The 57671-nt window shown below is 48.7% G+C and carries 45 protein-coding genes and 1 tRNA gene (1 of these 46 running past the window's edge); 18 read left to right on the forward strand and 28 right to left on the reverse strand.

Annotated elements, in window-relative coordinates; translation table 11 throughout:
* On the reverse strand, nucleotides 1-565 hold a 565-nt coding region (locus B3A20_RS07795; RefSeq protein WP_290763324.1), incomplete at its 3' end, for an ATP-dependent Clp protease proteolytic subunit.
* 706 nt (nucleotides 566-1271) lie between these two features.
* Between B3A20_RS07795 and B3A20_RS07800 the strand changes: the two genes are divergently transcribed.
* From B3A20_RS07800 to B3A20_RS07815, 4 genes are all read left to right on the forward strand, one after another.
* Nucleotides 1272-2033: a type I 3-dehydroquinate dehydratase gene (locus B3A20_RS07800; protein ID WP_290763325.1), complete on the forward strand. Its 762-nt coding sequence runs from the start codon at nucleotides 1272-1274 to the stop codon at nucleotides 2031-2033.
* 76 nt (nucleotides 2034-2109) lie between these two features.
* Nucleotides 2110-2574 (forward strand): PTS sugar transporter subunit IIA, encoded by a 465-nt coding sequence (locus tag B3A20_RS07805; protein WP_088630952.1) that lies wholly within the window; start codon nucleotides 2110-2112, stop codon nucleotides 2572-2574.
* A 164-nt stretch (nucleotides 2575-2738) separates the two neighbouring features.
* Nucleotides 2739-2813: transfer RNA gene (locus tag B3A20_RS07810), tRNA-Val, on the forward strand.
* Nucleotides 2814-2912: 99 nt separating this feature from the next.
* The gene (locus B3A20_RS07815; RefSeq protein WP_290763326.1) at nucleotides 2913-4211 is read left to right on the forward strand and encodes a TolC family protein; all 1299 of its coding nucleotides are present in this window, start codon (nucleotides 2913-2915) and stop codon (nucleotides 4209-4211) included.
* 110 nt (nucleotides 4212-4321) lie between these two features.
* Here B3A20_RS07815 and B3A20_RS07820 read toward each other — a convergent pair whose 3' ends face one another.
* Nucleotides 4322-5476 (reverse strand): NYN domain-containing protein, encoded by a 1155-nt coding sequence (locus B3A20_RS07820; RefSeq protein ID WP_290763328.1) that lies wholly within the window; start codon nucleotides 5474-5476, stop codon nucleotides 4322-4324.
* A gap of 278 nt (nucleotides 5477-5754) precedes the next feature.
* Here B3A20_RS07820 and B3A20_RS07825 point away from each other — a divergent pair, with 278 nt between their 5' ends.
* The 6 genes from B3A20_RS07825 (at nucleotide 5755) to B3A20_RS07850 (ending at nucleotide 12098) form a co-directional block, all read left to right on the forward strand.
* A complete protein-coding gene (locus B3A20_RS07825; protein WP_290763330.1) occupies nucleotides 5755-7302 on the forward strand; it encodes an esterase in 1548 nt (515 codons plus the stop codon).
* Nucleotides 7303-7546: 244 nt separating this feature from the next.
* Nucleotides 7547-9070 (forward strand): T9SS type A sorting domain-containing protein, encoded by a 1524-nt coding sequence (locus B3A20_RS07830; RefSeq protein ID WP_290763332.1) that lies wholly within the window; start codon nucleotides 7547-7549, stop codon nucleotides 9068-9070.
* 248 nt (nucleotides 9071-9318) lie between these two features.
* Nucleotides 9319-9906, forward strand: coding sequence for a S41 family peptidase (locus B3A20_RS07835; RefSeq protein WP_290763333.1), 588 nt, complete (start codon nucleotides 9319-9321; stop codon nucleotides 9904-9906).
* 20 nt (nucleotides 9907-9926) lie between these two features.
* Nucleotides 9927-10766, forward strand: coding sequence for a hypothetical protein (locus B3A20_RS07840; RefSeq protein WP_290763334.1), 840 nt, complete (start codon nucleotides 9927-9929; stop codon nucleotides 10764-10766).
* 8 nt (nucleotides 10767-10774) lie between these two features.
* Nucleotides 10775-11629 carry a DUF6345 domain-containing protein gene (locus tag B3A20_RS07845; protein WP_290763336.1) on the forward strand — a complete coding sequence of 285 codons (855 nt, stop codon included), beginning with the start codon at nucleotides 10775-10777 and terminating at the stop codon, nucleotides 11627-11629.
* Between the two features lie 13 nt (nucleotides 11630-11642).
* Nucleotides 11643-12098: a hypothetical protein gene (locus B3A20_RS07850; protein ID WP_290763338.1), complete on the forward strand. Its 456-nt coding sequence runs from the start codon at nucleotides 11643-11645 to the stop codon at nucleotides 12096-12098.
* A gap of 96 nt (nucleotides 12099-12194) precedes the next feature.
* Here the strand turns inward: B3A20_RS07850 and glmM are convergent, their stop codons facing one another.
* From glmM to B3A20_RS07880, 6 genes are all read right to left on the reverse strand, one after another.
* Nucleotides 12195-13535: a phosphoglucosamine mutase gene (glmM, locus tag B3A20_RS07855; protein WP_173562532.1), complete on the reverse strand. Its 1341-nt coding sequence runs from the start codon at nucleotides 13533-13535 to the stop codon at nucleotides 12195-12197.
* Between the two features lie 21 nt (nucleotides 13536-13556).
* The gene (locus B3A20_RS07860; protein ID WP_015732050.1) at nucleotides 13557-13889 is read right to left on the reverse strand and encodes a cupin domain-containing protein; all 333 of its coding nucleotides are present in this window, start codon (nucleotides 13887-13889) and stop codon (nucleotides 13557-13559) included.
* 61 nt (nucleotides 13890-13950) lie between these two features.
* Complete coding sequence (locus tag B3A20_RS07865; RefSeq protein WP_290763341.1) at nucleotides 13951-14721, reverse strand: hypothetical protein; 771 nt, start codon at nucleotides 14719-14721, stop codon at nucleotides 13951-13953.
* Nucleotides 14722-14975: 254 nt separating this feature from the next.
* Complete coding sequence (locus tag B3A20_RS07870) at nucleotides 14976-15881, reverse strand: bile acid:sodium symporter (protein ID WP_290763342.1); 906 nt, start codon at nucleotides 15879-15881, stop codon at nucleotides 14976-14978.
* A 239-nt stretch (nucleotides 15882-16120) separates the two neighbouring features.
* Complete coding sequence (lysA, locus tag B3A20_RS07875) at nucleotides 16121-17380, reverse strand: diaminopimelate decarboxylase (protein WP_290763343.1); 1260 nt, start codon at nucleotides 17378-17380, stop codon at nucleotides 16121-16123.
* Nucleotides 17381-17540: 160 nt separating this feature from the next.
* Complete coding sequence (locus B3A20_RS07880; protein WP_290763344.1) at nucleotides 17541-18002, reverse strand: glycogen-binding domain-containing protein; 462 nt, start codon at nucleotides 18000-18002, stop codon at nucleotides 17541-17543.
* 69 nt (nucleotides 18003-18071) lie between these two features.
* Here B3A20_RS07880 and rpe point away from each other — a divergent pair, with 69 nt between their 5' ends.
* Both rpe and B3A20_RS07890 read left to right on the forward strand, forming a co-directional pair.
* Nucleotides 18072-18722, forward strand: a complete 651-nt coding sequence (gene rpe / locus B3A20_RS07885; RefSeq protein ID WP_290763346.1) for a ribulose-phosphate 3-epimerase — start codon at nucleotides 18072-18074, stop codon at nucleotides 18720-18722.
* A gap of 366 nt (nucleotides 18723-19088) precedes the next feature.
* Nucleotides 19089-20684 carry a bifunctional anthranilate synthase component I family protein/class IV aminotransferase gene (locus B3A20_RS07890; protein WP_290763347.1) on the forward strand — a complete coding sequence of 532 codons (1596 nt, stop codon included), beginning with the start codon at nucleotides 19089-19091 and terminating at the stop codon, nucleotides 20682-20684.
* Between the two features lie 68 nt (nucleotides 20685-20752).
* Here the strand turns inward: B3A20_RS07890 and B3A20_RS07895 are convergent, their stop codons facing one another.
* From B3A20_RS07895 to B3A20_RS07925, 7 genes are all read right to left on the reverse strand, one after another.
* Entirely contained in the window at nucleotides 20753-22513 is a 1761-nt protein-coding gene (locus tag B3A20_RS07895) for a glycoside hydrolase family 9 protein (RefSeq protein WP_290763348.1), read from the reverse strand.
* A gap of 386 nt (nucleotides 22514-22899) precedes the next feature.
* The gene (locus B3A20_RS07900; protein ID WP_290763349.1) at nucleotides 22900-23952 is read right to left on the reverse strand and encodes a glycoside hydrolase family 18 protein; all 1053 of its coding nucleotides are present in this window, start codon (nucleotides 23950-23952) and stop codon (nucleotides 22900-22902) included.
* Between the two features lie 17 nt (nucleotides 23953-23969).
* The gene (locus tag B3A20_RS07905) at nucleotides 23970-24644 is read right to left on the reverse strand and encodes a hypothetical protein (RefSeq protein WP_290763350.1); all 675 of its coding nucleotides are present in this window, start codon (nucleotides 24642-24644) and stop codon (nucleotides 23970-23972) included.
* Between the two features lie 12 nt (nucleotides 24645-24656).
* Complete coding sequence (locus B3A20_RS07910) at nucleotides 24657-26777, reverse strand: hypothetical protein (protein ID WP_290763351.1); 2121 nt, start codon at nucleotides 26775-26777, stop codon at nucleotides 24657-24659.
* 15 nt (nucleotides 26778-26792) lie between these two features.
* Nucleotides 26793-28970 (reverse strand): hypothetical protein, encoded by a 2178-nt coding sequence (locus tag B3A20_RS07915; RefSeq protein WP_290763352.1) that lies wholly within the window; start codon nucleotides 28968-28970, stop codon nucleotides 26793-26795.
* Nucleotides 28971-28997: 27 nt separating this feature from the next.
* On the reverse strand, nucleotides 28998-31292 hold the full coding sequence (locus B3A20_RS07920) for a hypothetical protein (protein ID WP_290763353.1): 2295 nt from the start codon (nucleotides 31290-31292) through the stop codon (nucleotides 28998-29000).
* 9 nt (nucleotides 31293-31301) lie between these two features.
* A complete protein-coding gene (locus B3A20_RS07925; RefSeq protein ID WP_290763354.1) occupies nucleotides 31302-32045 on the reverse strand; it encodes a sugar-binding protein in 744 nt (247 codons plus the stop codon).
* 329 nt (nucleotides 32046-32374) lie between these two features.
* On the opposite strand from B3A20_RS07925, the gene B3A20_RS07930 reads away from it, so the two are divergent.
* Nucleotides 32375-33496 carry a glycoside hydrolase family 5 protein gene (locus tag B3A20_RS07930; protein WP_290763355.1) on the forward strand — a complete coding sequence of 374 codons (1122 nt, stop codon included), beginning with the start codon at nucleotides 32375-32377 and terminating at the stop codon, nucleotides 33494-33496.
* A gap of 31 nt (nucleotides 33497-33527) precedes the next feature.
* On the opposite strand, the gene lpxA is transcribed toward B3A20_RS07930, so the two are convergent.
* A complete protein-coding gene (gene lpxA / locus B3A20_RS07935; protein ID WP_290763356.1) occupies nucleotides 33528-34295 on the reverse strand; it encodes an acyl-ACP--UDP-N-acetylglucosamine O-acyltransferase in 768 nt (255 codons plus the stop codon).
* A 193-nt stretch (nucleotides 34296-34488) separates the two neighbouring features.
* On the opposite strand from lpxA, the gene B3A20_RS07940 reads away from it, so the two are divergent.
* Complete coding sequence (locus tag B3A20_RS07940; RefSeq protein ID WP_290763357.1) at nucleotides 34489-35592, forward strand: glycosyltransferase; 1104 nt, start codon at nucleotides 34489-34491, stop codon at nucleotides 35590-35592.
* Between the two features lie 109 nt (nucleotides 35593-35701).
* Here the strand turns inward: B3A20_RS07940 and B3A20_RS07945 are convergent, their stop codons facing one another.
* From B3A20_RS07945 to B3A20_RS07960, 4 genes are read right to left on the reverse strand one after another with little or no spacing between them, the layout of a single operon-like run.
* Nucleotides 35702-37036, reverse strand: coding sequence for a CCA tRNA nucleotidyltransferase (locus B3A20_RS07945; RefSeq protein WP_290763358.1), 1335 nt, complete (start codon nucleotides 37034-37036; stop codon nucleotides 35702-35704).
* The gene (locus B3A20_RS07950) at nucleotides 37036-37395 is read right to left on the reverse strand and encodes a hypothetical protein (RefSeq protein WP_290763359.1); all 360 of its coding nucleotides are present in this window, start codon (nucleotides 37393-37395) and stop codon (nucleotides 37036-37038) included. The genes B3A20_RS07945 and B3A20_RS07950 overlap by 1 nt, the downstream gene beginning before the upstream one ends.
* An 18-nt stretch (nucleotides 37396-37413) precedes the next feature.
* Entirely contained in the window at nucleotides 37414-39783 is a 2370-nt protein-coding gene (locus tag B3A20_RS07955; protein ID WP_290763360.1) for a hypothetical protein, read from the reverse strand.
* 30 nt (nucleotides 39784-39813) lie between these two features.
* The gene (locus B3A20_RS07960) at nucleotides 39814-40338 is read right to left on the reverse strand and encodes an RNA polymerase sigma factor (protein ID WP_290763361.1); all 525 of its coding nucleotides are present in this window, start codon (nucleotides 40336-40338) and stop codon (nucleotides 39814-39816) included.
* A gap of 249 nt (nucleotides 40339-40587) precedes the next feature.
* Between B3A20_RS07960 and B3A20_RS07965 the strand changes: the two genes are divergently transcribed.
* A complete protein-coding gene (locus tag B3A20_RS07965) occupies nucleotides 40588-42411 on the forward strand; it encodes a protein-disulfide reductase DsbD family protein (protein ID WP_290763363.1) in 1824 nt (607 codons plus the stop codon).
* 44 nt (nucleotides 42412-42455) lie between these two features.
* Nucleotides 42456-43574: a hypothetical protein gene (locus tag B3A20_RS07970; protein WP_290763364.1), complete on the forward strand. Its 1119-nt coding sequence runs from the start codon at nucleotides 42456-42458 to the stop codon at nucleotides 43572-43574.
* 74 nt (nucleotides 43575-43648) lie between these two features.
* Here the strand turns inward: B3A20_RS07970 and glgA are convergent, their stop codons facing one another.
* The 3 genes from glgA to folE form a co-directional block, all read right to left on the reverse strand.
* On the reverse strand, nucleotides 43649-44881 hold the full coding sequence (gene glgA / locus B3A20_RS07975) for a glycogen synthase (protein WP_290763365.1): 1233 nt from the start codon (nucleotides 44879-44881) through the stop codon (nucleotides 43649-43651).
* 203 nt (nucleotides 44882-45084) lie between these two features.
* On the reverse strand, nucleotides 45085-46347 hold the full coding sequence (locus B3A20_RS07980) for an alpha/beta hydrolase (RefSeq protein ID WP_290763366.1): 1263 nt from the start codon (nucleotides 46345-46347) through the stop codon (nucleotides 45085-45087).
* Between the two features lie 335 nt (nucleotides 46348-46682).
* Nucleotides 46683-47252, reverse strand: a complete 570-nt coding sequence (folE, locus tag B3A20_RS07985) for a GTP cyclohydrolase I FolE (protein ID WP_072831026.1) — start codon at nucleotides 47250-47252, stop codon at nucleotides 46683-46685.
* 355 nt (nucleotides 47253-47607) lie between these two features.
* Here folE and B3A20_RS07990 point away from each other — a divergent pair, with 355 nt between their 5' ends.
* Together B3A20_RS07990 and B3A20_RS07995 are read left to right on the forward strand one after the other, a co-directional pair.
* Nucleotides 47608-48432, forward strand: a complete 825-nt coding sequence (locus tag B3A20_RS07990; protein WP_290763367.1) for a TIGR02147 family protein — start codon at nucleotides 47608-47610, stop codon at nucleotides 48430-48432.
* Between the two features lie 8 nt (nucleotides 48433-48440).
* Entirely contained in the window at nucleotides 48441-50594 is a 2154-nt protein-coding gene (locus B3A20_RS07995; RefSeq protein ID WP_290763368.1) for an FISUMP domain-containing protein, read from the forward strand.
* 41 nt (nucleotides 50595-50635) lie between these two features.
* Here B3A20_RS07995 and B3A20_RS08000 read toward each other — a convergent pair whose 3' ends face one another.
* From B3A20_RS08000 to argA, 5 genes are all read right to left on the reverse strand, one after another.
* Nucleotides 50636-51226 carry a nitroreductase family protein gene (locus B3A20_RS08000; RefSeq protein WP_290763369.1) on the reverse strand — a complete coding sequence of 197 codons (591 nt, stop codon included), beginning with the start codon at nucleotides 51224-51226 and terminating at the stop codon, nucleotides 50636-50638.
* Between the two features lie 16 nt (nucleotides 51227-51242).
* A complete protein-coding gene (locus B3A20_RS08005) occupies nucleotides 51243-53453 on the reverse strand; it encodes a hypothetical protein (RefSeq protein ID WP_290763370.1) in 2211 nt (736 codons plus the stop codon).
* A gap of 11 nt (nucleotides 53454-53464) precedes the next feature.
* Entirely contained in the window at nucleotides 53465-55141 is a 1677-nt protein-coding gene (locus B3A20_RS08010; protein ID WP_290763371.1) for a hypothetical protein, read from the reverse strand.
* 6 nt (nucleotides 55142-55147) lie between these two features.
* Nucleotides 55148-56581: a hypothetical protein gene (locus B3A20_RS08015; RefSeq protein WP_290763373.1), complete on the reverse strand. Its 1434-nt coding sequence runs from the start codon at nucleotides 56579-56581 to the stop codon at nucleotides 55148-55150.
* 201 nt (nucleotides 56582-56782) lie between these two features.
* On the reverse strand, nucleotides 56783-57671 hold the 3' portion of the coding sequence (argA, locus tag B3A20_RS08020) for an amino-acid N-acetyltransferase (protein ID WP_290763374.1). 467 nt of this gene lie beyond the right edge of the window; only the last 889 of its 1356 coding nucleotides appear in the window; its start codon lies off the right edge, out of view; the stop codon is at nucleotides 56783-56785.

Genomic DNA, 57671 nt, shown 5'->3' on the forward strand with positions numbered 1-57671 from the left:
CTTTATCCACGAGACCGTAAGCCTTAGCCTCTTCGGCAGACATAAAGTTGTCGCGTTCGGTATCGCGGTCAATCTGTTCAATCGTGTGTCCAGAAGTTTCAGCAAGAATCTTGCCCGTGATGCCACGGATGCGGAGCATTTCTTCGGCCTGGATCTGGATGTCGCTTGCAGGAGCCACAATCTCGCCGTGAATGAGCGGCTGGTGGATCATGATGCGGGCGTTCGGCCATGCGGCGCGCTTGCCCTTAGCACCGGCAGTGAGGAGCACGGCACCCATGGAGGCTGCCTGTCCGCAGCAAACCGTCACGACATCACTTTCAATAGCGTTCATGCAGTCGTAAATGGCAAGACCGCTAGAAATCACGCCACCCGGGCTGTTGATGAAGAAATAAATATCGTCGTGGTTCAAAGAATCCAAATACAAAAGCTGCTTCACAATGCGTTCGGCACTCTCGTCATCGACACCACCCCACAAGAAAATTCTGCGCTTGGAGGCAAGGTATTCTTCAGCCTTCTTGAGCATGTCCGGAGTCTGCTTTTCTTTGTTTTCGTTACAATCTGCCATAAAAATTCCTTTTGTTCCATTATAATGTAGAAAATTCAATATACTATCGTTAGTCATTAGCCTTTTGTCAATAGTTATTAGTCCATAGTCACTAGAGAGTTGGACAGTTATTGGTTACTACAAGGAGTTGGCGTAAAACGTTATAGTTGGCAGAACTTAGGGTTATCCGCTTTTAACAGCAGAAAGTATGATGAGGACTGTGATTAGGGATGAGACATTGGGGAAAACTCGTCGAAAAAAAAGCAAATTTCTTTTTTGAGGCCTTTTTTACGTGAAAAGAAAGAGAAAATCGTAGTTTTTCACGTAAAACTACATACAAACTCACTTTTTTTTACAAAAAACTTCTGAAAACGCGCCATTTTTTCACAATTTTTCGCAAAAAATGCTTTCTTTTTAGCCGCCATTTTTAGACAACATCATAAAAAGACAAAAATCGACATTATATTTACAAACAACATTAAAATTTTACGTGAAATTTTCTAAAATCAGCGTGTTTTTCACGTAAATTTCGCCATTTTTCAAAAAATTAAGTTTTTGCAATCGCTCAACCGCAGCATTAGCCTCGGGGCATTCTCGCCTTATGCATTTGTCGTCTCTCGTCTATATTCTATATTGGCACGCTTCGCGTGCTTTTAGCTCGGCTTGGTCTTGACAATCGTACTTTGTCCGCTTGTCGCGACGCTCGCCTTATGCTAAATTTACAGCCATGCCAACTGATTCACCCAAATACCTGGTCGGGCTCGTGAGTCCCGAAACGCTTACCGCCGCCGAGAGTGAAGAACTCCACCCGGCGCGCATTGACTTTGAAAGTTGCGACATTCTCGAAATCCGTTACGACTTTTTTGACGAATCCGAATGGTCTGGGCTTTCTGCTAGAATCCGCAAGCTCGTCCCGAAGGCGATTCAGCTCGGCACCATCCGCCTCAAGCGCGACGGCGGTACATTCCCCGATGCACGCGCTATCGAGCGCCTCGGTTTTTTTGAACAAATTCTCAACGCAGCGGACGTCCCGGAATGGCTGGACCTTGAACGCGACTGCCTACACGACTACGACAAGCTCCGCGAACTGGCCACCCCGAAAGGCGTTAAGATCCTCATTTCCGAGCACAACTTCACCCGCATCCCAAGCGACCTCGAACTCAAGAACTACCTCACCGACGTCAAACGGGTCAAGGCAGACGGCATCAAAATCGCCGCCATGAGTAACTCCGACGATGACTGCTCGCGCCTCTACAAGTTCGCCAAAAGAGCCAAAGGGTTCAAGTTCATCGCGGCATTTGGCATGGGCGAAACCGGAAAAACCAGTCGAATTTGGTCTTTGAAGGAGGGTGCAAACCTCACTTACGGCGCCATCGGGACGGCTGCCGCCCCCGGCCAAATCGATGTTGCACTCATGAGAAAAGCTATCGACAGGCTCGAAAACACCTCTTCTCAGTTAGAAATTTCTTCTTTTTTGGACACATTTTAGATATAAGCCTCGCCAAACAGCAATAATTTTCTAAAATATTTGTTTGATTGATTCTTAAAAAGGAAAAATATACACCATGCGTCTATCTGAAAGATTTGTAGATAATTGCATCTTGATAAATTCTTCCAGTGAAACTAAAGAAGCCATTCTTAACGAATTGGTCGATACACTTTGCAGCGCCTACAAACTTGACCACCGCGACGAAATCTTTGAAGCCATCTGGACACGCGAACAGAGCCGTTCCACGGGCATCGGTTGCGGCCTTGCTGTCCCGCACGCCAAGATTGACTACGTCGACCGCATGTGCATGGTTGCCGCCACTATCGAAAAGGGCCTCGACTTCCAGTCCTTCGATGGCGAACCGGTGTACCTGCTCATCCTCATCGTGAGCCCGGGCAACACTGTGGGCCCGCATCTCAAGGCACTTTCTTCCGTGAGCCGCCTCCTCGCTGATGGCAACGTTCGCAAGGACCTCATTGCCTCCAAGACCCCGGCAGAGTTCCTCAGCATCCTCCGCGCCGCCGAAGACAAGTTCCTTTAATTCTAGCCCGGACCTTCGGTCCTCTTAGATCTTAGAACTTAGACCGCTTCGCTCTTAGTAAAAAAGCTTGAGAAGAAATTCTTCACTAAGATCTAAGTTCTGCCAACTAAGTTCTAAAACCTCTTGACAACATTCAATAGCTTTTCTATATTTGCTCTCACCTCGGACGGTTAGCTCAGTTGGTTTAGAGCGCTGCTTTCACACGGCAGAGGTCACTGGTTCAAATCCAGTACCGTCCATTCGAAAAGGCTTCCGCAAGGGAGCCTTTTTGTGTTTGTACAAATTTGCTATCTTAAAAATCACGCAACCAAAATATATAGCTGGGGCATCTAAAAGGTATGAATTACAGAAAAGCAATCGTTCTCGGTATTTTTGCGTCAGCATCGCTCGTTTTCGCTGATGGTTCCTGGACCTTAAGCGCATGCCTCAAGCAGGCCAAAGAAAAGAGCCTCAAGCTCGAATCTGCAAAGCTCCGCGAACAGAAAGCTGATGTGAGCCTCGAACAGGCTAAGGTCGGGAACTACCCCACACTCTCCGCAAGCATCGGCAATACCCTTTACGATTCCCCGTTCAGAGACGGCCCGCAGGACCACTACCGTTTAAGCGCTGGCCTTAGCGCCTCTTACACGCTCTGGGACGGCGGTTCTACAAGACTTTCCATCCAGGCAAACGAGATTAACAAAGAAGCGACGCGCCTTTCGACAAAGGAAACCGAACGCTCCGTGCAAGAAAGTGTCTTGAACGCCTACATGAACTTGCTTGCCGCGATTGAAAAGCTGCACACCGCAGACGCGACCGTTGAACTTGCCAAGGCTGAATTCGAGCACTACAACACGTTGTTCGAAGCAGGCTCCATCACCAAGAAAGATTTGACGCAGTCGCAAGCTAACGTACTCCAGAAAGAAGCGGCCCAGCTCGCAGCCCAGCTTAGCATGAACACCGCAAAGACAACGCTCCGCCAGCTCTTGGAACTTCCGGAAAGCGAAGCGTTCGAGATCTCCGCTCCGGAAACCGAAATCCAGACACCGGACGCTCTCACGCCGATTCCGACCCTCAATGAGCTCCAGTCCACAGCCACAGAAACAAATCCGGGATTAAAGTCTGACAGCCTCGCCATCCAAGTCGCAAAGAAGAATACCGAAATTGCAGGCAAGGGCAAGTCCATCAAGGTCTCGCTCGGCGCAAACGCAAGCACCGGCCTCCAGGCCTGGGAATCCAAGAAGTACGGAAGCCAGCTCAAGAACGGCTACCAGCACAGCGTATCGTTGAACATCAACATCCCGATTATCGACGGTGGTGCAACAGAAAACAAGGTCTTACAGGCACAGATTAGCGAAACCGAAAGTCAGGTTGCTTTAAAGGAACAGGCAAAGACGCTCGAAAACAACATCGAAAAACTTTACCTGAACGCCCTCAGCGCCGACATGCAGTGGAAAGCGGCAATCCTCCAGGTTGAAGCAGAAAACGAGGCATTGCAAGTCGCCGAAGAACAACGTAACGTAGGTGCCCTCACGTACACAGATTACCTCACGCAGAAGAACCGCCTCGAAAGCGCACAATCCACGCTCACGAACGCCAAGTACACAAGCCTCTTGGCCCGCAACCTGCTGGATTTGTATCAAGGTAAGTTGGACTAAAATACAGACCCCGGCACAAAGGCCGGGGTGACATTGAAGAAGAGCTGCACACTCTCGTCTAAAGCGTACAGACCACGGTCTACTGCCTACTGTCTACTGCGGCGTAGCCGCTAAACAAGCTTTTCGGCTTCGCCGTCAGCGTACTTTCCGTACAAAATAGATACGATATCTTTCTTGGGAACCTTCTGGCCAGTCTCCTTGAGGCTCACGCGGAGCCTGTCGAGCATCGCCTTGTCGATTTCTTTCCAGTACTGGTTCGTCTCGGTAAGCGTCCAGAGTTTGTCATCGCCACCGCTGATGGTCACGAGTTTCGCCTTGAAGAACGTGCTCAGCGCACGGTTGATAATGCTGCTCGTGGTACCCGCAATATTCTTTGCGACAATTTCCTGAACCAAGTCCTGCTTGTTCATTGGAACAAACGAAGTGAGGTCACAAGCCTCGGCATAAATCTTCTTGAGCATGTTGCGCGGGAACATGTCCCAGCCCTTGCGCTTAAGCGCCTTCGCCAAGACCATTTGCGCATCTTCTTCAACTGCTACTTTTTGCTCGGCGAGCGCGACCATGTAAGAGCCGCCACCCACATCCGTCATTTGTACAAAGTCCGCGGACTTTACGAAATCCTTGAACGTCTTGAAGCCGAGGCGTTTCTCGTTAAACGCGTTATCGAGTCCGAGCATCTTGGGCTTGATCGCCGCAAGAGCAATCGGACCATCTTCTTTTTGCAGAACGCTACGGAGCATTTCCATGGAATCGATTTTCTCGGAAACAATCAGGTTTGCGCGTTCCTTCGCATCGGCGACTTCATCGCCGGAATCGTCATCGGCACTAGTCGCATCGTCTGTGTAAATGTAGCGGGAGCAGGAATTCTTGACGCATTCGCTCAATGGGGACTTGGGCCCCACGCCAATCACTTCCTTGCCCTGTTCACGCAGCTTGCGGAAAAGCGGCGAAAAGTCAGAATCGCCCGTAGCAAGCACAATCCACTGCACCTGAGAATCGAGCGCCACTTCCATCGTATCGACCGTCATCTTGATGTCCGTCGAATTCTTGCCGCTCACCGGGTGGAAAGTGTGCACGAGTTCAAAGCCATTTTCGTTGAGCGCAGACTGTAACGGGATCAGCTGCGGCGTGGACCATTTGCCATAAGCCTTGCGCACGACAATCTGGCCCAGCGGCAAAAGCTCATCCATAAGCGACTGAACACCGTTATTTTTGACCCAGTTGGTCAAATTCTCTGCGTCGATAAAAATTGCAATGTGGTTCATGGTGGTATATATAGCAAAGTAGGAAGTAGACGGAAAGAAGTAGGAAGTTACTTGTTGCTTGTTCAAAACGACCGAGCCGCACTGTTGGGACGATAGTCCAACGCTTACCCCCTCAAAACATTACAAATTACTTACAAACTTTACTAGCAGTCCGAAACCTTGACAAATTGTCCATAACAAAATATTTACAATCGGTAATTTCACTCACATCCGAAGATAAATTACAAATGGGTTAAGGGGTCCAAAGAGATTTTTTGGATTTCAAAAAGGAGTGTCCGATGAAAGCGAAACAACTTTCGCTCGTTACTGCCGCATGCGTTGCGGCTTTATGTTCCACAACATTTGCCTACACGATTAGCGGAACTGTCTCCGACGATCAGGGTAAGGCCCTCAAGGATGTCGATGTCAGTTTGCTCAAGGAGGGCAAGTCCACAAAGACAGACGACCAGGGTAAATTCACCATCCATGAAAACGAAGAAGAAGTGGGCATCAATCCGAGCTTCAGAAACGCAATCGGATACATCAGCGTCAACAACGGCATTCTCTCTTACTCCCAGAGCAGCACCTCGCCCGTGCAGGTGAAGGTTTACAATTCGCTGGGGAACCAGGTTTTCAACAAGACGTTGCAGGGTTCCGGCACGTACGACTTGGGCAAGGGCCTCAAGGCTCGCGGCACCTATTTTGCACAGGTTTCCGTCGGCAGCGCCAAGCAGAATTTCAAGTTTACGACGGATGACAGCTTTAAAAGTTCCTTCGGCACGCAGGCAGGCGCTCTCATGAAGGACGCACAGAAGGGCGAAGCCATCCGATTTGTCGCCGCAGATTACGATACGCTCACCATCGCGCTCAACACGCTTGACACGAATCTCAACGTGAAACTCACGAAGAGCGTACCGGCAGAACAGACCTTCAAATTCGGCTATGCCCTCAAGAACGAACCGCGCAAGAGTAAAGGGTGCGGCAAGAATTCATCCCTCAATTCAACCGGTAGCGTCGAAAACGGCAAGAAGTACAACTTGAATGTCGGCGGCAAAAACCGTACATTCTTCATCACCTTGCCGAGCAACTACGATAACACCAAGCCGCACAAGTTGCTTATCGCAAACCACTGCATGGGTTCAAAGGCCGAAGACTTCGTGCACCATACTCCGGACTACGACCATCCGACCCCGTACTACGGACAACAGAAACTGGACAAGAACGGTGATTACATATTCGTCGCTCCGCAGGGTAACGACAACGGTACTTGGAACGGCAAGGAAGACCACCAGTTCGTTGACGAAATGATTACCACAATGTTCGACAACTACTGCGTTGACACCACCCGCGTGTTCGCCACAGGATTTAGCTTCGGCGCCATGTTCACGAACTCTCTCGCTCAGGACTTGCAAGAAAGACTCCGCGCTGTAGCCGTCTACGCAACTGCAGACTACAACATTTGGCTCCCGTCTGCAGGAACAGGTCGTTATGACGCCAAGAACTTGCCTATCGCCTGGATGGGCGTACACGGCAAGAGAGACGGCGTGTGCAACTACGACCGCGCCAAGACCAGCGCCCTCCCGAGAATCCTCAAGCGTAACGGCAAGGCCGACGCAAACGGCAACTTCACCGACGCAAGCTCCGAAAAGCCGCAAGAATTCAACGGCACTGCAGGCCACCTCTGCTATGATTTCAAGAATGTCGACGAACGTTTCCCGGTCAAGTGGTGCAGCTGGAACGGCGAACACCAGTGGACAGCACATGACGGCCCCAACACGGGTACCGGACAGGGCTGGCAGAATACCTGGGTTCCCGAGGAAGTCCACAAGTTCTTCGAACAGTTCTAATCATAAACGAAATTCATAAATCAGCTCTCTACCCAAAAGCGGTTCCTCCCCAGGAGCCGCTTTTTTCTGTCGTGCCCGCGCATTCCGGCCCTTCGGCATCGCCAACCTTAGCGGGACTTGTAAAAAACATTTTATAGACAATTCATCCATAAACATGGAGCGCAAACGCGTAACATTCATCACATCTAGAATTAGATTAGTTTGTAATGAGGTGTGTTTTAGGAGATTGGTAAAAGGAGTACGTATGATTAAAGCGCCTAATCTATTTACGGCTGCGTGTTTTGCCTTGTGCGGGATGGCATCGGCATACACAATCACGGGAACCGTTTCTGACAACGACGGCAAGGCACTCAAAGGTGTCACGGTCGACCTGCTCAAAGAAGGCAAGACAGCCTCGACGGATGATAAGGGTAAATTCACCATCCAGGAAGACGAAGTGGGCATCAACCCGAGCTTCAGAAACGCCGTTGGCTATATCAGCGTAAACAAAGGCATTCTCTCTTACTCCCAAAGCAGCACCTCGCCCGTGCAGGTGAAGATTTACAACTCTCTCGGCCACCAGATTTTCAAAAAAACATTGCAGGGCGCAGGCACGTATGATTTGAGCAAGGGTTTAAGCGCACGCGGTACTTACTTTGCACAGGTCTCTGTCGGTAACGCCAAGCAGAAATTCAAGTTCACGACGGACGAGAGCTTTACAAGCTCTTTCGGCTCGCAGGCTAGCGCCCTCATGAAAGACGCCGCCAAGGACGAAGCGCTCCGCTTTACATTCGAAGGCTATGACACGCTCACCGTGCCGCTCGGAACGCTCGACACGACCGTTGACGTGAAACTCTCGAAGACCATCCCTCCCGAACCGACGTTCAAATTCGGCTACGCCTTGAAGAACGCACCGACTCCGAGTAAGGGCTGTGGCACAAACTCCACATTGAAAAAAATCAAGAGCGTCGAAAACGGCGACCAGTTCCAAATCAAGGTCGGTAACGATACGCGCGATTACTTTATCACCTTGCCGAAGAACTACGACAACAAGAAACCGCACAAGGTTCTTTTTGCCTTACACTGCTACGGTAGCCGCGGAGAAGACTTCGTGCATCACAAAGCAGACTACGACCATCCGACTCCGTACTACGGCCAGCAAGTGCTCGACAAGAACGGCGACTACATCTTCGTTTCGCTTGACGCCATTGGCGGCCTTTGGACCAAGGGACAGGGCGATCACGACTTCTTTGCACAGACACTCACGACTTTGAACGACAACTATTGCATTGATACAAGCCGCGTGTTCATTACAGGCTTTAGCTTTGGCGCCATGTTCAGCTACTCACTCATGCAAGACATGCAGAGCCGCGTCCGCGCCGCCGCAACCTACGCAGTCGCTGACTACAACATTTGGCTCCCCGAAGGCAACAACATGAAGAACTTGCCGATTGCCTGGATGAACGTTCACGGCAAAAACGACGGCAGATGCGATTACAACCGCGCCAAGACTAGCGCCCTCCCGAGAATCCTCAAGCGGAACGGCAAGGCCGACGCCAACGGAGACTTCACCGACGCAAGCTCCGAAAAGCCGAAGGAAGTGAGTGGCAACACCGGACACGTCTGCTACGACTTCACGACTGTTGACGAACGCTTCCCAGTCAAATGGTGCAGCTGGCCGGGTGACCATCAGTGGACCGCACACGACACCGGTAACATGGGCGTCGGCTGGAACTGGGAACAGACATGGGTCCCTGAAGAAGTCCACAAGTTCTTCGAACAGTTCTAAAGATTTCCTATACACTCTCTAAAGTCCAAGGGCCCGCCGGAAACGGCGAGCCCTTTTTGAACAAAAGGGCTAATTTCGCCCCCCAAAAAAACAAAGAAACAAAATATTTAAATTAAAATCAAAAAAAAACATTTATTCTAAAAGCAGCAATCATTTGTTAAAAAAAATTATCTTACATTCACATTTTAATTTATACAAATCAATATTATATTTACAATCCATTTTTATACAACACAAAAGGAGAATCAATGAAAAAGATTGCCTTGACTGCATTTGCTCTTTACGCAACGATGCTTTTTGCAGACGAATCATTTGGCGGAATCGGTCTTGTCATACAAGACGGAAACATCGGCTTAGAAATTGAAGCAATCATCCCCAACACACCTGCAGCAAAATCAAATTTAAAATCAGGCGATTTAATCATTGCTGTTGACAATCAAGAATTACAGAAACTGACATTTGAACAGAGTGTCAGTTTATTTCGCGATGTAAAGAACAAGCCAATTGTTCTCACATACATAAGTAGCGACGACACTCTTCAAGCTACACTTCGCCGAACAATGATTACAACAAAACAAGTATCGTCATTTGACGCAGATGCCGGAAAAATTATCGGAAAGAAATACATTTCCACTATTGAACTGAGCGATAACAACTACATGGCCGTTTTTCTAGACAGTTCTTCTCCTGCATTTAAAGATGATAATTCCAAATACAAGGATAAACTCAGTAACATCCGTTTGTTACAAATACAAAATAGCATCATCAGTTACGAAAATACAGCCAGTGGAAAGATCTTTTCTACGGATCTAAACGGCAAATTTCACAACAAATAAGTATAGGAGAGAAATTTTCAATGAAAAAGATATATTTCATAGTTTTAGGAGTGCTACTTTCAATCTCTCACGCACAATTGATTGTCAGCGAAAAAATTTACCAGCAAATGGACGCACGAGAAAATCCGCCCGTCCTTATGAAAAGCCAGAAGACAGTTTCGCAAGACACCTATATTTACACGATTACAGGATTACGCGACTTTAAATCAGGGAAAAATTTCCAAGTCAAAAAAATTGATGATTTCCATCGATTTACTGTAAGCAGGAAAAACCAGAAAAAACGTACACTCGGTTCTGAAGACGAAATGCGCATACGCGCCATGAACGACATCAAGGCCATCTTACCCCAAGATGTCGCCGATTCCTGCGCTATAACATCTGTTGGCTACGAATACGAACAACGAGACTCCAATAAACCAAGGATTGTCGGAAGTATGGTTACGGCTCATAGAAAACTAGACGGCATCCCAGTAAGGGGAAGCTCTTATGTGCTAATGAGTTACGACTCCACGGGAAACCTGTCTTACATGGATGTTCAATGGGACAAATTCAACAAAGTCCCAGCAAAAAGCACTGTAGAAAAAACAAAACGGAATAAAATCCACAGAACAGAATTCAATGATCTCATCGAAACAGTATCTCAGGATTTCAAAGAAAATGAACTACGCGGAAGTTTGGACAATTCAACACAAACTTTGACAGCCCTCAAAAACGAAAACGGGGAAGTGATGTTAGTTCCGAGCGTCACCTTTATTGGTCAATATTCAACAAAGGATAGCGACAAAAGCATCCCGATGATATTTGATATTCCAACAGACGCTTCGCTAGTTCCAACAAACAAGGCAATCGTTAGCAGATAGGAGGATCCATGAAAATAATCTATCTTATTTCCATTTTATTTTTCGTTTTCTGCCCTTACGCAGCAAGCGCACCTTCCAATTTTTCAATCTTAACATTCGCTATCAGTTCATATCAAGACAAATGGCAAGACAATTCTTCACAATCAAGAGAAACCGCTAACGCCCTAGTCAGTTCTCTAAAAAGCAATTTATTAGAAAAATATCCTCAAATCACATTTTCTTCAACAGGGTATTATGACGAACTAGTAACTAAACAGAATTTTTTAAATTCTTCAACAAACAATTTCAACTTCGTTTTTTACAAAGGACATGGCGGTCCAAATTATATTACAATGTGGCCCAAATATGAATATGTATACAACACTTCAAAAAAATTTGGCGGAAAAACGTATTGGGTCCTGCTGCGATCCTGTCTTGTTTTTAAAAATGGAGAAACCAATCAAGACCCATGGTTTAATGGAGTTCATTCAATTCTTGGTTATAGTTCACTATCATGGAATTACGAAAAATACAAGCACTATTATCGTTGCGGCTTCCTTAACATAGGACAGTGTTCTTACTCTAGAGCTTCTTACTATGTTGAAAGAGATTTTGCGACCAATTGGATTAAACAGAAACAGGGAATATGGGCCGCCTACTCAAACGCAGTATACAAGTGGATTGCAAAAGAACAAGGATTAGGCGTTGAACCTAAAATTGTCTATCGTTATGGATATGTTGATGGGAAATTCTTTGATCCATGGGAAGAAACATTTGAAAATTCAATTCAAAAACCCGTTTTTAAAAATGCTGGAGAATACTCGGGCATTGGATCTAGATGGAATACCATGGGAACACCTTGCTACAGCACACCCTGTAAATAAAGAAGGAATATTTATGAAAAAGATTTTTTTTCTTGTTTTAGCAACATCTATTTCATTGTTTATTGCATGCTCGGATAATTCAACATCTTCCGAAATCAAAGAACGATTTCATTACGACACTTCGCTTTCTTATGACGAAACAACCTTATCAATAGATTCCATCTCAAATTGTCTCAATGATTCCGCAAGAATTGAACAGATATACAAATTTGACTCTATTTATATAGAACAAAAAACAGAAAAAGAAACCATAGCATTCCCCTCTCAAATCCACAGTTCTAGAAGCAACATCAAATCCATTGGAATACATACATTTGGAGACACCCTAAAAATTGAATTGATAGAAAAAGAAAAAACACCTGATATTGACTTATGTTGCCTCGTCTGGATTCAAGCCACTTTAAACGGAACATTGAAAGGCAATTATATTAAAACATTTACTGGCGTATATCCATTAGGGAACCGATAAATCATCTCCAGAATTTAAAAGTTCCACAGTTTAAAGCTGTGGAACTTTTTTCATACAAAGATCGTCCCGGAATAAATCCAGGATAACATATTTAAGCTAGATCAATTTTTCCACTTTAGAACAAAGCGATTCAGCTTCTTCAGCAGTCGGAGCTTCGGCAATCACGCGGATTACGGGTTCCGTGTTGCTGGCGCGCACATGCACCCAGGATTTTTCGCTCCCGAGCCAGAGACCGTCGCGTTCATCCGTCTTCCAGCCGGCAAATTCAGCCTTGACCTTCGGGAGAATGTCTGCAACCTTCTTGTCGCCGAGTTCGAACTTTTTCTTCGGCATCACGTAGGCCGGATTTTCTGCCACGAACTTTTCCGGGCCGCCATTGTGGTGGGCCATCCAAGAAAGCACAAGTGCGGCAGCCACGAGGCTATCGCGACCGTAATGGAGCGCCGGGAGAATCACACCGCCGTTACCTTCACCGCCGATGACGCAGCCATTCTCAATCATCTGGAGGCTAACGTTGATTTCACCGACCTTCGCGCGGCTGAATTCACAACCGTACTTGGCGGCAACATCTTCGTTCATGCGGCTCGTGGAGAGGTTCACGCAAACGCTACCCTTCTTTTGGGCAAGCACTTCGTCTGTTGCAATTGCAAGCGTGTATTCTTCGCCGATACTTTGTCCCAAACCATCCACGAGAGCGCAGCGGTCTGCATCCGGATCCACAGCAAAGCCAACAGCGCAGCCGTTATCCTTGACAGCCTTGCGCAAGTCACCAAGATTTTCAGGAATCGGTTCTGCACCACGCGGGAACGTGCCATCCGGGCTACAATGGACGCGAACCACTTCGCAACCGAGCTGTTCCAAAAGGCGCGGCACGATAAAGCTACCGGCACCGTTCACAGCATCGACAGCGACCTTGAAATGCTTGGCCTTGATGGCTTCGACATCCACGAACGGAATCTTGAGCGTACCATCAATGTGAATGCCATCGGCATCCGGAGCGACTTCGTACTTGCCCATCGTGCGGTAATCCGGATAGCTGAACTGGTTTGCATCGGCGAGAGCAAAGAGCTGCTTCACGTCATCCGGACCGAGGAAGAGTCCCTTGTTGTTGAGGAACTTGAGAGCGTTCCATTCGAGCGGGTTATGGCTTGCGGTAATGATGATGCCCGCATCTGCCTTGAAGTGCGTCGTCAAAAGTTCCACGGACGGAGTCGTCGAAAGGCCAACATCCACGACATCCACACCAGAAAGGCGGCAAATGCCAGCGACAAACTGAACAATGGCATCACCTGTCGGGCGGCTATCGCGGCCAATCACTACGCGCTTTGCCTTCGTGATTTCAAGGAATGCACGCACATGGCTCTGCAAAACCTGCGGAGTAAGGGTATCGCCAACGATTCCGCGGATACCAGAAATAGAACGCATTAATTTAGACATATTTTCTCCATTAAATTAAACTTATCCGAGTTCCGGGACCGTCGCATAAAAGACGAGATCTTCCGGACCTTCATTAATCAAGCTGTGGGAATGGCCCTTCGGGCAGAAATGGCACTGGCCAGCTTCGACGTATTCCACACCATCATCAAAAAGTACCTTACCCTTCCCCGAGACAAAGAACATAATTTCGCTGTTGGTTTCGTGCTTGTGGTAACCGATAGATGCGCCTGCTTCGAGCGTGCCGTGCATAATGCGCGTCGTGCCGTCGAAATACATCTTGGCCTTGTATTCTTTTTCGCCACCCTTAAAATTCGGGAGAACAGTCGTCTCCATACCTTTTAAATCAATAATCATTATGACCTCTTTGAACGAGGTAATAATAGAATTTTAGGGGAAAAGAGCCAAGCATGTGGGTCTAAACGTTGCGGCGATATCCGCTCAAAGCAAGGAAAATAATGGCCGGGACGTAGAAGAGCCAAATAAAGTTATTCGAGACAGCGGCAAAAACTTCAATAGTGGAATGGTCCGCACCCGACAAAAGTGATAGCCCCGTAAGCGCATCGCAACACGTAAAGCAAACCATCCCTAGCACAATCAGGTTTGCATTTGCCTTCGGGAAAAACTTAAATTTCAAAGTCATGCATGCAACCACCAATGAACAAAGTAGAACCGGAATATAGGCAAGCACAGCCATAAGCACATACGATTCAAGAACATGGAGCTGTGCAAGCACAATCATCGCAAGCACGGCAGCCAATGGTACACAGTAAATCCACGGAAACGACCAATCATCATCGCTAACGCGCGTATGCCGATAAATTAAAATCATCTGCGCTATAAAGAAAAAGCCAATACCAAGCGTGATAAAATTATCGCGGGTATCAATCGTTCCAAAGTAATTGTAAAGGATTTTAAAGCAAAAGTCGGCACAAAGAATCATCAAGAAACTCATCTGCAAAAAGAAGCGATCGCGTTTGGTCACCAAGCGCCTGCCAATCGTAAATGCAAGTAAAGTCGCGACACAAGTTACAATAAACTTCGTGATATTCTGGAAATCGCTAGCAGAATCTAGACACGACTGTACTGCACCGCACTCATGCAGCACAAGCCAGTCACGCACAAAGAATGACACAAAAAGAATTGCCACAAGGGCAATCAAAGACGATACCAGCTTCGAATACACCATGTGTATAAATATAAAGCAGTCGTAAGAAAAAAGTAAAGAAAAGTTTAAAAATTTTCTTGTATGTGACGATGAACAAATTTCATTTTGTTATGCCCGCGAATGCGGGCATCACCATCTCGACATAAAAAAGGAGGTGCCCGCTTACTTCGACTGCGCTCACTTCGATTAAACTCAGTGCAGGCAGCACAGGCTCCGGCGGGCATGACATTTTGATTTCAGAAATATTCTAAGTTCCAAGATCTAAATTCTAAGTTCTAACTATCTTTTTTCGGCTTGATTTTTGCGGTCATGTAACTGAGAACAAGGTTTTGCCATACAACGTAGCAAGTCGGGGCAAGAGCCACCACCGGGCCCGCGTAAAGGCTAGAAACCCAGATAACAAGTGTCGTGTTCTTTTGCCCCATGCTCTGCGAACCTTCAATCGGGCGGCGACCGCGTTCGCAAACCCATCCAAGCCAAAACTGCAAAAGGCAAAGCACAAGCGATACACCAGCCATCAGCGGGAGCTTACCGCTATTCCACAAGTCGGCAAAGCCCATTTCGCGAATGTCGAAGCTTGCCTTGGACAAAATAATGAACACCGAGAACGTCCACACAAACATTGTGTACTTCTGGTATTTTGCAGCACGGTCGGCAAGTTCCGGGTAAAAGTTACGGAGACCAAACGCAAACGCCAAGGGAATGCTTATAATCGGTTGAATCGTGTTAAAAATCTTCATCGCGATTTCAGACAGGTCCGCTTCGGCGCCGGTCAAATAGCCAAAGATTATCGGAATGCTAAAGCACGCAATCAAGTTACCGCTGAGGAAAATCTTGAGCGCAAGGGATGCGCTGCCGCCAAGCATTTTCGCCATCGCAGGGGCCGCATTCGCGGGCGGACAAAGCGCAATAATCGCACCACCCAAAAGCACTTCACGCGGCAAGTGGAAAACTTCCACAACGCCCCAAAGCGCAGCGATAATCACAAGACTTGCGATAAACGCACGGGCCTCAATCTTGAACGTGTAACCATGCGTCTGCGGCGGAATTTTCGTCACGAACGTAAGGAACATCATGATGCCGATAGTTAACGGCAAGAGCGGCGACAGAAAGTGCGCCTGAGGAATGAGGATGCCCGCCAGAATTGCGATGGGCATGAGAATAGCGCGTAAGTTACCCATAGTCTTATTTCCGGGACCAAAGGTAGTAATTTGATTTTTGAAAATCAAGGAAACACATTATGCGGGCGGGGCCCCAGCTCGGAGTTGCGAAGGCCGCACGGGCCCCTCCCTGCACCCTCCCCATCCTTGGCCGACGCTCCATTCTCGCAACAACAACCATTTTTCACAACTTTACCACTTTATCTCTATATAAAGAAAGCGGAGCAATAACTCCGCTAATCTTGATTATATCAAATCAACTACAGCTCAATAATCCTATCGTTTTGCAAGAGCTGTTCGAAAGTCTGACGCTCGCGAATGAGCTTGATTTCACCCTTCGTGTACATCGTTTCAGCAGCGTAGCGACGGCTGTTGTAGTTGCTGCTCATGGCAGCACCGTAAGCACCAGCATCATGGAGAATCAAGAGGTCACCCACCTGAGCCTTCGGGAGCTTGCGCGTCACGACAAAGCCACCTTCTTCCTGCGTGAACACGTCACCGGATTCGCAGAGCGGGCCTGCAACAACAGCGTCAACAGTTTCGTTCAGTTCACGACCGTCACGGGCGACCACAGAAATAGCATGGTAGCTACCGTAAAAACTCGGGCGAACGAGATCGGTAAAGCCGGCATCGAGCAAGTAGAACAAATTATTGCCCTGTTTCTTCACGGCGCGAATTTCGGCAACGAGGTAGCCGCTTTCAGCAACAAGGTAACGGCCCGGTTCCACTTCGAGGTGGACATCGTGACCAATGCTCTGCTGGATGCGCTTGCGGGCGTTGTCCCACAAATCGTAGTAGGCCTTTACGTCAATGCGGTTGCCCTTTTCTTCTTCGTGATACGGAATCGGGAGGCCACCACCAGCGCTAATCGTACGGAGGTGAGAACCCAAGCGGCGGCTAGCGTCGACCATGGCATCACAAACCTGTGCGAGGTGTTCGAAATCCGTGCCGGAACCGATGTGCATGTGAAGCCCAGTAATCCACATGCCGTTGCTCTGGGCAAGCTTGATGCAGTCCTTAATCTGTTCGTGCCAAATGCCGTGCTTGGAAAGGTCGCCACCGGTATTCGTCTTGCGGGAATGACCGTGACCAAAGCCCGGATTCACGCGGATGGTGAGTTCAGACTTCACGCCAAAATCAGCAAGCTGCTGAATCATGTCCGGAGAGCCCACGTTCACGGCGATGTCGTACTTCTTCACGAGTTCGAGTGCATCGCGGTCAAAGATGTCGGCGGTGTAAACAATTTCAGGGACCTTGCCCTTCTGCTGTCCACCCTTGAAGCCGGCCTTGAGGGCGCGCACAATTTCACCAGCGGAGACGGCGTCGACAACGCAGCCAAGCTTGCGGATGAGCGAAACCACAGAGAGGTTCGGGCATGCCTTTTGGGCAAAGCGCACAGTGTCAAAAACCTGCACGTCCTTTACAGCACGTTCAATCGTCGCACGGTCATAAATCCAAAGCGGGGTGCCGTATTCACTGGCCGCTTTCAAAAGCACTGAATCAGGGATGGAATATTTCATACGGGGGCAAATTTAGAAAAATAGAACTTAGAACTTAGAACTTAGAATTTAGAATTATAACAATATTTTCGTTTTTCACTAGTTTACTATTTTACACAAAATGAAAAAAACGCCGAGCGTTATGCCCGGCGCATTTTCAATAGTTTTTCAATCAGAGCAATTATACGTGCTTGATCTTATTGTCGCCTGCATCCCAGTTCACACCGTCACAGACAAACTTGTATTCGTAGTCGCCCGGAACGAGGGAAATCTTTGCAACCCAAAGACCCGTCTTCTCGTCCTTCTTGAGCATGTCGGCATCGACAGTCCAGTTGTTGAACGTACCAGCAACAGAGACGGTTGTTGCAAGCGGGCAATCGGCAACGAATTCGACAGCGACCTTCTTCGGGGCAGCAGCTTTCGGGGCTTCAACTTTTGCAGCCTTTGCAACCTTAGCAGGAGCCTTAGCCGGCTTTTCTGCCTTCGGAGCGGCCTTCTTGGCCGGAGCAGCCTTGACATCGGCCTTCTTAGCTGGAGCCTTCACGGTTTTTGCGGCGGACTTTTCTGCAGCGGGTTTTGCCGCAGCCTTCGTCGCAACTTTCTTTACGGGTTTTGCAACTACAGTTTTAGAATTCTTGGACATAATAATCTCCTCTTATTTCTTAGTATCCTAAATTTAGTAAAAAAATTTTTATTTTGCTATATTTGAAATATGCTTAAACAAATCATCGCTCCCAGCGTCTTGAACGCAAACTTCCTCGAACTCGGCAATGGTCTCAAGGCCATTGAAAACGGAGGCGCAGGCCTCGTTCACCTGGACATCATGGATGGGCACTTTGTCCCAAACATCAGCTTTGGCCCGGGCATTTCTGCCTGCGTCAAGATGGGAACCAAGCTCCCGCTCGATTGCCATTTGATGATCGAAAATCCGGAAAACTACGTGGGCGAATTTGCCAAGGCTGGCGCAAGCATCATCAGCGTGCATGCCGAAACCACGAACCATCTCGACCGTTTGCTGCACCAGATTGCAGAACTCGGCGTCAAGCCCGCTGTCGCTATCAATCCGGCAACCCCGCTCGAAAGCATCAAATACGTGCTCGACATCGTGGACATGGTGCTCATCATGTCTGTGAACCCGGGATTCGGCGGTCAGAGCCTCATTCCTTACTGCCTCGACAAAATCCGCGAACTCCGCGCCCTTAAGCCGGAACTCAATATCCAAATCGATGGCGGTGTAAAGCTCGACAACATCCTCGCCTGCAAGAAAGCGGGTGCAAACATCTTCGTCGTAGGTAGCGCTATCTTTGGCAAGCCCGATCCCGAAGCCGTCTGCAAGGAATTTGTAGAAAAAGTGAACGGCTAACAGCCGCACAACAGTTTATTGGGCCCGCTTATTGCGGGCCTTTTTATATAAAAAATTGGTCCCGCAAAGCGAGACCTTTCATATAACTTTTGTAATCCCCCAATTAACTCCCCGTCACATCGGTGTCGATGCAGCAGAAGCAAAAAGAGCAGACACAAAGATTATAGAAACAACGATAAGAAAGTACCAATTTTGCATGACCAAAATATATACTGAAAATATGGCAAAGGACCAACTTTTCAAAAAAGTTACAATATTATTACAAACTATATCATACAAAGACTTCGTTATTTTACGCAACCATTTTTTTTACCAAACTTACAAACGTACGCTTTATTTATATTTACGCCGCCAAATGGGATTCCTATGCAGATATACGCAGATAAAACATTCAACAATCCAATAGAAACCATCGAAGCGTTTAAGCCCAAAGATGTCAAGTCGGCGCTTGACAGAATTGAATTTTTACAAAGCAAGGGGCTTTATCTACTCGGCTACATGCGCTACGACCTCAAAAACGTAGCAGGCGACGCACCCCTTATCTACTTTGAAGCTTTCGATTCGTTCCAGCAGTTCGGAGAAAAAACACCCGACTACAAAATCGGCACTACTGTAAAACCGCGCATATCCAAAGAAGAATACACGCAAAAAATCGATTACATCAAAGAGCAAATCAAGAACGGGATTACATACGAAGTCAATTATACATACCCATCAACGCTAAGAACAAACGCTAGTGAGTTAGACTTATACCAGTTCCTTTTGCAAAACCAGAAGACCCCTTACAACGCCTTTTTGCAAAACAAGTACGAAACCATCTTATCGTTTTCGCCGGAACTGTTTTTTGTGAAGCGCGGCAACAAGATTTTGACAAAGCCCATGAAAGGCACGCTCAAGCGCGGCAATACATCCGAAGAAGATGACGTATTACAAGAATTCTTGCACAACGACTTAAAGAACCGCACTGAAAACGTCATGATTGTCGACTTGCTGCGAAACGATCTCGGGAGAATTTCAAAGCCGGGAACCGTATACGCAGACAAACTATTCGAAGTCGAAAAGCACAAAACCGTCTTCCAGATGACTTCCGAAATTTCATCAGAGCTGAAAGACGGTACAACGCTTTACGAAATCATCAATGCGATTTATCCATGCGGTTCCATCACAGGCGCGCCCAAAATTTCTACAATGGAAGTCATCGCGAATGCAGAACCGTTCCCGCGAGAAGTGTACTGCGGAGCCATCGGCTACATCCACGACGACGAAATGACTTTCTCCGTGCCTATCAGAATCTTGCAGAAAAAGCAAGGCGAATCTGATTACAGATACGATGCCGGCGGCGCTATCACTTGGGCTTCTACCGCAGATGACGAATGGAATGAAACAATGACCAAGGCAAGTTTTTTGAATACAGAATTTTCGCTGATTGAAACAGGCATCACCGATTTCGAGATGCATCTCGAACGTTTGAGAAATTCAGCAAATGCACTCGGCTTCACCTGGAATAGCGAACTTGAAAAAATCAAGTTCGACAAGTCCGTCGTGAACAGGATTGAGCTTTTCAAAGACGGTCACTTTGAACTCACGACAAGACCGATTCCCGCGCCCAAGCAAGATCCAAAAATCAAAATCGTACACAAAGTAAATTCATCCAATCCGTTCCTGTATCACAAAACGAGCATCCGCTTGCCATTCCCGAAAGACGTCTTTGATGAAATCTGCGTAAACGAGAAGGGCGAAATCACAGAAGGCACGTTCACGAACATCGGCATTCTAAAAGACGGCATCATCTACACGCCGCCTATCGAGTGCGGGCTTTTAAACGGCATCACAAGACAAAAGCTTTTAAACGAAGGCAAGGCCAAAGAAAAAATCCTGTACCCAAGTAACCTTCAAACAGCCGAGAAAATCTACTGTTTCAATTCCGTCCGCGGCATTGTGGAAGTAACGCTCGACGAATAAATCCGGCATGACAAGTAAAAAGGCGGGCCAAAGCCCGCCTAACCCTAAACACACAACCTAGTGCAAACTTACTTCACAACCGCATTGGCGTGGCCCAAGTAAATGGCCTGCAAGGCGCCAGCGAGATATGCAAGCGGAGCGTTCCAGTTGATGGCCACTTCGTTTGTCGCATAGCTGCAACGGTTATCGATGTAAGCAAGTGCCGGCTTTTCGGCAACAGCGTAGTTCGGGCACTTCCAAAGTTCCTTGCCATCGAGGTTGATGTCCTGCTTGCCCAAGTGCGGACCGCCCACGAGCATGCCCGGCACCGGATCATCGACAAAGTCCGATTCACTCACGCGATGGTGCGGAAAACGCGGGCTTCTGTAGCCAAAGCCAGTCACATACGTCATTTCAATCGGGTTCTTGCCCAAGAGGTAATCGAGGCACTGCTGTGCGCCATCCAAGTAGCTCTTGTCGCCCGTGATGTAATAAGCATGCAGCAACACGATTCCGTTGTTCGCCATGGCGCTGTTACTGCCCCAGTTCCAGCTCGACGGAGTTGCAGGGAGTCTATACGCACTCGTATCGCCAATCGCGCGGAGTTCATTTGCAGCGGCAAGCAAAGCCTTGCGAGCGGCACCACCGAGCTTTGCGCCAAAGTCAGCCGAATCCAGAGCCACATGGTAAACGGCGAGCATGTTCACATCGCCCCACCACGGTCCATCGCTTCTGATCTTGTAAGCGCTCAAGTCATTGAGGTAATTCTTCTTCTTTGTGGCGCGGAAAAGTTCTGTTGCAGCAAAGGCAAATTCATCCCTGCCGTCTTCGCCGCCATACGTATAATCGCCAGTCTGTACATCGGAAGGCTGCTTGTACAAAGCCTTCGGATTGTGCTTTGCCCAATAATAGGCGGCACCAGAAGCCTTGAGCATGCGGTCTGCAAAAGCCTTGTCAAACGGAGCATACACGCGAGAAGCCTGCGCCATCACCGCAGCAAAGTCAAGCGTTGCAGTCAAGCTCTTTTCAATGGCATAGCGCTTTGCGCCATCAATTTCAGGCATCGTGCTAGAGCCGAACTTGAGTGACGTGAGCTTGTGGTAAACACCACCGTCCTTATCCTGCATCGAAAGCATCCAGTCCAGATTCCAGCGGATTTCTTCGAGGAGTGAAGGCATCTTCGGGAATTCACGCGGGATGTTCCACTGGAGCGTATCCATGAACGCCGGGAAGTGTTCATAAAGTTCCAAAAGCGTAAACACGGTAATGCCCGAGTTCACAATGTACTTGCCATAGTCACCGGCATCGTACCAACCGCGCTGCGACTTGATAATCTTCGGGTCAGCCTTCTTGGGAGCGGGTTTGCCCTTGGACTGCGCAACAACCGTCGCCGTCTGCAAATCGGTGCCGTAAACCGTCACGCTATCGTCAATGTGGCCTGCCGCACGTGCCCACTTGCCCGCATAGCGCGTATCGAGAGCCATACCTGCACGCTGGTAGTAGAACCACTTGAGGGCAGCCTTCGTCAAATCTTCGTAAACGTGCTCGCCAATCACGATCGGGTTTCCGATATAGCCATCCCTGAACAAGCGGTATGTGCCCGGCTTCTTGATCGAAGATATATCGTAAGTCTGGACTTCTTCGCCACTGTAGTCCCAGTCATAGACCATCGGGGCTTCAAGCGTAAGCACCGTATTCCCTGCCATGTCGCGAACTTCGAGCGGGTTCGCATCGTTACCGGGAATGACGACCGTCTTTTCGGATTCAGGGGCAAATCCAAGCTGGTTCACCAGCGGGATTGCAAAAGTCGGCACCGCAAGAGCAAGCGCGACCAATAGATGTTTACGCATACAAAACCTCATTTTTGCTAAAAAATACCTTTTCTTTTGTAAAAGCGTACCCACACCACCCATTTTAATGTTTACTATAGGCAACGCCAAGTGTATCGAGTGTAGCGGCCAGACGAGTGAACGCCACTTCTCCACAAAGTGGATAACAGCAACTAAGGCAACAAGTTGCCAAGTTTTGTATAGTGGCTACAGACGAGAGAAATGTCTTTCTTGAATGTAGCGGGCGGCTATGCCGCAGTCAGCAGTAGGCAGTGGTTGGTGGTTAGTGGTTAGTGGTTAGTGGTTAGAAAAAAAATCCTCGGCGCTTTATTGCGTCGAGGATTTTTTAAGCGTTTATGAATTTCGCAATTTTTTGCAGATTTCGCGATTCCCGCGAACTCCGAGAATTACTTCTTGGAAGCCTTGTAGTTCACGCCCGGACGGAGTTCGAGACCAACCGTCACGAGGAGCGAGACGATCGGTTCGTAGTGGTCCTGGGAGAGGTCGTACACGGCAACGCCTGCCATGCCTTCGCTCTTCACGTGCTGGGCCACAGCCTTCACAGATGGGATACCCATGAACACGATGGATTCGGTTTCGCTCACAGCCACTTCGGACTTGGTCGCTTCATCGAATGTCACCGTGTAATCCGGAGTGTCAAAGCGGTTCATGAGTTCAGCGTACGGGAGGTAACCTTCGTTACCGCTTCCAACGCCCTGATGGCTCGTGCCGAGGCCCTTAGCACCGGCAAAAGACTTACCGTAGAGGAACACGACCGGAGCAAGGAGTTCCTTGTTCACGCCAGCGGCGGCAACAGCGTCAAGCGTTTCCTGCACAGAGTTTGCACTCTGGTTCGGAACGAGGCTGCTTTCGCTTTCGTTCATGAGGTCGGCCATGAACACGTCCACGTAAGCAAGGCGGTTCAAGGCTTCAGCCTTGTAGGCATCCATGCCGGCTGCCGGGTAAATCACGGCAGTCACCGTCAAGCCCGAAAGACCGTCGACCAATGCGTTCAGCATCTTGGCGTAATCTTCGGAATCATCCGTCGTGAGGTTCTGCCAGTCGAGTTCAACACCGTCACCGCCGTTCGTTGCAATCCAGTCCTTCACGTTAGAGACGAAGGAAGAAAGCGTTTCATCGGAGGAGGCGATAGCCTTGAGGTTCGATTCAGCTTCCATGCCACCCACGGAAACAATCAACTTCACGCCGTTTTCCTTGGACATGCTGGCAAGGTTCTTGAAGTTGTCGGCATCGTATTCGTCGGCAAAGGCAACCGTACCTTCTGCAGTCGGAGCGATAGACATGTAGTGAATATCGGTCACGAGATTGTAGCGGATGTCCTTGGCGTAGAACTGTGAATACTGACTCCAATACGGATAGAAGCCAATCACTTTGTCAGCGGCAGCCTGGGCCATTGCAGCGCCCATGGCAAGAGCCAATGTAATAACTTTAAAGTTCATTTGATAACCTCTCATCCTTATTGAATCAGACGATCGACGCCAGCGGCGTCACGGCAGTAAAGTCCAGTATCCGGGGTAAATCCATCGGCCGAAGTCGCCATAGTCAACTGAGCCTTGATAATCGGCAAAGAGTCACGCGGCGTATTGTTGGCCTCTTCCGGACGGCAATTACGATAGGCCCAGCCATGTGTTCTACCAAAGATATTGAACTGCTGAGTAATAGCGACTTCGTCCACAGGGACTGCGGCCAAAAGTGCAGCTTCGTCTAAAACAGTAACCATGTTGAAATCAACCAGGCCGGCGTAAATAAGCTTTGCTTCTTTTGACAAGAGCGTATCCGGCGAACTCATATTGACAATAAGAGCATTCCATTCCTGCGGCGAATGGCCACCAATAAGCGGATTTGTATAGAGGGCGCCAAGAAGATCCGGATTCAAGGAGAACGCCTCATCTTCGGCCTTCTTTTGCTCGTTATATGCTGCATTGCCAAGAGTTGCCTTGACCTGCGCATTGAAATCCGCCACATAGTCCTTGACCTGACGAATGCGGAGTTCCGGATGCAAAGCCATGTATTCCATAGCACTGAAACCTTCCGGAAGCGCTTCAAGATAAGGATCATTTACGCTCATCGATCCGCAGGCGCTCAAAACACCTGCTACGAGAATCATCATGTACTGGTGAAGTTTTTTCATGTTCAGCACCTCTTAGAAATTCACCGTCACATCGGCAAGGAGAACAAGCTTGCTGATGGAAATTGTGTTAGCGGCGGCGCCCGGAACCATATATTCAAGTTCGTTCTTAAGCATACCACCCTGGATGGACAAGTAAGAAATCGGAGCGAGCTTTACACGAGCACCACCCAAGGCAAGCATTTCGGTAACCTTGGTGACTGCGGCCGCAGCAACCGGGAATCCACCATTGCCGAATTCCTTCGTGTACATCTGGAAGCCGCCGAGCAAAGCAATCGGTCCCCAGACATCTGCAGTAAGGCCAGCCACAATGCGAGTCGTCTTGCGCTTCAGGTAAGAATTTTCGGAACCCTGGGCCAAAGAACCCTGGAGGGTAATCTGACGGTCAAGACCAGCAAGAGCACCAGCTTCGACACCGAGACCCACGGCAAATTCCGTAAACTTGTTTTCACCAACAGCGCCAGTTGCAAAGTCAACAGCGTTCGACTGCGTGACCATGTTGAAACGGGCGTTGAAGGATACCTTATCTGCCCAGTTGACATCTGCCTTGGCAATGATACCCTTGCGGTCAGGCGTTGCAAGACCAAGCGGCAAAGCAAGGCCCACAGACGGGTCAATCACCATCAGCGGGTCGAGTTCCATCTTCTTTGCAATGGAGCCCGAGTAACCGTTACGGTAGAAGTGGCCGTTCTTATAGTTGTTGTCCAAGCGGCTGTACAGATACTTGCTTTCGCCAAAACCTGCGCTAAGCGTATTGGAACCACCCGATGTCATCAAGTTCGTCGCCTGCAATGTCGTGGAATTGTAGACATTGAAGTAGAGGTTTTCGAGGCTAGAGGCGCCAAAAGTAGAAAGCACGAGACTATCGACCGAGCTACCGTAGAACGAGTTCGCATTGAGAATGACCGAACGGCCCTGGTAAACCGGAGAAGAGGCGAGCTCAGACCAGAAACCGGAATCCGTCTGGAAGTAGCCGGCATTGACCTTGAAATCAACGTCGTTGATGTTGCCTTTCACGAAGAGGTCGGCGTAGAAGCTCTTGCCATCCTGGTCGGCATATTCTTCGTTAGTATAGACATCCACCTTCTTCGAGTTCGGCTTCAGGTAGACAAACGACTTGCCGTCTTCCGTGATTCCTACCGTGTTGTAGGAAACCTGTTCTTTCTTGATGTTGTAGTCGCGGTCCACCTTCCACTTGGACATGGCAAATTCGCCATTCAAGCCGAACGTCACCGGAAGTTCCGGCAAGACTTTCTTGGAGTCGAAAGCTAGCTCGGCAGAAATGACCATGTTGTCATCGTAGTAGATGGTATCGGTCGTAGAGATCGGTCTAGAACGGCGAGTAAGCTTGCGGTCAAAGGTATTGACGTAGTTCACGCCAAGGTGTGCACCGTAAGCATCGGCACCGACACGAGCACCGAGGAGGTAACGGTCCGCAAAGTCGAAATCAAAGAAAATCTGGTCGATTTTCTTTGCCGTATTGCGGAGGCGGGCACCCGTAAGCTGTGCAGTGATGTTATCAACCACACCGACATTGCCGCTATTGTACACGACATTGAGACCATGCAGGAGACGACGGCTTGTCGTATCAAGGTTACGCTTTTCGAGAGCTTCACGGCGCTTTTCCGCAAAGATTTCCGGTTCCTGCAGGATTTCGGTCTGCGGGGTGAAAATGGTGAGCGGGGTATAACCGACGCGCATGTAACCCAAGTTGAAGTCTACATGCTTATTGAGGATTGTTCCATCGTAGCTGAACCAGTGACCAATAACAGGGTTGTTATTTTCGTCATAGGCGCTCTGCCAGTCCTTGTGCAAACGCAACTGGACGTCAATCATCGTCTCGGAACTCGGACGGGCGGTCAAACGCAGGTTCACATCCGTGAACGCCTGGTTTTCCTGAGTCGGGGATTCCGTAGCAAACTGGTCGGAAGAGGCAAAGGAGGCTAATACACCAGCCTTGGCAGTACCGTTAATCTTGAGTCCGAGCACGGCTGCATTGAGAGAATCCAGCTTTTCCAACAAGGACTTCTGTTGCGTCACAACCTCAGCCTGGTTTTCGGCAGCAAACGCAGCCGTTGCCGAGATGGCGATAGCGGAGGTCAGCAAAATTTTGCGCATGTTCATATTGAAATTCATTCTAGTTACCTCCCATTAAAATTCCACATTAATGGAAGCTTCAAAAATAGACTGGCTAAATTCATGCTTATAAGCAGGAGAGCCATCGAAGTAGTCGGGCAGATTGCGAGCCGTTTCGCCAACCACAGCAGAATTGTATTCGTTCGAAACGCTAATCATGCCATAGTTGATAGCAAGCCATGCATTATCGGCAACCACATAGTCAAAGCCAACCATCCAGTGCATCTGCTTGCTCTTCATGAGAGGCACGTCAGCACCGACAAAGATTCCGAACGGATTCACATAGGTCCCGTAATCGGTATTGATCATCTGGAAACCGCCAGTCACACCGAGACGCGGCAAGAACTGGAAGGATGCTCCGACGTTGATGAAGTTGCTTGCAACCTTCACAGCTTCGCCAGCCTTCGGGGTAATCGAATTTTCGGAACGCTTGAAGGAACCAGAGAATTCAGCAGCCTTGTTCAAACCTGCGAGCTTTGCAATATTGAACTTGACGCCGCCGCCGAATTCCGTGTAGGAGACCTTGTCAATTTCTGCAAATTCCGGCTGGACCTGGTTGAAGAGGCTCACGAGAGCCTGAGCTTCGACCTTTCCTTCCCAGTCACCCTTGATCAAGGCACGGACACCCTTGCGGTTTGCCGTGGCAAGACCATTCGGCAAAGCGGACTGGAGAGCAGGGTCGATCATCATGCTAAGGAGAGCGAGCTGAGCTGCGGAATAGACGTTGGAACCCCAGGAGTTCTTGTTGTACGAGGCGATGTTGTAACTCGTGGTCTGGCCGGCTGCGATATTATCGTCGTCCGTACCGAGAGAAGTCGTCACCGGAGAGAACTTCGGAGAGTAATTGTAAAGGGCGTCGAAAGTGGAGTAGAGCGGGGAATTCACGCCATACTTGACGGAATTGACGCACCTGGACTCATCCGCAGGATCCTTCAAGGAACAATCCTTATCCGAATTCAAGATTCGCTGAGCAAAGAAGCTCGGGGACTGAGCCATGTTGTTGAACCACTTTTCGTCGTTCATCACCACATCAAGAGAGAGACCTGCGCTCCAGGAGTTTTCGACCTCGTAACCTGCGTTCAAGGTAGCGAGCAAGGCAGAACCATTCACGCTCTTTTCGGTTTCAGGAGCAAGAACGATTGTTCCGGTCTCATCGGTAATAGCCGGAGTCTTTCTCTTGTCAATGGACATCGCATATTCGACGACCACGTCTGCAGAAAGACCCTTCTGCTTGACAAGGCCACCCACGTCAGCACCGGCACGTGCGCTCAACACGAACGTGTTCTGTGCAGAGAGTTCGTACGGGTTGATTTCTTCGCGAACGTAAGGCTGAGAAAGGTCGCGGCCACCCATATCTTCATTGTAGACATGGCGGTACGTGTAAGACTTCGTCTTTTCGTTATCGAAAATGAGCATCGGGGTTACGCCGACATACACGTTTTTCTGGACCGGCAAGAGTTCGATGTTGCCACCGACAAGCCACTTGTCCGTCGGGGAAGCGAGAGACGTTCCAGCGACTTCATCGTTCGGGAGAATGTTGCCTTCGGCACCGCTCAAGTCAAGCACAGAAATGCGGTTCACGCGAGCAAGGAAAGCCTCAGCGCGGATTTCGCCAATCATCGGGTCGATTTCCTGGCGGAACTGGAGGTTTACACCCTGGAGGTTACGCTTGTTGCCTTCAAGGAGCTGTTCCTTTTGGGCCATGTGACGCTTGCGGGCAAAAATCGTCGGTTCGTACATAATGTCGATACCGGGATTGTAAATCGAGAGCGGGGAAATCGCAGAACGGAAGTCACCCACCGTCCAGTAGAAATTCTTGCCGATGTTGCCTTCGACATTGAGCCACTTGGCTTCAAGAGTCTTGGAAGCCGCAGCGAAGTATTCCTGCATGCCGCCGCCCAGGCGCATAATCACATTTGCACGGACATTTTCGTACGGGCGGAAACCAAAACTCAGGTCTGCTGTAGCAAATTCGTTGCGTTCAACATCAGGCATGTGGTTCACGCTCTTCTTGTCCATATCGGTAGAGAAGCTAGAACGCTGTGCCACAGCACGAATGCTACCGCCAATTTCAACACCACGCTTTGCATTGGCGCTATCAGCCTTGGCCTGCAAAGCCTTTTGATTATCCGCAACAGCAGAAGCCGATGCGGCAACCGATGCAGTAAGAAGGGCGATTAAAATATTTTTCATTTTCATATTCATCTTTAGCATCCTCCCTTAGAACCAAGCCTTGGTTTCGGCGGCAATGTAATGGGAATGCCAATTATTATCAGAAACCGTTTCGTCAGAGTGCGTCATGAACTTGTAACGGAAGTGCAGCCCCACGCGATCCGAGAAATCCCAGTCAAAGCCAAGGCCAATAGCGAAGTCCCTGTAGTTGATAGGAGCTTTCTGGATAAGGTTGTTGGCGCTCACTTCGTAGAAGTAGCTCGGCTTGTCTTTCTGCGGCTTACTAATAATGTTTGTAGCCTCAGTAAACATGTAAGCCTTATCAGACCTGAACGTTTCCATGCCAAGGATACCCACCATATGGAAGGTCGGCGTCACGGCGACGGTCGGTTCGATCTGGCCATAGAAGCTCGTCATGAGCATGTTGGACTGCTTTTCGGAAACCGCAATCGGAGCAAAAGAAGTCGAAATGCCGGAGAAGGCAAAATAGCCGGTCAACATGACATTGCGTTCCGTACCAATCCAGTGACCGATATCGTAACCACCCATGAAGGAGAGGTAGGAGGACCACTTGGCATGCATCGGGACCTGGTTTTTTGCCACCTGGTTGCCATTTTCAAATGCGGCAAAGGATTCCCACATTTCCCAAGTACCACCATAGAGACCGCCACGCTGACGGTAACCCTTGATACCATCGGAAGAGCTCTTGTGAGCACCAGCACGGCTAATGTAGGCAGCACCGGAAGCATTACCGGAGTCAGCCACAAAGAGCGGCTTGTGCTTGGTCCAGGAGTTAGAAGATTCCCACATGTTGCGACCGTTCAAGCGGTAGTTAAATGCAATCACGTCCAGACCCGGGTCGATTTGGCGATGCTGGGCATACTGGAAGTCAAAGTAACCGCGGTTGAAGCTCGGTTCCAGCTTGAAGTTGATACCGGCCATGTTCGGGGAGTAGCGGAGCGCACCTGCGTTGAGGTAGGTTTCGTCCTTGCGCCAGCCCGTGAAGCGGGACGGGTTCGTGAGAGAATACGGTGAGTAGAAGCCCGGCTGGAAGAACACGAGTTCTGCAGTCATCGGCCAACCTTCAACGTACTTGCTCTGGGCCTTCACATAGACACCGACCTTCGGGTTAGCGACACTGGAGCGATAACCCTGCTTGTTGGTAGAATAACCGGAAGTATTGTTGGCAACACCCGTTTCTGGGTCAGCGGAATAGTCGGCAGCATTCGGATCCGGAACAAATATGGTAGAATCCGTGATGCTTACACCCACATCGCCCATAACAAAGAGCTTCGGAGTGACGTTGCCCTTGACATCAGCAGTAATCACATGGGTATTGAGGAGGACCGGCAAGCCGTTTTTAGAGAAGTTGTTCCACTGGCTGCGGAATTCATCTTCAAACACGGACCCCTTGTCGTAGGTCACGCCCATGTAGTTCACACCGACGGTAAGGTTATCAGCAATCTTTTCCTTGGCGACACGGCCATGGAGGACCGTACCACGGAAATCGTAACCACCGGACATTTCGAGTTCGCCCGGCTGGCCGCCGTACATACGGAGACCGTCACGGGTAGCGACGTCGGCGTCAATCGGCTGAGACACGAGGAACTGAGCTTTCATGTCGTACGGGAGCTGGTAGAAGTTCGCAAAGACGCCACCGAAGGAGCGGTTCGTCCAGAACGCACGACCACCTTCCTTGACCGGCTTGAAAGCCTTTTCCTTATAGTAGGTAGAAACGGTCTTTTCGTCTTCGAAAAGTTCGTACTGCCATACAAAGCGCGGGTTCGTTTCACGTTCCCACATGGTCAAAGGAGATGCGTTTGCCCAGATAACACCACCTGCGGTAATGTAGGCGCCAAACACACCGGCACGGATATCGACACCGACGTTCATTTCTTCGTTGATGGTCGATGCATAGTAGTCGGTAGAGTGGTCGAACAACACGCGTTCGTCGTAGTTGCCCGGAGCTTCCGTCGGATGCTTGCCCATGTTATTCGTAAAGATACCGCTCAGGTCGAACGGGAACATGAGGTTCGTAAACAACGTAATGTAGGAGTTCGGCATGGCGACGACGTTCACGTTCAAGATAGCGTCGACACTTGTGCGGGCCTTGTCATCTTGCACCCACGGGCTACGTTCGGAATAGTGGAAATTCTTCAAACGGAAAGCCATGTAACCGGAGACTGCCAGTGGCAGATCGTCCTTGCCGAGGAGAGTGGATTCCATGTTGCCGGAAAGAGTATCCAACGAAGCGTGCAGGGAATCAAGCTGCAACTGCGGAGGGAGTGCCCACGCAGCACCGAGGCTAGACGCTAGTAAAAGGGAAGTAACAGTTTTGCGCATAAAATCCTCTTAAATCTCGTTGCGGAACGGATAATGAGCCGGGCCTTCGTACGGCTTGCCATGCTTCTTAATCACAATATCGTCAATCCAAACCTTGAAGGATTCGTTTTCATCCTTACGGACTTCAAGACGGAAACCCTTGAAGTTGGACCATGCGAACGGGAGCATCACTTCACGCGTGTTCTTCGCATCCCAGTACACACCGGTATTGCCGAAGAGCTTCAGAGGGATGCTGAAGTGCTTCCATTCAGTCGTAATTTCACCAAGGCTCTTGGAGCGGAGCTTGACCTGGAGGGATTCGCCGTTGCTCTTCACGCCGTCATCAACGAGCACGAACAAGGCGTTTTCGCCACCCTGGGCACCTTTAAGCCAAAATTCGAGAACACCATCTTCCAAGTACGGAGTCAAGTCCACGGAACCCGCAATACAAATAGCGACACCGGAGTAGTCACTTGCGATAAGCTCGATTTCCATGGAAAGAGCGCCTTCCATAGCGTACTTATCCGTGAGTACCGGTTCGGGGTTTTCACGCGGATACTGATAGGTATAGCCACCACCACGCGGAATAGCTTCGCGCATGACAACGGTGACAACTTCCTTATCAGGACGGAACGGCTTGGGTTCCTTCATGACAAAGTGAGACTGGTCGCGGTCGCGGTAATCGCTAAAGCCGTAGCCAGCAAAAGAAGATGAAGCAAGAAGCATCGCCGCTAGAGCGGACTTCCAAATGGCTTTTTTAAAGTTTCCATTCATAATAGGTACAATTCTCCAGATTCGGATCATCTACAATATAGCTTGTTTTTTCGAAATTCCGATTGGTTGTTTTGCAAAAAAGGCTTTGCAAAGCTAGATGTATCAACGGAATACCGCTTGTTAAGCCACATAAACGCTGGACTCAAGCGTAAACGGAAATTTTTGCCCGCGCAACGTTTCAGAATATTTACAAACTAAATTTTTTGACGGTTGTCACATTGGACTCATGCGTAAACAGATGATATGCAGTTTTTTTAATTTTCTATTTTTTGTTTTATATAGATTTTGAGAACAGGTATTTAAGTACATAACCTTTTTTGGGGGTTACCATGATTAAAAAGTTTCTTTCTGTTGCAGCCATCGGATGCGCCTTCTGGGCCTGCGACAGAGGTTCGGCAACGTCTCCTACGGCACCTGCGACAAACAAGCCTACAGCAATTCCGGTAGACTACTCTTTGGGAAGAGCCATGAACGCGGCCCTTGGACGCGGCATCAACCTCGGTAACTCCTGGGATTCCGACGGCTCGGACGACAGCGGCTGGAGCAACCCCATTCGCGACACGGACTTCGCCATCATCAAGGCTGCAGGATTCAACTCCGTGCGCATCCCGGTCCGCTGGCAGAATGGCTCCGACTATTCCACCCATACCGTAGACCCGAACCGCCTTGCTGGAGTCCTTGAAGACATCCGACTCGCTATCGCAAACGGCCTTACCGTCGTCGTGAATTTTCACCATTACACCGACCTGAACTGCGCTGGTGGTGCCAACGGATGCCCGTTCGTCCCAGCAGAATACCAGGCCGAAAAAGCCCACTTCCTTGGCATGTGGGCCCAAGTGGCAGCAGCCATGGGCGAATTCCAGGACAACCAGGTCGTACTTGAAATTCTGAACGAGCCAGTCATCCCCAACGCCGAACGCGTGGACCAGCTGATGAATGACGCCTACAAGGTTATCCGCGCTGCAGCTCCCGGCAAAACCATTATGTTCGAAGCCTACCATGCCGCAAAGTTTGCAGACCTCACGATGCTCCATTTACCGCAAGACGGCAACATCATCTTTAGTGGCCACTACTACGAACCATACACCTACAGCCATCAGGGCCACGGCTACAACTGCATTGGCGATGATGCTTTGATAACCACAGCGACCGAAGACATGAAATACTACGTAGGCCTCGCCTACAAGCTCTATCCCGATATCAACGGATTTGACCAGATTCCGATGAACATGGGTGAATTCGGTGTGGCCGGTGGCGATCCGGCGTTCTGCCAGGGAACCCCGCCCAGCAATTCCGGCAAGGCCTACTGGACAAAGAAAGCAGCCCAGGCGGCAATCGAGAACGGGATGTCGTTCCATTACTGGGGATTCGGCTACACGGGCGGCTTTGACGCCTATGAACCCAACGCCGAAAAATGGCACCCGGGATTCCCGCAGGCTCTAATTTTCTAGAATCTTAAAAACGAGCACAAAAGCGCAAGTGCTACGGGCGGACGAGAGAGCCGCCCCAGTGCTCATCAAAGAAGGCTTGGAACAGAGGTTCCGGGCCTTTTTTCAATTCTTCGATGACTTCTGCGGTCGGGCGCTTTCCACGATACAGTTCGCGGAAAGCTCGCTCAAAAAAAGCAATGCGTTCAGCCGGAAATTCACCGGAGTGCAAGCGGAGCGCATGGAGGTTGAGGGAAGCAAAGCGGAGCGGGTTCCCGAAAGCTCGGCTGCAAGGGGGAACGTCATAATCGACCTTGAGCGTACCACCCACAAAAGCGTAGGCGCCCACCTGGTTCCTCTGTTGCACAGCAGTGGTGCCGCCAAGGGTCGCAAACTTGCCGATGCGCACATGTCCGCCGAGCTGACAGGCGTTCGCGATGACCGCCCCCTCGCCGATTTGGCAGTCGTGCCCCACATGGGCATAAGCCATGATGAGAACGCGTGGCGCAATGCAAGTGCAACCACCGCCCTGAACTGTGCCGCGATTGAGCGTCGTGTATTCGCGAATGATGCAATTTTCGCCAATTTCAAGGCGAGTCGGCTCCCCTGCGTACTTGAGGTCTTGCGGAGGCGCCCCAAGAATCGCCCCATCGTAAACATGCGTATTTGCCTTGATGGTCACGCCACCGTAAACGCGCACGCGCGATTCAAGCACCACATTTTCACCGATTTCCGCACCTTCATCGACAACGCACCAGGGGCCGATAACGACAGACTCGTGGACGTTGGCATTCGGATGAACAAAAGCGGATGGATGGAGCATAAGCAATTCGCGCCTACGGCGCAGTTACTAGTTAGTAGTTGGCAGAACTTAGTTGGTAGAACTTAGATTAACAGGCTTAAATTTAGTTTTTAGGCGAGAGACGAGAGACGAGAGACGAGAAAAATTGTAACTTCAAAGCCTTTTCTAAGTTCTAAGTTCTAAGCTCTAACTTCTATTTTCTAAATTAAAACGCATGGGTGGCATTATTCTCGCATGCCTGACCGCGCTGTATGCGCTTCTGTTCCTATTCTTCATAGTAGGACTGTTAAAGACGCATCGCTATAAAGGCCCCAAAGCAACCCCGAGTGTTTCGGTCGTAATCCCGATGAGGAACGAAGAGGAATTTGCCGAACGCACACTCGAAGCGGTCGCCGCCCAGGACTACGTTGGCGAATGGGAAGTGATTTGCGTTGACGACCGCTCTACCGACCGCACGCGCGAGATTCTCGAAAAATTTGCCGCCACGCACCCACGTTTCCGCGTTTTGAGCCTCCCGCAAGACTTACCGCAAATAGCAAGCCCCAAGAAGCGCGCGCTCGAAAGCGCCTTCAAGATTGCCAAAAACGAAGTGCTCTTGACAATGGACGCCGACTGCATCCCGCGCAAGAGCTGGATTACCGCCATGGCTGGGCGATTTGTCGACGGCATCTGCATTGTGCAAGGCCCCAAGCAGAACAACGGTTCGCGTTCAATGCCGCACCTCTACCAGAAACTGGAAACGCTCGGCTACACCGCCATGGAAGCAGCCGGATTCAGCTGGGGACACCCCATCGTAGCAAGCGCCGCCTGCCTTGCCTACAAGAAGGATTTGTTCTTTAAAGTCGGCGGATTCGGAGACCTCATCAACCTCTCGAGTGGCGATGACGACATGCTCATCCACAAGATGATGAAAATCCCAGGAACGAAGGTCTGCTACAATCTCGACAAGGACGCCGTCATCGAGACCGCCCCGGTACACACGTGGAAGCAGCTCTTCAACCAGCGCGCCCGCTGGAGCAGCAACGGCACGAACTACGAAAGCAAAGCCTACATCCTTTTGCTCACGCTCATTTACACGTACTACATCTGGATGTTCGTGAGTCCATGGTGCGCTATATTCCTCGACTTTCCGTGGCAGTGGTGCGTGTTCAGCATTCTGCCCAAGATTGTCGTGGACTTTGTATTCTTGAGCATCGCCTCTTGGAAGCTCAAGTCCAAGCGCCGCATGCTCGCGTTCTTGCCTGTAGAGCTTATCCAGATTCCGATGATCGTGTTCTGCGTCCCCGCAGGAATCACTGGAATGTTTAGGTGGAAATAAAGGCGCCAAAGGCGCCTTAGTTGGCAGAACTTAGCTCGCTTCGCTCCTAGAACTTAGTTATGTTCTTTTAGAGAAAAGAGAGTGTTCTAAGTGAGATTATCGCTTCGCTCTAAGTTCTACTTCTCGCCCAGGCAATTGCTTCTTCGGCGTTCTTGATTTTACCGTCGAGCTGGAGCTCAAAGCTTTGCTTGATAGTTTCGCCCATTTGCTTGCCCGGCTTGAATCCCAGATCCATAAGCATTTTGCCCATGAGGAATGGCTGCGGAGCTGCATTGAGCAAGTCGAGGCTTGCAGCGGCTTGCCAAAGCTTTTCCGGGAATTCAGATTCGCCGGCGGCCGCGTAATACTTACGCGGGGTGGCTTTCACAAGCAGGCACAAGAGCTTTAAGCCACCCAGCTTCACCGCCATGCGGCGAAGCGCCGGCGCATCGTCCACAATTGCAAAATCGAGTCCGCAGTAAGCATCCAAGAGCAGCGGAACGTTCTTCACCAAGTGCGATTCGTTCGTAATGCGCTCGAGAAACTTGAGAGATGTTTTTGGACTCCCGCTGAGGAATGCGGCAAACGCAAATTCCATCACCTGATCGTCCGAAAGCGGTGCGCACTCGGCGTCACCAACAGCTCCACCTGCCGCTTCAGCATTCGCAAAGTTCCTGCGCAAGCTCTCCATGTTATCAAGCATTTCGCCCAAGTCTTCCCAGGAGCCACGCAGTGGCAAAACTTCCGGGAAAAATTCATTCAGCTTGATGTCCAAAAATGCACGCAATCCAAGCGACGGCTTGCCTGGCTTCAACAGCCACTTCTTGAACTCTTCGAACAAGCGCTCAATCGAAAGGTCTTCAAGCGAAAGCGTACGGCAAAGTTCAATCGTCTCGGGCGCAAGCCTAAGCGCAAAGCGGCTTGCAAATTGCACACCGCGCAAAATGCGAAGCGAATCTTCGACAAAGGCAGGTCCCACATGGCGCAAGAGTCCCTTCTTCAAGTCGTCAATGCCGCCGTACGGGTCGCAAAGTGTAAGTTCCGGAAGTTCCATGCCCATCGCATTGATGGTAAAGTCACGGCGGAGTGCCGCTTCCTTGAACGAAAGCTTTTCATCCGTATGCACCACGAAACCGCGATGACCATAGCCAACCTTGCTTTCGGTACGCGGGAACGAGAAATCGAGCGAGAGGCCCTTCATCGCCAAATGGATCACGCCAAACGCCTTACCTACAAGATTCGTACGGCCGTACTTCTTTAAAATCGGAACAAGTTCATCTTGCGTGAGGTCGTAAACTTCGACATCGTAGTCGCGGCAAGTCCTGCCAAGGAGCGCATCGCGCACCCAGCCGCCCACCAGGAAGGCGCGGCCACCGGCATTGCGAATTTCAGTTGCAATAGAAAGCAATCGATTCGGCAAGTCCGGTTCAAACGTCTTGCCTGCAAGAGTCATGATTGTCGGCATTACTTATTTGCCTCAGTAGACTTGTAACGGTCGTAAATGCTAGTCGTCTTTTCTTCGGAAGAATCCTGCAACAAAGTCTGGACAGAAATATCAGCGGCGGAATCACGAGGTGCGAGCCCCTGCGACTTGGCATAGCGTTCGTAAATATCCCCGGACTGTCCGGACTCGTTTTTCTTTTTTGACTCGTCTTCGCGGCAGGTGCGCAGTTCGTTTTCCATGTAAGCACGCTGGTCCGGAGAATACGTCATTGTATTCAGGCGGTATTCGATCTCTTCGCAGACAAGGCCTTGACGCTCGCCAGCACAGCCCATCAAGGACACCACAGCAAAAAATGCGGCAAAAGCAAATAACTTATTCATAACTATCCTCGCAAACGACTAATGAATAATTAGAAGCTTGCCCTTCTTAACCTTGGTGCCGCCACGGATAACATACTGGTAGATACCCGGAGCCACGATTTTCCCGTTATTCATACGGCCATCCCATGCGGCACGGCCACCGGCAATCTGTTCCCCGCTCAGCGACTTCACCAGCTTTCCGCCTCTGTTATAGATAAGGACAACAGCGTCATCGGCGAGATTGACAAACGAAACAAGTGCCTGCAATTTCGGACGGAACGGATTCGGGTAAACCTTGACATCTTCAAGAGCGCCGTCTGTCATGTTCTTTTCCGTTCCGCACAGGTCGTCGCGCTTATAACGGGTAATGCCATTTTCATGGGCAAACCACACAACGCCAAGGACAGTATCCACGGCCACATCCTGAATTTTTTCGCTAAGGAGCCCATGACGACTCGTAAAATGCTGCACGGAGAGCGTATCTGGACTCGTCGATCGAGGAGTCAAGCGGTACGCGCCCTGCGACGTAGTGCCGACCCAGAGATTTCCACGGCTATCCACATCGATACTGGTGTAACTGGCACCGCTTAGACCGTTCGTCGAAAGCGGCGTCTTCAAATCCTTTTCATCTTTGTCCCAGTACTGGATTGCGGAGTTCGTGACCATCCAGACGTTGTCGGTCTTCGGCTCGTAAACCAAATCCAGTGGAGTAGAGGACGGCCCCGAATAGAATTCCTTATAAGTCGTATCCACCCAGGAAATATCCCCGCCTCTTGATTTTGGCACCGGAAAGGTAAACACGTCCAGCCCGCCGCCCGCATCAAGTGAAGCTCCGTCGCGTGTCCCCACATAGACAATCCACTGCTTGCCATCATCACTCAGACGGGCATACATCGGACCGCCAATAGGGCCAGACCCCACATTGCTTGCACAAGACATCGTCGTTGAACTCCCCTTAATATCGATGTAAACCAGGCTATAGCCCTTATTCGATGCAGATGTCGTCAAAAAGCCCATATTGTCCGGTGCAACGGTCGTCGATACGGCAATTGTGAATTCACCAGGCATATTGGAGCCCTCGTAATAGTTGTCCATGCAATAGGAATGGCTATGGTCGCTCAGCGTAAACGTATTGGTCAGCGTTTCAGCCCAGCCACTGTATAAGTAAAAGCCGTAACCCCAGAAATGGTACATCGCCCCACCTGTAGGGAGGACCGACAAAACCTTCAGATTGTGCGCACGCGCATCGGAATTGTTCGCAAACGCAGGGACTCCTGGATCTATAGGAACAGGGTCGCTCCACCTATAGTCATTGGCATCCTTCGAATAATAATAGTATGACAGGCGCCCGTTGTCGGTAGCCGCCAAAACACCGCCCTTCGGGAGAGCCTCGAGTTCATAAACTTGATTTAGAGGAAATGACCTATATGTCGAAATGTCCTTCAGTTTTTCGCCATCGTAGTGGAATATCTTCCTCGCACCGGCCAAAACAGCATTTCCCGACGGTTGCAACGACACCCAGCGGACAATAGACCTGTAAAAATAGCGCGCTACCCTCTTACCATTTTCCTTATAGACTACAGAATCGCGTTCATACAGGACGGAATCCTTAAGAACCTTTCCACGGACACAAACCATCTGGTCAGTATCCGAAAACAGGGAGAACGTATCGAGCGCCACCCGCGTTTCGCCGTCCTTGTCCCAAATTCTCATGCCTTCCGTCGGGAATACCTTTATTTTGCCATCCTTCCAGGCAATGCTCTTGATAGGCTTGTTATCGCTAGAAGCCTTCTGAATCACCGTCCATCCATCCGGATCGTAAAGCGTCACATCGGATTCCAGGTTGTCCCAATCCATTTTGCGCATGTAAAGAGCGCCACCCGCGGCAACAATCAGGGAATCCCCGCGAATATCCATAGCGCTCACGGGATTTGCAGAAATGCTGATATCTGCAAGCCTGTCGATAGTGAGGATGGAGGTCATCGTCTTGATGCTAAAGAACGACAGGCGGTCATCGAAGGCAATCACGAGAACCGGGCCGCAAGCAAGCGCCATACCAGGAATCACATGCGTGTTGCTACCGGCATAGGCACGGCTCTGGACCACCCAGTGGCCACCCGGCATCATCAACGATATAACGCCATTGTCGGTCACTGAAAAGACGCCAGCATCCTTTGAGATAATCACGGCGGCAACCGACTGGTCGCCAAGGCCGTTCGAGGTCGTGTAGAGGTCGTCGGCCGTATTCGCCCTGTAACGGACACCTCCCGCTGTCGCCATAAGCAGCCCCTCGCCATTAGGGACGGCAGCCTTTATGGGGAAAGGGCTTGTAAAGTTAAGCCACACGTCTTGAGCAAAAGACGAAGTAGCCAAAACGAGAATGCAGATGAGATGGAGCAAATTTTTCACAATATAAAATTACGAAATTTTAGAAGCATTTCAACCAGCATATTCAATAATTTCTCGCAAAGAAGCATCGCGCCCCGTAATCACTTGAATCCGGTCCTTGAACGTGGATACTTTTTCTTGCATTTTCTTAAACGCAATATCACGCCGGTGAACGATGCTCCCCCGCGAAAGCCCTGTCAGTTGACTCAGGTCGCGGATGCTTAGCCCGCCCACAATCGAGAGTTCGACAAGCATCTTTTCGAACGGATTCAGCACACTCAGCAGATTCGTAAACATCCCCATGACTGCCTCCGCACAAAGTTCCTCCTTTGGAAACACATTAGTATCGCCCACATTCGCATCGTAAAATGCCATAGATTCGCCCAGACTCGAAAACGGGATTTCACACACCAGCCGCCTTTTACGATAGCCGTTGTAGTGGCAGTTCAAAAGCACAGCCTCAAACCAGGGCAAAAGATGGACCTGATTATTCAGCGACTCCGCTTTTTTGCAAAAACGAAGCGCCACCTCCTGAAACAAGTCGTCCGCCTCGTCCTTTGTGGCACACTTTTTCAAGCACAATTTGTATATTCTGTAGGAATATTTTTTCCAGACAGAGCCCACCCAATTCCGGGGATGGCCGCAAGGGAATTCTGTATATGACATAAATGTTTATACCCAATATTTTCTTCTTCTAGCGAGACTCAATTTATGAAAATTTTTAACAAATTTATGGATTTTGGAAATTTTGCAAACAACCGTTTGCAAAAATCGTCATTTTGCATCCTATTGTTTGCAGCGGCAACCCTTGCGCAAGAGTTCAACATGAACAATATGCCCCCTCCGGAAGCAAGTTTGCAGTATTCTGCAGGGGCTTTGTCAAAGGAATCCAGCGTAACGGTGGACATCACCATCCCGGATAATTGGCACGTGAACGCAAACATCGCTGCCGACGAATTTTTAAAGCCATCGTCCATCGAGATTTCGGCACAGGGAATCCACTTCGGAGAGCCCAAGTGGCCAGAGCCAATCAAGGAATACAGCGAGGCCTTGGACCTCGAAAATCTCGTGTTCAAGGGGCGCTTCCAGATTTTGCTCCCGATTGACAGTATCGAAACCGATTATGACAGCCTCACGACCCAGGCGACGTTCCACTACCAGGCCTGCGACAATTCCATTTGCCTTGCTCCATCGCAAGTGACATTTGGCGTGGGAACTGTGGGCTTTAACAACAAGAGAGCCTCGCGGGATGATGCCGCGGCCCCAGCGACGAAAAGCGCCACGAGTTCTACAGGGAAAGCGGGCAGAAACACAGCCGGAAATGCAGCAGGTAACGCCTCAGGGAATGTTGTCAATGCGCCGAGTGCCGCCGGGAATGCGACAGAAGGCGCTACCGGGACGTTCGTTCTGCTTTTGTCGGCACTGTTCGGTGGCTTAATTCTGAACTTGATGCCGTGTGTGCTTCCAGTGCTTTCGCTAAAGCTTTTCAGCTTGATCAAGCAGTCTCGTGAGAGCCGCCGGCGCCTGCTTATGCTAGGCGCCACGACAACCCTCGGGATACTTGTGAGTTTCTGGACGCTCGCCGGGGTTGTCGCCGCCGTCAAGGCGGGCGGCGGAAACGCAGGCTGGGGCATGCAATTTCAGAGCGCAGGATTCATCGCATTCATGGTCGTGATTCTAAGCGCCTTTGCAATGAGCTTTTTTGGAGTCTTTGAAATCTGGCTCCCCGGAAGCGCCACCACCAAGATGGACAAGGCCGGGCGCAAGCAAGGCTTTTGGGGCGCATTTTTCACAGGCGCACTCCTCGTGCTTTTGAGCACGCCGTGCTCCGCACCGTTTCTCGGCACCGCGATGGGTTTTGCGTTTACCGCATCGGTCCCTGTACTGTTTTTGTTTTTCACCGCAGCAGGTGTTGGGCTTGCGCTCCCCTACATGCTCGTGAGTACGTTTCCGAAAGTCCTGAAAGTTTTTCCGAAACCGGGCGCATGGATGGTCACGCTCCAGAAAATCATGGGCGTGCTATTGCTCGGCACAGTCGTATGGCTCCTGTGGGTCGTGCATGAACAGGCCGGAAACGTGGGCGTCGGCATTTTCGCCGCCATCTCGCTTTTGAGCATCGCCATGAGCTTCGCCATTGGAAACATCGCCCCGCCGGGAGTCGCGTTTTCTCGCGAAGTCATCTCCGTTGGCGGCGCCGTCGTGATTCTCGCCGCCATCTGGTTTGCATTTGCATCGCCAAAGTTCGAAGCTGAAGTCGATGCGATTTTCAAAGCACGCTCTGTACAACTTGTTACCGAAGATGGCTGGTACCGCTACACGCCGGAACTCATCGAAGAATTTGCGAAGTCTGGCCGTACCGTATTCATTGACGCCACCGCCGACTGGTGCCTCACTTGCAAGGCAAACGAAGCGGCCGTCCTCAACCGCGAAGATTTCAAACGCGCCATGGACAGCTTGAACGTTGCCCGCGTCAAGGCAGACTGGACCCGCGAAACACCCGAAGTCACTGCACTTCTCCAGAGCATGGGCAAGTCTGGCGTGCCCGCCTACGCCATCTATCCCGCCGGCGACAAAAGCAAGCAAATCGTACTCCCGGAACTGCTTACGACAAGCGCTATTGTGGAGAAGATTGTAGACGGTAGGAAGTAAGCTTCTTAAATTTATTACAACATCAAATTCAACAATGAGGTTACATGTTTGGGATTATCATAATTTTCATCGTAATCTTCTCAATCTTTCTCTATACGCGCCATAAAAATGAAAATACAGAAACAGAAGAAACCGACATATTTAATTCCTCACAAATAATTGCGCCTGTAGATAAAGGTGAATATGAACTATTCCAACAACAACACAAATATCTTCAGAACATAAACTTAAACGATGTGTTAAATTTCGCACGAACATCAACAGAAAAGAACTGCAAAGATATATTTATCGACTACATAAAGAAAGATGTCGAACAATCGTACTCGAAATCCGAAATTTCTTCAGCTAGCAAAAAACTCTTTACCTTATTTCAACTCTCATTTGATGAAAAAAATTATGAACTAGCCTATAACTCATTACTCACTTACATTTATTTAAGTATCAATGAATTTCTCCGTGACCACAGCAAAAGAATGGAGATTTTCGCATCTTTAAAACTCTACGCCCTCTGGAAAAGAGAAAAACCCGAAATACCATTCAATCAATTTACATACGTTAATCAACTTCAGGAAATCTTAGAAAAAGACGATGAACAATTACGTCTAGATTTCGAAAAAGTTTGGTACAACATAGAGATTCCATTTCATCTATACACCATTGCAGAATGTATTGACATATACTTTTGGGCTAGAGATGGTAAAACTGAAATGCTAAAGAAAATCAATAGCAGCAAGGAAGAAATCTCATTAGGAAATTCTATGGGACGCCTAGAAGAAGGATACTATCACCTAGAGAACGCTCAAAAGTACCATGCTCAGAAAAATTATCCCGATGCAAGACAAGCATTTTTGAAAGCCGATGAATCTTTTAAGCAGGCTAATGCTTCCATAGAACGAAACAATGTTCAAAAACTATTTTGTAACTGTGTAAAAGAAGATCCATCTTTCGACAAAACTCTAAAATGCCTATCTAAAATCATAGCTGATAATCCAAAAATTATGCAATCTGAACTAATCAAGATGGTTGAAGTGCCTCCGCATTCTATTGCAAAGGACGATGCTTCCTCAACTCTTTATTTTGCAGATAAATTTGGCTTAGTCATTCGAACTAAGAAAGGGAGAAGTTACGAACTAACTCTCCCAGAAGTCAATACTGAAGATTAATAGCAAAAAAGGTGGCTTGAGGCCTCCTTTTTTCGCTTTACTGGCGATGCCGGAATAAATCCGGCATGACAACATTAAACGCGCTTTCCTTCGCGCTTGTAGCGTTCGATGCATTCCTGATAAAAGTCGAATGTCTGCTTGGCAATGGTCTTCCAGCTGAACACGTCAATGGCGCGCTTGCGGCTGACTTCGCCCATCTTCTTTGCAAGTTCAGGATTCTCAAGAATTTTGTTAAGCTTATTCGCAAAGTCCGTCTGGAAAGCCTTCGGGTCGGCCGGTTCAAAGTTCGTCTCGGACACAGCCTTGAGCGGCACGAGGTAACCCGTTTCGCCATCGACGATGATTTCCGGAATGCCACCGACAGCAGAGCCAACGACAGGCGTTCCACAGCTCATGGCTTCGAGATTGATAATGCCGAACGGTTCATAAAGCGACGGCGTTGCAAAAACGGTGGCATGGCTGTAGAGCACGCGAAGTTCCGTGTGAGGCACAGCGTCCTGAATCCAAACGACGCCATCGCGCGTCTTCTGGACTTCTTCAATCAGGTGCTTGCATTCGTCGGCAAGTTCCTGCGTGTCGGGAGCCCCTGCGCAAAGCACCACCTGCGCGTTCTTGTCGATCTGCGGGATAGCCTGAATGAGCTGGCTGATGCCCTTCTGGCGCGTAATGCGGCCCACAAAGAGCACGAACGGACGCTTCGGATCCACGCCCCATTTCTTCAAGATTTCTTCGTCGAAAGTCGGCTTGTAAAAGTCCGGGTCGATACCGTTGTAAATCACCTTCACGCGGTCTTCCGGTACTCCGTACAACTTCATTACATCGCGCTTCATGCCCTCGCTCACAGCAATCACGCCGTCCGCCGCTTCGTAAGCGGTGCGTTCAATCCAGCAGCTCATGTTATAGCCGCCGTCACCGAGCTGTTCGGCCTTCCACGGACGGTGCGGTTCGAGCGAATGCGTCGTGAGAATCAGCGGGCACTGCAAAAGGCGACTTGCGACCACGCCGCCAAAATGGCTGTACCATGTATGGCAATGAATCACATCGATATCCTTGAGCGAGGACATCCACTGCAAATTAATATCGAGCGGCTTCAAGATTTTCTTGAAACGTTCGTCTGCCGGATTATGTTCTAGCTTCTGGCTAAAACCAATGGCTCGGATATTGTCTGCATCGTCATTCTGCGCACCAAAGCAACGTGCTTCGATGTGGCAGAGCTTGGAAAGTTCTTGACTGAGGAATTTGACGTGGATACCTGCACCGCCATAGATTTCTGGCGGAAATTCATTAGTAAGGATAGCAGCATTCATAGAACAAACCGTGGTTAGTGGTTAGCAAACAGTGGTTGGGGAAAATACCCGCAAACTGTTTTCATGGATAATTATAAAAAATTGTATATGGAGATGCCCGCTCGGAGGCGGGCATGACAATAATATTTGCGGGCATGACAAGCATAAAACAAACACCTCGACCATGAAGATCGAGGCGCTTGGTGTTTGGAGTGTTTAAGTGATTAGAAGTTCTTGCACTGGGTCTTCCATTTGCCCTGCTTGCCGATGATGTTGCCATCAATATACTTGCCGCTATTACCCACGAAATCCGCCTTGCGGAAGTCTTCACCACCGAGATGCCAACGCATCCAGGCAACTGTTGCAGCCATGCCGTCCCAGGAGCCGGAACCGTGGCCGTAGCCGCCTTCGCTGTTACGCGGACCACCCGTCATTTCAATCAGGCAGGCTGGCGCCTTGACGTCGCGGTTGTTGTAATCGTTCTTGGCGTTATCCTTTTCCATGCCGACTTCACCAAAGAGGATTGCAATCGAGCGATCAGTCGCAACATTCTTTGCACCGGCACCGCCCCAGTCGCCACTATTGTTGAGGAACGCCGTGAGCACGCGCTTATCCTTAATGACAGCCTGTTCAGATTCAAGGCCGCCCATAGAGTGCCCGGAACAACCGACAACATTCATGTTGAGCTTTTCGTAAAGCGGGCTATTGCGGTCCTTGTTCTGCTGATCCATCCAGTCAAGAGCCTTGATTGCCTGGGACGCATTACCCGGAGATTCCTTAAGCGCAATCACCACAAAGCCATGCGATGCAAGCCTGCGAATCATGCCCTCGTAGGCACCCGGTTCAGTACCGCCACCTGGCCCCCATACGACAACACCGTGCTTCTGGTCGTTGGAAAGCTGTTCTGGATAAGCAAGGATGCCTGCGCCATCCCAACCGGTACGCGTCTTGTAGACAACCCTCATCTGATCCTTTTCTTCTTCCTTGCCACTTGCAAGGAAAATTCCCTTCGGCTTCGCCTCTTCGCTTGAACTCGATTCAACCTTTTTTTCTTCGGAGCTGGAGGAGCTTACGGCAGGAGCAGTCTCAGAACTGGAGCTTACGACCGGAGCCTTATCGGAACTGGAAGCCGGGTCCTGCACATCTGCACTGGAAGCCGGATTCTGTGCATCGGCACTAGAAGTGGCAATAGCATCGCTACTAGAGGTCAGAACCGGATTTGTATCCGGACCACATGCATCGGGCAAGCTGGAGGCTACACAAGGGTCTACCCAAGGATCATCCTGAGCCGAGCCCGTGGAGCTGGAAGAGATTTCAGACCCCGCGCCACCCTGGGAATCAGAACTTACACCCGGCTGGATTTCTTCAGCAGAGCTGGACGAAAAACTAGATATATTATTATTGAGTGCCGAAGTGGCGTCTTCGCCGCAATTCAAAAAAGCAAGCGAACTTGCCATGACCACAGCTTTTAAAATTTTCGATTTCATTTTTGTTCTCCTATTTTAACCCATAACCTCTATAGAAGGTATCTTTTAGATTCGTAAAACGCTCGCGTTTACAATAAAGTTCCGTGGATAAAAAATCCAAAGACCCCAGCCTACCACGCAAAAACGCCTCGACCAAATTGATCGAGACGCTTGGTTGTTGGAGTGTGGAAATTATTTCGCTAATAATAAAATACCTGAAAAATTTGCCCCAGACCATAGTTACGAACTACGTTTTATGGACAAAAAATCCAAGCACAAAAAAAAGCCCCAGCGCAAAGGCCAGGGCGATAAAATGTAACCAAAAGATTCCATGAGCGGGACCATGCCCGCGAAAGCTACCTTGGAGCGTAAATGCGGGACATGAATTCGGCGCGGGTCTTTTCGTCCGTCTTGAAACGGCCCAAAAGCTGAGTGGTCACCATGGTTGCACCCGGCTTTTTCACACCGCGCATCGTCATGCACATGTGAGAAGCTTCAAGAACCACGGCAACGCCCTTCGGCTGGAGCACTTTCTGAATGAGTTCCGCAATCTGGCGCGTCATGCGTTCCTGAATCTGCGGGAAGCGGGCATAAAATTCCACCACACGCGGGATTTTCGAAAGACCGACCACGCAATCACCCGGGATATAGGCCACGTGAGCCTTGCCCGTGAACGGCAAAAAGTGGTGTTCGCACATACTCGCAAACTCGATATCCGGCACAATGATCATTTCGTCGTACTTTTCGTGGAAACGCGTCTTGAGGATGTCCTCGGCCTTCATTTCGCCCGTAAGGCTTGTCATGAGCTCGGCGTACATCTTTGCAACACGCTTCGGCGTATCGATAAGGCCTTCACGGTTCGGGTCTTCGCCCATGCCTTCCAGAATCATCCGGAAGCCGTCTTCCATTTTCTTAAAATCCATCATGCGAGCAATTATAAAAAAATATCCAGTGTCGAGCAACCGTAACCGGGTTGAAATTGCATCACGGCTTTTAAATCCAGCAATTGCGCCAGCGAGCAAAAATCACTTTTTTACAAAGTAATAAGAACGTTTGCAAAGTCTTTCGCGTTTTGATTGTTAGACTATATGATACGCTATTTAATGATACACGAACGTATCATTATTAAAATTTCGCTTTAAAAAATAAAAAAAAATGATGTTTTTGCTCAAAAATTCGAGACTTTGTAATATTTTTTTATTGCCTTCAGAAATGTCGCGAAATTAAATTTATAGATGTCGGGGCGCATTGGTGCCAACTGAAAACGAAAGGAAAGTGAACATGAAGCCCATTCTTAATTATTTGGATTATCGTTGCTACATGCGCGATTTCTACGAGGAGCGGAAGAAGTCATCCGCGTTTTCGTGGAGGGAATTCGCCAAGCTAGCCGGATTCGTCTCGCCCACGTACTTGAAACTGGTGTGCGACGGAAAGACAAACTTGAGCAAGCCCGGCATTCAAAAAGTCGCGAAGGCTATGGGTCTCGAGGGATTCGAACGAACCTTCTTTGAAAACCTAGTGCAATTGGGCCATGTGAAAAGCGATGCCGAGAAGAAAACCGTGCTTGCAAAAATCCTGCAGTCGGCCAAGGAGAACAAGATGCACGTCCTGAATGCGGACGGTTTCCGCTTCTGTGAACATCCGGTGTGCCCGATTGTGCGGGAACTTGCCCCGCTGATGCCCGGCGCGCTTCCAAGCGAAATGGCCGCAAAAATCAATTCCGAGGTTACGGCGCTCGATGTCCGCGATACACTCCAGTTCTTGGTAAAGACAGGACTTCTAAAAAAGACGGGCGAGAATTCCTACAAGCAGACTTCGAAAATGGTGAAAATTTCGAAGGACGCCTTGCCCCTGACGGTACGCTCCATGAACCGCGAAATGGGCCGTCTCGGCTTTCTGTCGCTGGACAACACAGAAGTTGACGAACGAAGCGTCTCGGGCCTCACCATGGGCGTCGACGAAATTACCTACCGCCGTATCGAGCGCGAGGTGAACGAGTGTCGCCGCAAGGTAGCCGCCATCGCCGGCGAATGCAAAAAAATTAACCAGGTCTACCGCCTGAATCTGCAACTTTTCCCACTGACGAAGAAAGTCGATGAAACCTAGGGGAATGTATGAAAATGTTGAAAACTTTGAATAGCCTACCGATTGTCGCATCGTTCCTTGCCATCGCATTTTTCGACGCCTGCTCCGAAACCGAAAACCCGCAGGACGCCGGCGTTTGGGAAGACGAACCCGCCATTGCGATTAATGAAAGTTCGTCCAGTTCAGAAAATTCGTCTAGTTCACTTTTGGAAATCAAATCCTCGAGTTCTGTCGTGGAGGAAAGCAGTTCCTCGGTGAAAATGGAGTCATCAAGTTCATACAACGTCGGAATAAACTTTCCGATAAACCACGGATGCGGAATAGCACCCAAAGTCTACACAGACCCACTGGAAACAATGCCCACTGCGAAAGCAGCAAAGATAAAAGCGGGATCCGCCAAGGAGCCCTCGTACGCAGCCATTATGATGAAAGATGAGAAATATGGAGTCCTGAGCGCCTTTGTCGAAAAACGTCTCGAGGTTCTTGAAAAACAAGGAGCAGCACACGATTCCGCTTGGATACAGGCGGCAGAAGAACTGTTGCAAGAACTCGGTCTAGACTCCCTACTTGCCGATCGCCATATGCCGGTATATTATATGGAATATACCTTGTTCTACCTTTACGGAAGTGGCAGCAATCAATTGAAAGCGCATTTGGTCGACGATTTTGCCGACGGCAAGCTTGAACCGAAAAACTACTGCTTCAGTAATAAGCCTTACGATAAATTTGACCAAGTTGCCTTTAATTTCATGCCCATAGGATGCGTATACGATGAACACGAGATTTTGGACCCGGAAGCCATCATCAAGAACATCTGGCGCAAGTGCTCTGGAATGCCGTACTGCAGCGATGCGCTGGTCGGGAAGTTCAATAAAGACAGTTCACTAATTTGCAAAAGTAGCAGGTATTACGCTTATACCATAAATGACGATACCTATACCAATTGGGAAATAGCCTCACCACTGGATGTCGAAACGTCGGGAAACCCCTGCGACGCCGACGGCAAGTTCATCGTGAGCCGCAAGAACCCCGATCGCTCCTATATTTGCACAGCCGATAGTGGATGGGATTCAACAACGACCGTCAAGATCGAAATGAAGCAAATCCCGTGCGATACAGTAGGAGCATTGTTCAAGAGCAAACTGAATCCTGGAGGGGTTTATATTTGTAGGGATACCGTCTGGACCGGGGAATATCTCTGGAATCGAGAATATACCCTAAATGCATGGGACAAGGCGACTCCTTTTGAAGCCGAAGTCGCGGACGTTCCCTGTGAAAAAAATGGGGAAATGATAAAAAGCGTCGTGGCTCCGGATTCATTCCATATTTGTAGGGACGGCATTTGGGGATTAGCCACCCGCTTGGAAAGGGAAACCTACAAGATCCCATGCGACGAAGAGGGCAAACATTTCGAAAGCCAAGAACTCCAATCTATGTATTATGTGTGCCATGAAGGCAAATGGCATCAATTTGACGAAATCACTTGCGAAAATGGCGCAAGGTACTCTACGGCCAATGAAAAGGACAAAAAATACAAGACGAATTATGCCTGCAAAGACGGAAAGTGGTATTCAAGCAAAGACGAATCCTGGGAAATTCCATACGAACTTTATTTCAATCCCAACATTGAATACGGCTCGTTTTCAGATCCGAGAGATGGCCGCACCTATCGTACCATTGGCTACCGAGGAACAACATGGATGGCCGAAAATCTCAAGTATCAAGGAACTCCAGAAACCTTTGAAGTTGACAAAAAATACTGCAAAAGTGACAATTGCAAAAATTCAGGTTACTACTATACCATAAATGCTGCGGAACAAGCCTGCCCGGAGGGATGGAGATTCCCGACAAATAACGAAGTTGCACTTCTAAGTACTCCTGACGACTCAGAAGAAGTTAGTGTGTCCTCGACGCGAAAGTTGTTCAATGCATTGTTCTCACAGATGAATAGCTTGGGCCTTGGCTATGATGGATTGGATAAATATGGACTGAGTTTCACCAAGACCGGCCTATTTAATAGAGAAGTCTATGTGAATAGCGACTATCAGTACTTCTGGATCCAGGATACCGGAGAAAGTGAAATAACGCTAGCGGAAATAACAACCTACGCGATAGACTTGTCTAACAGATTCTACAGTGTCAGGAATGACATCAAGGCTCCCGTCCGCTGCGTCAAGGAATAAAAAAATAAATCCCGCGATTTTTAACCGCGGGATTACCTGTATTAAACAAACACGACTTCGTTGCCTGTGCGAGGAGTTTCCGCGCGGTTCGGAAGTCCCGATTCCGTATCGGCATAGCCAATCGCCACAGAAGCGTAAACGCGTTCATCTTCCTTAAGGCCAAGGCCGCGCAGGTATTCCAAAAGCGTCGGGTCTTCGTTCAGCCACTTGAGCTGATTGATATAGCAACTGCCAAGGTCAAGTTCGTTTGCAGCAAGCATCATGTTTTCGACAGCGCAGGCGACATCGGCCATGTTGTTGCCATATTCTTTTTTATTCGCAACGACGATAAGCACAGGCGCCGTATAGCAGAAAGAATAATTGCCCTTGCGCGAAAGCGTGATAGAATTCTTGAGGCTCTTGTAAAGGTCTTCGCGAAGTTCCATCGCTGCAAATGCGGATTGCACGAGTTCCTTGAGCTTTGCAATCACCGCCGCATCCGAAATCACAAAGAAGTGGTTACTCTGCGCATTGCCGCCAGTAGGTCCAAAGCGCCCTGCTTCGACAATGGTTTGCAATTTTTCAAGTTCAACAGGCTGAGCCTTGAACTTGCGCGTACTGCGGCGTGTCTTGATAGCTTCGAGTGTATTCATATTTTTAAATGTAATATTATTCTTCTGGCTCTTCAATGCCGGACAAATACCATGTGCCACTTGTCGTCGGAGTAAAACGATAAACCATCCCGTCAACATCCACGGTATAAAGCATGGTGCTTACGCGGGTTCCGCCTGCAAAACGGCTCAAGTCTAGCGGGTCCGGCAAAGAAACGCCTTCCCTTTCACGCAATTCAACTTTACCCCACCGAGTTTCGCTACCGGATTTAACGCAACTCCAAAGCGCCGAAGTTTCCTTGTTCCAATGCAAGCCCACATTCGAAAGTGTATCGCAGCTTCCTAGACTATCGCGATACACATAGCTGACAGATGTTACAGTATCAACATCAAACCACATGTTCAACGCAGTGCATCTATAGTATACCCCATCGTACCTTTTTACAGTATTGAGCAACGCCCAGGAACAAATATCACCCGCCTTTTCCGGAGCAGTAAGTTTTTCCTTGTCTACAGAATGCCACTTACCATCCTCGCACATGTAATATTCATCATCGTAAATTTTTTTCAAATAGTTATAGGGAACCACATTTTCACATGTATCCATGTTAATCACAGGAGCATTCGCTTCGGCACTATCGAGCTTACGCCATTTGTACACCACGCTGGAATCACTCCTTTTCAAGCCACTATTTTCGCAAATAAAATAATTCAAACTGTCCTTTGATATCTTTCTCAGTTGTTTTTCAGTGCACGGTTCACCCGCATAGACTGGCCACGGGATTTCGGCCCATACGCTATCGCCAGCAGCGTAATCCGCATAACTACGACATCCATAATAAATTCCAAGGTGTTTCCCCTTTTCATTATCCTTTGCACAATGGCCGATAGAGTATGTCAACGAATCCACCTCAAACCATTTTGTATTAATGCACTGCACATATAAATTATCCAGCTTTTTCGTATCGCCATAACCATTGGTATAGCACCCTCCGAATTTCGCGGTCGCTTTCGCTTCGATATACTTTGCAAAAGCCGCAGAATCTTTCCGGGAAATTTCCTTACCGGCATACTTATCGTTCCAGGCACAATTATCCGATTTGTCGCATTCGCAAATAAACAACGAATCCCTAGCATAAATAGCCACGCCATTCTTGGAACTCCCACAGGAACCATAATAGCTATCTAGCAGTTTATCATGGTGCACATTCTTTTTCCAGATATTCGAATTATTTTCACACAAATATTCATCGCCCTTGAACGAGACAATAGACTTCATATTACGCAGACACAGTCCAAGGGTATCCTCGATAGGATTTTTTAATCTCCATTGCGCATCATATCCGCTATAGCCATTTGGGTCATAATAAAAACATTTTCCATAGAACTTACTAAACTTCTTCTCGATTCTCACAAAATCTTTCGTCGTGAATTTCATTTCATAAATTTGGCTAAAAAAGTCCTTCTGCATATATTTCAAGTCCACAGCAGTATCCCTCGAAACACTCCGGAATACAGTCACGAGTGAATCTTCGTCAGGGACATTTTCAAAAGTCGAAAGCCATGCATCTGCCGCCGTAATAGCCATCGCCGTATCCACAAAGTTCTTCTCGGCATAGTAATCTCGCAACTTCTTAAAATCACTATAGAACAAACTATCCGAAATTTCGTGCCTGCAAATCACATACAAAAGCAAATCGCTAAACCCAAGGCCGTGAGAAGAAATTTCATACGTTTTGATTTGATTTGCATTGAGGCCAAACCGTTTCGACATTTCTTCCAAAACCGTATCTTCGGCATCTGTAAAACTGTAATTTTCCTGCTTTACAAAATGCTCGATACGCGAAGAAGCTAGCGCCATGTAAATATTCTGGCTGATGTTATAGTTGCGGCTATTCGAATTTAGGCGATGGTACTGCGTAAATTCCATCTTGGATTTTTCGTCATACGTAAACTCCGTTACAATTCTCAAAAGCGGATATTCAACATCCTTGGAATCCATGGTGAAACGATTTCCCTTCCAACTCGTAGAATCCTTCGACAACTCGATTGTATCTACAGCATTCAGTTGCCCATCAACAACTTCAATACGGACCATTGAAGGCTTCATCGTTGGCAAAAACTCAACCGCTACACTCACTGACGCCGGTGAATACTGGTATCCGTTTTCGTCCATTCGGGTAACAATTACGCCATCATCGTTATCGGAACAGGCGGCAAAATACAACGCCGCAAACATCGTCAAAACAGCACTTTTAAATTTCATCATTTCCTCCAAAATCATTTATCTTGTTTTTGCCAATAGTAATCGCAACCGGGATCAAATCGTATTTCAGGCACTACAACACCATCTTCATTTTTACACGCATCCGTTGCTTCACAGACAAAAGAAAAACCTTCATGTTCTACGACTTCGCCAAAATGTATATAATAGCATTCTTCCCCATAATATTCTGGAGCCGATATTTCCTTCCATATATTCAGCCACGCCAAGTAATGATCATCATACCGGCTCCCTTCACACGAATAGTAAGCTCCCAAATGTTCTGCTTTATCCCTTGAACAGCCTCCCAGATAATACGTCAGTGAATCAATCCGCACCCATTTACCTAATTGGCACTCGACAAAAACACTATCCAGTAGATATTTTTCGTCCGAAGAGGAATTGTTCGATCGGCAAGTTCCAAATTTTTGCACCCCCCTCGCATTCAAAACGGGCACATACAGCGAGTCACCTTCCCCGATATCCTTATTCACATACTTATCCGACCAAGAGCACTTATCACCTTTACATTCGCAGAAGAACAGTGAATCCTTCATATAAAAAAACTGATTTTTTGTCGCAGAAGAACCGCACTCCCCAAACCTGTATTTCAACAAAGTATCGATTTCGCTTTCGACTTTCCATATATTATCTTTTTCTTTGCACAAGTAATACGCATCGTTATATTCAGCAACGGTAGAAGTCTGCATCAGGCACAAGCCAAGCGAATCCTCAACAGGGTCCACCAATCGATAATAACACGTAGACGACCAACCTTCATTTTCGCAGGGGCAAACAAACTTGCGGCCATAAAACTCACTTTCTTTATTTTCTATTGCCACCTGGTTATTATAACTATTGCATGGCGGCATAGTCATTCCATACATACGTTCAAAAACACGACCATAATTGGCATAGCTGACAAACAAAGTATCTCTCGAGAAGCTCTTGAAAGTAGGCCTGTTATTTTTATCTTTGCCCGGAGCAAAAGTAGAAAGCCACGCATCCGCAGCACGGACAATCATTGAAGAATCGATTTTCCCCGTCTTGGCAAAATATTCATTCAGTTCCTTGTAATCGTCATAAAAAAAGCGATCCGAAATTTCGTGACGGCAGTAAAGGTACGGTTCATACAATTCCCAACGATTAACATAGTTAACATCCCTGAACCGGTATGTATTCCACGCATTAAAATCGGCCTTGAAAATATCCGTCATCTCGGAATACGCCTTTTCTTCGGCTTTAAAGAAATCATAACCCTCTTTCTGCACCAACGTTTCAATGCGCCCCACCGCTAGCGATGCATTGAGATTCAGTTTCAAGTCTTTGTTGGATTCACGCAAATGCACATACTGCGGGAACTCCACCTTCTTTTTCCCGTCCGAAAAGACCGCAACAAGCTTCACGTAAGGATTTTCATAATCACATTCAGAAACCTTAAAGACAAACGCATTCTTAATGGTCGAATCCAGAGCAACCTCGATAGAATCCAGCGAATTCAACATGCTGTCAACACGGATAACCTTTACGGATTCAGGAACCAAGGGAGGAGCGTATTCAATTACACCCTGCAACTCCGTAGGAGAATACCGGAATCCGACATCGTCATACCTCGCCAAGACATGTTCTTCACTTTCAGAACATGATACCAAGCTCAACAAGGCAAACAAAAGCCAGATTGCTCTCATTCTCATCACCTATTACTCCTCTTCATTCTCCACCAATTTCCACGAAACCCGGTAATCGCGACCGAGCCAGGTACAGCTCACGAATACGCTATCGATTTGCCTCACTTCACCATCCAATTTTTCCGAGCACTTGCCAAAAAGTTGGACCGCCCGCGCATTCAACACAGATGCATATAAACTATCATCTTTATTAAACGTACTATCGACATACTTGTCCGTCCAATCGCAACGGCTTAAGCTATCGCATTCACAGACAAACAGAGAATCACTCAAATAGCCCAACTCACCATTGGATATATAATGACCCTTACAATTTCCATACATCTTGTTCAAAATCGTATCGCGATTAGATTCCACGTTCCATACCGCGGAGCCGGACCTGCAGCGGTAATAAGCACCACTACTCACGGCAGCGGAATCCTTACTGTACAGGCACACTCCAACCGAGTCCTCTAGCAATGTCTGCATACGCCAAAAGCCAAGTCCCCTGTCATAAACAAAGGTACGCCCATTAAACGAACTGTACTTGTTTTTCAATTCAAAAAAAACGTCCTTGTATGTTCCAAATCCACTGAACTCGAAAGAAACTCCATACGCATGCTTAAAAAAGTTTTTATCGAATTGCCCTATGTTCACGACAGAATCTCTCGAAAGGCTCCTGTATTGAGTATTCCCATCATCATCGTCATAAGCAACAAATGTAGAAAGCCAGGCATCCGCCGACTTCGCCATCAAGGAGGAATCCGCAAGGCCACTCTTGGCAAAACTTTCTCGGTACTCCTTGAATGTACTATAGAAAACGCTATCCGAAATTTCGTGGCGGCAATAGATGTACATCAAGAGACCATTCAAGTTGGCCTCATTTCCCGCGTATTCATAAACATCGAAACGGTTCGAAAAAATGCTATTCCATACGGTGTTAAAATTTGTTACAAGAGTATAGGCAAACTGCATTTCTATCATCGTCCGAGTCATCGCCGAATCAAATTCGAGCCCCTGCTCCCGCATCAACGTTTCAATACGCCCAGACATCACCGCTTCGGGGAGGTTCAGCTCAATTTCAATATTGGAATCTCTCAAGCGCACATACTGAGCAAATTCCATCTTTGCATTTTTACCCAACGGAAATACCGGCGCAATCTTTACAAACGGATGTTCGTAATCACGATCGTCCACCTTAAAGGCATACTCCCCGTTATAATTCTTTTCAACAGGCACTTCAATAGAATCTACGGGATAAAGTTTTTCGTCAAGACGTACAATCTTGACTTTTTCCGGTTTCATGTTCTTGAGGTAATGGACCGTTCCGCGCATATACGCAGGAGAATATTGATACCCGTCTTTATCGTAGCGGGCGATGACTTCGTCACCGCCATCGACACTAGAACAGGCCACAATGCTCAAAAGAGCAAACAGCAGCGCAAAAGCCGCTTTTTTCATTTTCATTTCTCCCTATTTTCTGCAAATATACAAACTCTATTTAGAACAGAGTATATAAAACAGGCAATCCGGCCTAAAGGCCGGATGAAATGCTGAAAGGCGGAACTATTTAACAAGATGGCGATTCCCGATCATCCCCGTCATCCCCGTCATCCCCGTCAAGCGAGGACAGGCGTCGGGAATGACAATCGTCGAGATGCGCTCGGATTATTTATCCAGCGGAAGCATCAAGATACGGGACTTGCGCTTTTGATTGTAATGTTCACGCTTGGAAGGCGGGAGTTCGTCAACTGTACCATCTTCAAAACCAAGCTGGTAGAACCAATCAAGCGCCTGGGTCGTAAGTAAGAACAACTTCTTGTAGCCCTTCATGCGGCCAAGCGAAATCAGGTGACGCACAATTGCATCGCCAATGCCCGACTTGCGGTAGTTCGCACCGACAGCGATGCCAGCAACTTCGGCCATTCCATTTTCAAACGCATGGAGCGCACCGCAGCCGTGAACGCTATTATCAATGCTATAGACAACGTAATCATCCAGTTTTTCGGAAATAGATTCCTGCGTACGCGGCACAAGGTAACCTTTTGCAATGTAATCCTGCATGATACGGAGGATATCCGGGATGTCTTCGATAGTCGCCGGGCGGATACTGGAGTACTGGTTTGCGTACACCATGGTGCCGTCACCGCGGGCAGAGAATACTTCTTGCAGCACGCTGCCCTGGAATTCACCGCTCAACAAGTGAACACGGTTTGCGCCCGCTTCGCAAGCGTTAATGGCGTTCATCAGGTAATCCATCTGTGCAAAGTCAAGCACATCGGAATTGAGTTCCAGAAGTTCCTTCGCCTGGTCCACGTCCATCGCAGAAATAAGCCCGTTGTCCGTCGGTTCAAGATACTTCGTATTCTTGCCCGTCACAAGACCTTCGAGCTTGATGCCGCTTTCACTTCCGATAAAGAACAACTTCCCGACTTTAAGGTACTTGCAGAGTTCAGTTGCAAGTTCCGTACTCGAAATGTTGTAGGCACGCCCAATCTTATTCCAGCCAATCGGCGGGATGATCGGCACAAATTTCTCGTTCATGAGCTGTTCGAGC

This window comes from Fibrobacter sp. UBA4297 (genome assembly GCF_002394865.1).
In the GTDB taxonomy this organism is placed as follows: Bacteria; Fibrobacterota; Fibrobacteria; order Fibrobacterales; family Fibrobacteraceae; genus Fibrobacter.

What these genes read in the sequence shown, in the direction of transcription:
- B3A20_RS07800 (WP_290763325.1), top strand. Translation starts at nt 1,272, where the DNA reads ATGCCAACTGATTCACCCAAATACCTGGTCGGGCTCGTGAGTCCCGAA.
- B3A20_RS07805 (WP_088630952.1), top strand. Translation starts at nt 2,110, where the DNA reads ATGCGTCTATCTGAAAGATTTGTAGATAATTGCATCTTGATAAATTCT.
- B3A20_RS07815 (WP_290763326.1), top strand. Translation starts at nt 2,913, where the DNA reads ATGAATTACAGAAAAGCAATCGTTCTCGGTATTTTTGCGTCAGCATCG.
- B3A20_RS07820 (WP_290763328.1), bottom strand. Translation starts at nt 5,476, where the DNA reads ATGAACCACATTGCAATTTTTATCGACGCAGAGAATTTGACCAACTGG.
- B3A20_RS07825 (WP_290763330.1), top strand. Translation starts at nt 5,755, where the DNA reads ATGAAAGCGAAACAACTTTCGCTCGTTACTGCCGCATGCGTTGCGGCT.
- B3A20_RS07830 (WP_290763332.1), top strand. Translation starts at nt 7,547, where the DNA reads ATGATTAAAGCGCCTAATCTATTTACGGCTGCGTGTTTTGCCTTGTGC.
- B3A20_RS07835 (WP_290763333.1), top strand. Translation starts at nt 9,319, where the DNA reads ATGAAAAAGATTGCCTTGACTGCATTTGCTCTTTACGCAACGATGCTT.
- B3A20_RS07840 (WP_290763334.1), top strand. Translation starts at nt 9,927, where the DNA reads ATGAAAAAGATATATTTCATAGTTTTAGGAGTGCTACTTTCAATCTCT.
- B3A20_RS07845 (WP_290763336.1), top strand. Translation starts at nt 10,775, where the DNA reads ATGAAAATAATCTATCTTATTTCCATTTTATTTTTCGTTTTCTGCCCT.
- B3A20_RS07850 (WP_290763338.1), top strand. Translation starts at nt 11,643, where the DNA reads ATGAAAAAGATTTTTTTTCTTGTTTTAGCAACATCTATTTCATTGTTT.
- glmM (WP_173562532.1), bottom strand. Translation starts at nt 13,535, where the DNA reads ATGTCTAAATTAATGCGTTCTATTTCTGGTATCCGCGGAATCGTTGGC.
- B3A20_RS07860 (WP_015732050.1), bottom strand. Translation starts at nt 13,889, where the DNA reads ATGATTATTGATTTAAAAGGTATGGAGACGACTGTTCTCCCGAATTTT.
- B3A20_RS07865 (WP_290763341.1), bottom strand. Translation starts at nt 14,721, where the DNA reads ATGGTGTATTCGAAGCTGGTATCGTCTTTGATTGCCCTTGTGGCAATT.
- B3A20_RS07870 (WP_290763342.1), bottom strand. Translation starts at nt 15,881, where the DNA reads ATGGGTAACTTACGCGCTATTCTCATGCCCATCGCAATTCTGGCGGGC.
- lysA (WP_290763343.1), bottom strand. Translation starts at nt 17,380, where the DNA reads ATGAAATATTCCATCCCTGATTCAGTGCTTTTGAAAGCGGCCAGTGAA.
- B3A20_RS07880 (WP_290763344.1), bottom strand. Translation starts at nt 18,002, where the DNA reads ATGTCCAAGAATTCTAAAACTGTAGTTGCAAAACCCGTAAAGAAAGTT.
- rpe (WP_290763346.1), top strand. Translation starts at nt 18,072, where the DNA reads ATGCTTAAACAAATCATCGCTCCCAGCGTCTTGAACGCAAACTTCCTC.
- B3A20_RS07890 (WP_290763347.1), top strand. Translation starts at nt 19,089, where the DNA reads ATGCAGATATACGCAGATAAAACATTCAACAATCCAATAGAAACCATC.
- B3A20_RS07895 (WP_290763348.1), bottom strand. Translation starts at nt 22,513, where the DNA reads ATGCGTAAACATCTATTGGTCGCGCTTGCTCTTGCGGTGCCGACTTTT.
- B3A20_RS07900 (WP_290763349.1), bottom strand. Translation starts at nt 23,952, where the DNA reads ATGAACTTTAAAGTTATTACATTGGCTCTTGCCATGGGCGCTGCAATG.
- B3A20_RS07905 (WP_290763350.1), bottom strand. Translation starts at nt 24,644, where the DNA reads ATGAAAAAACTTCACCAGTACATGATGATTCTCGTAGCAGGTGTTTTG.
- B3A20_RS07910 (WP_290763351.1), bottom strand. Translation starts at nt 26,777, where the DNA reads ATGAATTTCAATATGAACATGCGCAAAATTTTGCTGACCTCCGCTATC.
- B3A20_RS07915 (WP_290763352.1), bottom strand. Translation starts at nt 28,970, where the DNA reads ATGAAAAATATTTTAATCGCCCTTCTTACTGCATCGGTTGCCGCATCG.
- B3A20_RS07920 (WP_290763353.1), bottom strand. Translation starts at nt 31,292, where the DNA reads ATGCGCAAAACTGTTACTTCCCTTTTACTAGCGTCTAGCCTCGGTGCT.
- B3A20_RS07925 (WP_290763354.1), bottom strand. Translation starts at nt 32,045, where the DNA reads ATGAATGGAAACTTTAAAAAAGCCATTTGGAAGTCCGCTCTAGCGGCG.
- B3A20_RS07930 (WP_290763355.1), top strand. Translation starts at nt 32,375, where the DNA reads ATGATTAAAAAGTTTCTTTCTGTTGCAGCCATCGGATGCGCCTTCTGG.
- lpxA (WP_290763356.1), bottom strand. Translation starts at nt 34,295, where the DNA reads ATGCTCCATCCATCCGCTTTTGTTCATCCGAATGCCAACGTCCACGAG.
- B3A20_RS07940 (WP_290763357.1), top strand. Translation starts at nt 34,489, where the DNA reads ATGGGTGGCATTATTCTCGCATGCCTGACCGCGCTGTATGCGCTTCTG.
- B3A20_RS07945 (WP_290763358.1), bottom strand. Translation starts at nt 37,036, where the DNA reads ATGCCGACAATCATGACTCTTGCAGGCAAGACGTTTGAACCGGACTTG.
- B3A20_RS07950 (WP_290763359.1), bottom strand. Translation starts at nt 37,395, where the DNA reads ATGAATAAGTTATTTGCTTTTGCCGCATTTTTTGCTGTGGTGTCCTTG.
- B3A20_RS07965 (WP_290763363.1), top strand. Translation starts at nt 40,588, where the DNA reads ATGAACAATATGCCCCCTCCGGAAGCAAGTTTGCAGTATTCTGCAGGG.
- B3A20_RS07970 (WP_290763364.1), top strand. Translation starts at nt 42,456, where the DNA reads ATGTTTGGGATTATCATAATTTTCATCGTAATCTTCTCAATCTTTCTC.
- glgA (WP_290763365.1), bottom strand. Translation starts at nt 44,881, where the DNA reads ATGAATGCTGCTATCCTTACTAATGAATTTCCGCCAGAAATCTATGGC.
- B3A20_RS07980 (WP_290763366.1), bottom strand. Translation starts at nt 46,347, where the DNA reads ATGAAATCGAAAATTTTAAAAGCTGTGGTCATGGCAAGTTCGCTTGCT.
- folE (WP_072831026.1), bottom strand. Translation starts at nt 47,252, where the DNA reads ATGATGGATTTTAAGAAAATGGAAGACGGCTTCCGGATGATTCTGGAA.
- B3A20_RS07990 (WP_290763367.1), top strand. Translation starts at nt 47,608, where the DNA reads ATGAAGCCCATTCTTAATTATTTGGATTATCGTTGCTACATGCGCGAT.
- B3A20_RS07995 (WP_290763368.1), top strand. Translation starts at nt 48,441, where the DNA reads ATGAAAATGTTGAAAACTTTGAATAGCCTACCGATTGTCGCATCGTTC.
- B3A20_RS08000 (WP_290763369.1), bottom strand. Translation starts at nt 51,226, where the DNA reads ATGAATACACTCGAAGCTATCAAGACACGCCGCAGTACGCGCAAGTTC.
- B3A20_RS08005 (WP_290763370.1), bottom strand. Translation starts at nt 53,453, where the DNA reads ATGATGAAATTTAAAAGTGCTGTTTTGACGATGTTTGCGGCGTTGTAT.
- B3A20_RS08010 (WP_290763371.1), bottom strand. Translation starts at nt 55,141, where the DNA reads ATGAGAATGAGAGCAATCTGGCTTTTGTTTGCCTTGTTGAGCTTGGTA.
- B3A20_RS08015 (WP_290763373.1), bottom strand. Translation starts at nt 56,581, where the DNA reads ATGAAAATGAAAAAAGCGGCTTTTGCGCTGCTGTTTGCTCTTTTGAGC.